The organism is Melioribacter sp. Ez-97 (genome assembly GCF_051488665.1).
In the GTDB taxonomy this organism is placed as follows: Bacteria; Bacteroidota; Ignavibacteria; order Ignavibacteriales; family Melioribacteraceae; genus Melioribacter.
This window is the reverse complement of sequence record NZ_JBPSEG010000008.1, coordinates 1-57,671: the sequence shown is the minus strand read 5'-3', so window position 1 is coordinate 57,671 and position 57,671 is coordinate 1. Positions and strand designations below refer to the sequence as shown.

The following is a 57,671-nucleotide window of genomic DNA, read 5'->3' as shown; positions in this document are numbered from 1 at the left end:
CCCTGCATACATGTTTTACAATAATTTTACAATCTGTTTGAAAATTTCCAACCGCCGTTTTCGATACTCTGTAAATTTGCCCAGATCGATTTAGTATACTTAAGAAACCTACTGATTTAAATAGAAGTGAATCGACTAACACTTTTGTCGCGTCGAGGCTGGATGGTTATAATGCCTGCTTATTCTGCTACGTTTTCCAATCTTTTGATTTCCTTTTTAATCTCTTCAATTATCTCGGTATTATATATTTTTTTGTTTCGCCCTTCTTTAATAGAAATTACGTAAAACACTTTACCGCCGTATTTATCGGTAAATTTCTTATGTGTTTTTTCCTGAAGTTGACGTTCCTTATATATTTGAGAGATGTGCGACACTCCTCCAGCTGGTTTAATTTGAATTCCTATATACTTATCATTTATTTTTATATAAAAATCCACATTAAATAATCTGTCCCATTTATCGGGGGCGGGTTCGATTCTAACATTTAGTATATCCTGCAATTGCTCGTAGATAGTCTTTCTTTCTGTAATATAACCGTCGAAAGTCCTTTTTATTACCAGATTGTAGATATAATCGATACAATCCTGCTCGGTTATCCGGTCAATTTCAGCCGCAAGCACTTCCGTCACTTTAACATACAATTTTTTGCCTAAATCTATCAAATGTTCCCTTGGGTATACATTATTAAAATAATACGTTTCCCATTCTTCTAAAGATTTTGGTTCGCATTTTCTTATTTCTTCGGAAACCGCCCCTACATTTTTCTTGAAATTCAATTGGAATCTGTTAGTAGCCGAATTCAAAATCCATTCTTTAGCCATTAGGTACGCCTAATTTTTTAAATTTGTCTTTGTAAGAAAATTCGGAACTATTATCCACGTCGGCAAAACCATATTTAATAAGGTGCGCATTGATAAACGTTTTATTCTTCAGATAGAGATATACAAGTAAATTATTTTTTTCGTCATATTTAACTCTATCGAATTTCAAAAAAACTTTCTGTCCTTTGAGTTTTGAACTAAGAAATTCAATCGCTTCTTCGTATTTATCTTTTTTGTGCTTAATGCCAATAAGTTTTATCGTTACCCCGCTGTTTAATACCATAATTTCCGGCGAGACAATGCTTTTAATCGAAAAATACTCTTCGCGCTTCGCATTTCCCGAGTCAATTTTAGACCCAAACTGCAATTTCTTGGGATTAATTTTCAAATCAAATTTAACGGGATCTTTAAAGCGATAAGGCAAATCTTTCAAACGTTCGTTCCAATTTTTTGTAATATTTTTTTGCATTACGATTTCAAAACTCGCATTATCCATAAATCCCGGAGATGTTATACCGACTTTATCTTTTATTACGTTTAAAAATTCTTCATTGACTTCATATCCTATTGAATTTCTTTCAAGATTCTTAGCCGCCAAGGTCGTAGTCCCGCTTCCGAGAAACGGGTCCAATACGGTATCGCCTACAAAAGTGAACATTTTAATAAGTCTTTTGGGCAATTCTTCCGGGAACATTGCAAGATGCTTATCCTGTCTTTCCCCGCCAAAGTTCCAGTGTCCGGAGAAATAATCGTTCCATTCTTCTTTGGTAAGTTTCGATTTTTCTTTTATTTCCCTGGATACTTTTGAAGTTAGTCCAGGCTTCTTAAAAATTAAAATAAATTCGTAATCGATCTTAATAATGCCGTTCCTCGGGTACGGATAACTTCCCATCACAGACGCGCCGCCGGTAGTATTCATTGTAGTTGGTTTCTGCCATATGATTGCGCCCATATAATCAAAGCCTATAGTTTCGCAGAATTTAATAATTTCCGTGCGTATCGGAATAATTTTATATCTTCCATAATAAACCGAACGCGCAAATTGGTCGCCAATATTAATGCATAACCGGCACCCTTCTTGCAGAACCCGATAACATTCTTGCCAAACAAGGTTCAAGTTATTTATATAATCCTCGTATGTGTCGTTATACCCTATTTGCTTTTCGGAACCATAATCCTTTAATTGCCAATAAGGCGGAGAAGTTACAACAAGATGCACCGATGCATCCTGGATTTCCCTCATGTCCCTGGAGTCGCCGATAATTATCTTATGTTTTGTCTTCATTTAGAAATACTTATGAGGTGAATATCAATTTTTCATAATATAAAGTAATTAAAATAGTATTAATTTTCATAACCATTATAGAATAATCCCTATGCTTGTTTCTTCAGCGGTTTTTCCTTTAATAAAAGCGTTCTTTGGGCTGATGGAAAGGGCAAAAAATTGTTGACAAAATTGTTGACTAAATTTTCATTTTTTTAGTGGTTTTAAGGAAAGTCCCGGAAACTTTTACTGTTTTATGTCGAATGGGAAAGTTTGGATATTAGGCTAAAAATGAAACTTTTGCGGAGAGGGAGGGATTCGAACCCCCGTGGCGCGGACGCGCCAAACGGTTTTCAAGACCGCCGCATTCAACCACTCTGCCACCTCTCCAGAATATCTAAAAGAACTTTATTGTTAATAAGTTTTCTAAGACCGCCGCATTTCCGTCTTAGTCGGACAGGCAACCACTCTGCCACCTCTCCGGAATAACCGAAAGAACTTTATTGTAAATAAGTTTTCTAAGACCGCCGCATTTCCGTCTAATTCGGACAGGCAACCACTCTGCCACCTCTCCGTAATAACTGAAAGAACTTTATTGTTAATACGTTTTCTATGACCGCCGCATTTCCGTCTGCGTCGGACAGGCAACCACTCTGCCACCTCTCCAAAATAACTAAAAGAACTTTATTGTCAATAAGTTTTCAAGACCACCGCATTTCCGTCTATGTCGGACAGGCAACCACTCTACCACCTCTCCGGAATAACCGAAAGAACTTTATTGTTAATAAATTTTCTATGACCGCCGCATTTCCGTCTATGTCGGACAGGCAATAATCCAGCTATATCTCTTCAATAAAATTCCGTAAAAAGACGGTCACAAGATTACGAAATTTTATCGAATTTCTCCATTGAAAAAGGTAATTTACGCCGGCAAAGCAATTTTCTCGTCTAAAATTCATAAGTTACGATTTCAATTAATTTTGTTATACTTATGACAAATACAAGTTTCAAAAAATCGGCTTTCTACATTATCAAATCTATTCGAAATAAAATTTCAGCAATGGATTTTAATCCGTCGGATATCAAAGAAAAAAATTACAACTACGAATTCACGGTCGATTACAACAAAAAGAAAATAAAAGTACAGGTTTATTTCGGCAAAAAAGGAAATAAAATCGTTCTTCAGGGCGATTCGGATTCTTTCGAATACAACAAAATCAAAAGTATGGTCTTCTACGAAAATCCTCCTGAAATTCGAAATAACGACGTCGAATACGACGAATATATCGGTTCGGACGAATGCGGCAAAGGAGATTATTTCGGTCCGCTGGTAGTTGCGGCAGTTTATGTGAATAAGGAAACCGCCTTAAAATTGAAACGGATAGGAGTGCGCGACAGCAAGGATTTAAGCGACACTCAAATCGATTCGCTTGCCGAATCTATTAAACAAATTATAGAAAATGATTTTGAAATTTGTTCTCTTGAACCGGAAGATTATAACAGGTTGTACGATCAATACAGAAATCTGAACAAACTGCTCGTTCATTGCCATTCTCAGGTTACGGGCAAACTTCTAAAGCGGGTTCAATGTAATCTTGTAATAACGGATAAATTCAGCAACCGGAAACTGGAGATTCATCCGTCGATCGATACGAAAGATATCAAATTCATCATGGAAACCGGAGCGGAAAGATATACCGGAGTTGCCGCCGCTTCGATTCTGGCAAGAAATAAATTTAACGAATGGTTCTTAGAACAAAAAAATAACGGTATGGATTTGCCGAAAGGGGCGTCGGACTCCGTCCTGCAAGCGGCAAAAAACATCGACAAAGATAAGTTGCAAAAATTTGCTAAATTACATTTTAAAGTCACTCAAAAATTACGATAATAGAATTGACTAAAAAATAAGGTGTATTATGCCATCAAAAAAAATTAAAAGAGTAGGAATACTTACAGGCGGCGGCGACTGCCCGGGACTGAACGCGGTTATCAGAGGCGTAACCAAGCCCGCTCTCGATAACGGTTTGACCGTGCTCGGCATTCTCGACGGCTTCGAGGGATTGGTCGAAGGCAAAGCGATGGAATTGTATAACAAAGACGTATCGGGAATTCTTGCCACCGGCGGCACGATTTTAGGCTCTTCGAATAAAGGCGACCCGTTTCACTGGCCTGAAGAAGTGGACGGAAAAATCAAAATTATGAACCGCTCGAAAGAGGCAATGCGAAATTACGACGCTTGGAATTTGGACGCCATTATTGCAATCGGAGGCGACGGCACAATGCATATTTCGCATCAACTCAGTCAAATGGGAATGAATGTTGTCGGAGTTCCCAAAACCATCGACAACGACCTGGACGCTACGGATCTGACATTCGGTCACGACTCCGCAGTGTACGTGGTTGCGGAAGCTCTCGACCGCCTCCATACAACCGCTTCGTCTCATCACCGCGTTATGGTTATCGAAGTAATGGGCAGATACGCAGGCTGGATAGCTCTCAACGGAGGACTTGCCGGAGGCGCCGACGTGATCCTGATTCCCGAAATTCCGTTCGACTGGGAAGCAATTTACGATAAGGTGCTGATGCGAAATATGATGGGCAAACGCTTCAGCATTGTTTGCGTCGCCGAAGGAGCTAAATCCAAAGACGGCACGATGATTATGAAAGGCAAAGATATTAAAAGAACCGACCCGATCCAGTTAGGCGGAATCGGCGAGTATGTCGCTAAAAAAATAAGCGAGAATACCGGACTCGAAACCCGTTATACTGTACTGGGACATCTGCAGCGCGGCGGAAGCCCCACTCCTTTCGATCGTATTCTTTCCACAAAATTCGGAACTCAGGCAATTCAGCTCGCTATTAAAGGACAATTCGGCAAAATGGTCGCTTTGAAAGGGAATGAAATTAAAAGCGTGAACATTGTTGATGCTATCGCAAAACAAAAACTCGTTAAGAAAACCGATCAGGGAGTTCTTGCAGCCAAAGCCGTCGGCGTTTGTTTTGGTACCAAAGACTTGTAATTTTTTTATGATTTTTATTATCATTGTAACATCAATAAACAATTTTCATAAAAAATATCTCACTACTTGCAATCCCGCATTATGCGGGATTTGTTTTTATAAATATCGGGACCTTTAAGATGCACAGATTTCTGTTATTATTTATTTTAAGTTTTTCATTAACAAACGCGCAAAGTTTGCTCGGTCAAAAAGATTATAAATCTCAGCATGATTCTTTAACGTCTCGAAAAAATAATCTTCTGAACTACAAATCGGCGTTAAAGAACGAAATCGATTCTCTAAAAAACGAAAGCAAAAAACTCGATTCTTTAATCGAAAAAGCGGAGAGGGAAATCGAAGCGGTTTATGTAAAAAAATTCGGAAGGAAATACGGTCCCCGGGTTTATCATAAACAAATTTGGAAAGGCATGACGGAAGAGATGCTAAGAGCCGGCTGGGGAAAACCCGACAGAATTGACAAGAACGTGGAAAAATGGGGCGTTTTTACTCAATGGTATTACGGAAAAATCACATTCTTCTTCAGGGACGGCAAACTTATCGACTGGGAAGAAGAAAAGTAATTTTTAGTATTAATCTATAACCTCCCTCAATCAAGAAAATCTTCTAACTTATTCGTAACTTTCCGGTTACGATTTTTTTCAAATGACATATGACATTCGACAATAAGAAAATAATAATAAAAGGGGCGCGTCAGCATAATCTTAAGAACATCTCCCTCGAAATTCCGAAAAACAAACTGGTTGTTTTTACCGGCGTAAGCGGAAGCGGCAAATCCTCGCTTGTATTCGACACGATTTATGCCGAAGGACAGCGCCGGTACGTAGAAAGCCTTTCGTCTTATGCGCGTCAGTTTCTAGAAAGAATGAATAAACCCGACGTCGATATTATACAGGGAATTTCGCCTGCAGTAGCTATTGAACAGAAAACCACCGCGCGCAATCCGCGTTCGACTGTCGGCACTTCAACGGAAATTTACGACTACCTGCGTTTGCTGTTTGCTAGAATCGGGAAGACTATCTGTTTCGACTGCGGCAACGAAGTTAAAAAAGATACCGTTGCCACCGTATGCGAATGGCTCGAAACCCGGGAAGAAAACGGAAAATACTACATCGGATTTCCGATACACCCTCACGAAAAGCGCACCGTTATCGAGGAAATAGAACTTTTGAAAAAGAAAGGCTTTTTCAGGATAATCGTTAAAAACGAATTTGTCGATTTAAGCGAACTCGATAACTTCCGGGAATTTGCCGAAGTTGAAAAAGAAGACATTATTGTAGTGCTCGACAGATTCAAAATTAAAAAAGGAAAAATACGAGAATTATTAGCCGAATCGATTGAAATTGCTTTTAAGGAAGGAGAAGGCAGACTTCTGGTAATCAACGCGGACACTTTCGAAAGAAAAAACTTCAACCGTTTTTACGAATGCTGCGGCATAAAATACGAAGAGCCGGAACCTCGATTTTTCTCATTCAATAATCCGTACGGCGCCTGTCCCGTCTGCCAGGGATTCGGTAAAACGATGGATTACGATATGAATCTTATCGTTCCCGACCCGACTTTGAGCATAAGCGAAGGAGCTATTGCGCCGTGGCGCACGCCGAAATTCAGCAAATATCTAAGACAATTAATAAGAAATAACAAACACAAAATACCACTCGACAAGCCGTTCAAGGATTTGACCGAAAAGCAGGTTGAAATTCTCAGAAAAGGTTATGAAGGTTTTGAAGGCATAGACGGCTTTTTCAAAGAGCTCGAAAATCACACTTACAAAATGCACATCAGAATTCTGCTGAGTAAATACAGAGGCTATACGATCTGCCACGCATGCAAAGGTTCGAGGCTGCGAAGGGAAGCCCTTCAGGTTAAAGTAGGAGGACTCTCTATTTTCGACATCGTAAAAATGTCGATTGAAAAGGCTCATGATTTCTTTCTAAATCTCGAATTGAGCGAATACGAAAAAACAATAGCACAAAGAATCTACGAAGAAATTCTGAAACGGCTTACGTTCTTAAACGACGTGGGACTTGGTTATCTTACATTGGACAGATTGAGCAGCACGCTGTCGGGCGGCGAAACGCAAAGAATTAATCTTGCAACTTCTTTGGGTTCGGCATTGATGGGCACGTTATACGTACTCGACGAACCTTCAATTGGGCTTCATCCGCGGGACAACGCCCGTTTGATAAAAATTCTCAAATCTCTGCGCGACATCGGAAATACCGTGCTTGTTGTGGAACACGACCCCGAAATGATGAAAGAAGCCGATCTGATTTACGACATGGGACCCAAAGCCGGATTGAACGGGGGTCAATTGGTCGCTTCGGGAACATACTACGAAATCGTAAAAAATCCGGATTCGCTTACAGGCAAATATTTATCCGGCAAATTAAAAATTCCCTTGCCCGACAAGAGGAATACCTCCAAAACCGAGACGATACGAATAACGGGAGCGAGAGAAAACAATCTCAAAAATATAACGGTCGAATTCCCGTTGAGAAAATTTGTTGTTGTAACCGGAGTGAGCGGTTCGGGAAAAAGCACTCTTGTGCACGATATTTTATACGGCGGACTTGTTAAAATGAACGGAGGTAATCCCCCGAAATTAGGAAAATTCGATACGATCGAAGGAGCGCGTTATATCGATAATATCGAAATTGTAGATCAATCGCCTATCGGAAAATCGCCGCGGTCGAACCCGATAAGTTATGTAAAAGGCTACGAGCTGATACGCGAAATATTCGCATCGACTCCTCAAGCCAGAGCCCGCGGTTATAAACCGGGTTACTTTTCGTTCAATGTGCCGGGCGGAAGATGCGACACTTGCGAAGGCGACGGATTCGTAAAAATCGAAATGCAGTTCCTTGCCGATTTATATCTTGAATGCGACGACTGCAAAGGCACGCGTTTCAAAAAGGAAGTTCGGGAAATTACATACAAAGGCAAAAATATCGTCGACGTATTAAATATGACCGTAGACGAAGCGCTCCATTTTTTTGCCAATCACGACAAGTTGAGAGATATACTCCAAACGCTCTCCGACGTTGGACTGGGATACATAAAATTGGGACAGCCGTCAACGACCCTATCCGGCGGCGAGGCTCAAAGAGTCAAACTTGCGTCGCATCTGGCGCAGCGTCGCAAAAATCAACACACTCTATTCATATTCGACGAGCCTACGACGGGATTGCATTTCGACGATATTAACAAGTTATTGAAAAGTTTTCAAATGCTAATAGCAAACAAAAATTCGGTCGTAATAATCGAACACAATCTTGACGTTATCAAATGCGCAGACTATATAATCGACCTCGGACCCGAAGCCGGAGATCGCGGCGGAGAAATTGTTGCCGCGGGAACTCCGGAAGAAATAATGGCATGCGACCGTTCGTACACAGGAAAATTTTTGAAAGCTTATCTTGAAAATCATTAACCGGAGGGGAAATGAAATACTGGCTGGTCAAATCCGAACCCGACGTTTTTTCGATAGACGACCTTGCAAAAAGCAAGAACCAAACTACTTATTGGGACGGAGTTAGAAATTATCAAGCCCGCAATTATATGCGAGACGAAATGAAAAAAGGCGACAAAGTGATTTTTTATCACAGCAATACAAAGCCTCCTGCCGCCGTCGGCGTTTGCGAAGTGGTCAAAGAGGGATATCCGGACTTCACAGCTTTCGATCCGGACGACAAGCACTACGATCCCAAAAGCAAAAAAGAGAATCCCGCGTGGTATATGGTCGACATTAAGTTGGTAAAGAAATTCCCCAAAGCCGTTACGCTCGATGAAATTAAACAAAATCCTAAACTGAAAAACATGAAACTGGTACAAAGAGGGAATCGGCTGTCGGTAATGCCCGTTACGAAAGAAGAATTCGACGTAATCGTAAGGATGGGAAGTTAAATATTTTTAAGAAGGAATCCGTCATCTAATAAAAATGAATTTGACGGATTCCCTCTATTCACATCTTGTAATTACAATTTGAATCCCAGATTAATATATACCGTACGCGGAGAAGACGGACCGTATACATATCCGGGATCCCTGTCGACTCCGGAGTCAAGGTCGTCCTGGTATTGATCCGTAATATTTTTTATACCGAGCGATATGTCCGCAGCAAGACAAAAAAGAATAAAAATAAATGGAGCCGGACAATGCCGGCTCCTTACGGTTATTTATCAATAAAGCGCAGCAGGTGTGAATTGATGAAATCCGCCAAGGCTTCCTGGCTGTAAGGCCAGGCATATTCAATCTTAATTTCAGGGTGTTCTTCCTGAAACATTTCAATTGCGGCGGGAATATCCTTTTCGGAGTGCCCGCCGCCAGGAGTGAACATTATGCTCGTTACAAGGATTAAATCCGGTTTTTCTTCGGATGCTTTCTTGAGCGCTTCGCCTACCGTAGGAGCGCACATTTCATTGAAAGCATAATGGACCGAATGAAAATTCTGAAACTTACTTTTAAATATTTCGACAATTTTCATAAAACCCGCCCAGTAGGGATCGTTTTCTTCGTTGCGGGGCCAGTTGCGCAGCTCGTTTTCGATTTCTTAGGCTTCGGGAGTGTGGCTGTCGTGCAATTTGAAATATTCTTTTAATTTCGGAAAATCTTTGGCAGGAGCACCGTGCCCGACTATAACCACGGACACTTTTTTGCCGTCTCCTGCCATACCCAGGAGATTCGTATAAAGGAATAAACCGGTAATTAAGAAGTAAAGTAATGTTCTATATGATTTCATTTTTTTTCCTTTCTTTTTTTATTCAAATTTAGTCGAGCCGTTCGGTTGATAGACATATCTGAATGAATAATATTTCGACTCGTCGGAAAGCGTCGGATTATCCGGCGCGCCTTTGTAATAACTGATAATTTGAACCTTTGCGTATTTACCGTCGCCCGTTTTAATAACAAGCACAACTCCGGGAATAGGCGAAATGATATGAGTTTCGGAATTATAATTGTACCAGCCGTTTCCGGAACCTGTTGGGATGGCGGGCGCGTTTTCTGCGTCGACCTGATATCCTTCAGAGGAAGCTTCCTTTAAATCATAAAAGTCGGTGTTTTTCAGTACAATCGCTCCGCCCTTGCCCGGACCGCTGACGCCGCCGTTTGTGTATATACCTGTTCTCAGGAATGCAATATCCCATTTATCGGATAAAGTATCGGCTCCGGTTACAATTGTACTGTCGGAAAAACGGAAGTATGTCAACCCCGGACCCAATGCGGGAACGTCTTTAACTTCTACGACTTTAACATCGGGCGTATCGTCTACCGGTTCGGTGCTGCTCGAGTCGTCGCAACCGACAAATAATAAAGTAAACAGTAACGCGAGTAAATATAGCTTTTTCATCTATTCTCCTTTTTTTAATAATTAATTGAAATTCCGGCGTAAATTATTCTACCGGACAAATTCATATTTTGTCCGCTCAATTTTCTATCCAACAGATTTTCAATTCTTAGCTGCAAAGCCAAGTGGTTGTTTATCGATTTGTTCAGGGCAAAATTCCAGACGGCGTATCCCGGCGCGTATTCGCTATCGTCGTCGAGAATGCCGTTCCCGTTTCTGTCGTAATACCCGTATTTCCCTTTTAGAATTCCGGTAAGCGCCGCAAAGACGCCGTAAGCTTCGTTATCGTAAGCGAGCCGGATGTTTCCCGAGTGCTTAGAGCGATTGAATAACCCGCCGTAGTCGGATTCGGTAACTTTTTTCAATCGACCCGACTCGGTTAGTCTGAAATATTCGCCGGCTTTGACCTTTTCGAGAACTTCTTCGTCGACAGCATCGAGATATTGATACCCGGCGCTTAATTTGACATAATCGAACAGGGTTATTCTAATCTCGGATTCCACGCCCTGCGTATAAATTTTATTCAGATTAAAATAGGTGTATATACCCTGTCCGTTTTTCTTGATAGCGATAGGCGTTGCGTCGATTAAATCTCTTACGTTGTTCCTGAATAAATTCAAAGACGCCCAGTAATTTTCGGAAGGTTCGTACTCCACAGCAAAATTAAACGACCAGGAATTCTCAGCGTTTAGTTTACTTATGTTTTCGGGATTAATAAGAATCCTGTCGATTTGTCCTTCTTCCAGAAGTTTATTGAAGTAATACAAAAAATTCGTTGATCCGTAAACCGAATAGCCCACCTGCGGATTTGTAAAGTTGAGATAAAGCTGTTGAAGCGTAGGAGCCTTAAATCCGCTGCCGACCGACACGTTAAATTTCAAAAAATCATACGGTTTTATTGCGGCTGATATTTTGGGACTTATGCGGGACGAATATTTGCTGTGATAGTCGTACCTGACACCTCCGACAATATCGACAAGCCGGGACGGAATCCACTCGTGTTGCAGAAAAACGAAATGCGAATTTATGTCGTCCGCTTCCTTGTCGATTCTGTCCGCATTAATCTTTTCATTTACATATCCGGCGCCGAATGTAGTCAGATTATTTTGATCGAACAGCAGATTGCCCGAGTATTCCGCTTTATAGTAATATTGATCGAACCGGCTAAATTCGTATTGTTCGCCTCCAATTTGGTAATTCAGCTTGCTTTCGGTAAAATAATTACTTGCGTATAATCTGGTCTGATGACTATACGCATTACTTAACTTACCCGAATAGTTCAAAGAAATATTAACGTCGCGCAGTCTGTCTTCGTCTTTAAGAATTACCGTTTGACCGTTTTCCGTAACCTCCGCAAGGTTATTTTGATTTTCATTAAAATATCTGACGTTTATTTTGATCGAGTTTGACTCGTCGAAACTATATTCGACTTTGGGATTAATCAGTATATTGTCATATTCCGGCGCGGTTTTCGAAACGGACTCGGGTGTAAGATCGTATCCTTCGGTTCCCCTGGTATTCAGAAAAAGCGAGCCTTTGAATTTGCCGAAAGATTTGTAGAGGTCTCCGTTCAGCAGATATGAATTATGAGTTCCGGTTTGAGCGTAAAGGGCGATTTTTTCCGGAACATCGGGGAAAGAGGTAATGAGATTAACGACGCCTGCAAGCGCTTCGCTTCCGTAAAGAGAAGAAGAAGGACCTTTGACAATCTCGATTTGTTTTAAATTTGCCACGTCGAAGCGGGACAGTTCAATCGTGCCGGCAGTTCTTCCGATTGCAGGTTCGCCGTCGATAAGAATAAGCGTATAATCGGGATCGAGTCCTTGAATCTGTATGCCGCTGCCGTGGTTGTTTATTACGGCAAGCCCCGTTTGTTCCATCAGAACCTCTTTCAGACTGACGTAGCCGCATTTTTTAATTTCCTTTCCGGAAACCAATTCAGTTCTTACGGGAGTATCTTTCAGTTTTTTGAGATTACGCGTTCCCGTCACGACAACCGCTTCGGAAGAATACTCCTTTTGTTCCAAACGGACGGTTTGAAAATTAATCGATGGATTATATTTGATAGATTTAGTCTCAAACCCGACACACGAAAATGTGATTTCGTCTCCGTATTTGAGAGGATAATTAAGCTTAAATATCCCATTTTTGTCGGAAGAAGTTCCGTAATCCGTACCGGCGACCAAAATATTTACCTCCGGTATCGGATTGCCGGTACTATCAATCACTTTCCCATGGAAACTGCTTTGAGCCAAGCCGCTTGTAAAAGCTATCAAAACCGTCAAAATAATCTTTTTCATTTCTTGTCCTTATTAAGACTAAATCTTTATAACAAAACTAATGCAACTTCTCCTCGTCGTCAATACGCCATTTTTAGTAAAATTATACTAAAAACTTAGTATTAATTATCTCCTATGCTGATTAATCCTCTTTTAATGCTCTCGATGATAAGCTGGGGAGTGTTCTTTACGTTAAGTTTGCGCATGATATTCCGTCTGTGCGTCAAGACTGTAAACTCGCTTATATTGAGCAGCCCGCCGATTTCTTTATTGTTCATTCCTTCCGCTATGTATTGGAGGATTTCCTGCTCGCGTTTGCTCAAATTTTTGTTGACGGAATTTTTAAATTTGTAATCGAATATTTTACCGCTAATTTCCTGACTGAAATATTTTTCATTGTTATACACTCTTAAAGCGGCTCTTTGCAATTCTTCTTTCGTCACCGACTTCGAAAGGTAGCCGTCGAGTCCGAGGTCGAGCAAATTCTTCAGACGGAACATATCCGACGAGTCGACCAGAGAAATAATTTTCAGGCGCGGAAATTTTCTTTTGATTTCTTTTAATAACCGGATGCTATCCTGCTTAATCATGTCGGTTTCCACTATAATCATATCGGGATTTTGCCGACGGATTTCGTCGATTAATTTATCTTCCGAAACGCCCGCCACTCTCATCCCGTCGAGATCCCGGAGAATGCAGCTTATGGCGTAATTTGTCAGGAAGAATCTGTTCGCAATTAATATAAGGATCGGTTTCATGTATAATTCTTATTTAGACCATGTATAAATTAATGATTTTTATTAAATTATACAAACAGGTATGATTTTCTGAATCTTAAATTCTTTTCTTATCTTTGAAATTCAACTGATACGGACGATTATGGTTCTTCCCGAAAGAATAAGAAAACTGAAAGACGCGGAGATAAAAAACGGTCCCGTAATCTACTGGATGCAGAGAGACCAGAGGGTTTACGACAATTGGGCTTTGCTTTTTGCTTACAAAAAAGCCAAAGAAAGACAAGCGCCTTTGATCGTAATTTTCAATTTAGTTCCGGAATTTTTAGGAGCGGCGCAACGTCAATATTCTTTTATGATCAACGGATTAAAGCAGGTCGAAAAAAAACTGTCCGAATTAAATATCGGCTTCAAATTACTTTCCGGCAATCCGGCAATTACAATCCCCTCTTTTGTAAAAGAATCCGGATGCTCTGAATTAATTACGGATTTCAATCCTCTTAGAATTACAAGAAAGTGGAAAAAGGAAGTTCATTCAAAAATCAAAATACCGTTTTACGACGTCGACGCGCATAATATCGTTCCGTGTTTTCTGGCTTCGAACAAACAGGAATTCGCCGCCTATACATTCAGACCCAAAATTCAAAAACTTCTGCCCGAGTTTATGGATGATTTTCCGCCGTTGAAAAAAATGCACGTCAATGAATTTACCGGCACTAAAAACGACTGGGATAATCTAAAAATCAAAGCCGATCCGGACGTAACGGAAATCGACTGGATACTTCCCGGCGAAGAAGCGGCTTTTGAAATTCTCGATAATTTCATTGAAACCAAACTGAAATATTATTCGGATAAAAAGAACGACCCGAACGAAGACGCGCTTTCGAATTTATCGATTCATCTCCATTTCGGACACATCTCGGCTCAACGCATTGCGCTCGAAATACTCAGACGAACGGAACATTCGAAATCGAGAGAAAGCTTTCTCGAAGAATTGATTGTGCGCAAAGAATTGTCGGACAATTTTTGTTATTACAACAAAAAATACGATTCGTTCGAAGGTTTTCCAGAATGGGCAAAAAAAACTTTAAACGAACACCGCAAAGACAAGCGGGAATACGTCTATTCGCTTGAAGAACTCGAAGAAGGAAAAACTCACGACTCGTTATGGAACGCCGCCCAATTCGAAATGAAGACAAAAGGTAAAATGCACGGTTATCTCAGAATGTATTGGGCGAAAAAAATTCTCGAATGGACAAAGTCGCCCGAAGACGCGCTTAAATACGCAATCTACCTAAACGACAAGTACGAACTCGACGGTCGCGATCCTAACGGATATACCGGCATTGCATGGTCTATCGGCGGAGTTCACGACCGCGCCTGGAGCGAGCGACCCGTTTTCGGGAAAATCAGGTATATGAATTATGCGGGTTGCAAAAGAAAATTCGACGTTAGTAAATACACCATAAATGTTTTCAAATAAAACATGGGCGAACAATGAAAAAAATCACATTTATTTATCTCTTTCTATTCGCGGCTTTTTTGAAAGCGCAGCAGACAGATCTTCCGGACAGAATTATTCTGAATCTTACAGACGAGCCTTCTAAAAGTATGGCTGTTACCTGGCATACAAAAGAGAGCCACAGCGCAAGTTTTGTTGAATTTGCCGAAGCTACAAACTGGGTAGAATTCAAAGACAGCGTTATTAAAGCCCCGGCGTTTATGAACGCGCTTAATTACAAAGGCAATGAGTCGTTCACCTATTCGGCGGTTTTGAAAAATTTAAAACCGAATACGCTTTATGTATACAGAGTGGGTTACGATTCCGTTACAAGCGAGTGGAATCAATTCAAAACCGCCTCTGTCAGCGTTAAACCGTTCCGATTCGTTTATTTCGGCGATCCTCAAAACGGAATCCGGGAAGACCTGGCAAGGGTATTCAGGAAAGCGTTGACGACCGCGCCCGACGCGTCTTTCTGGCTCTTTGCAGGCGATCTGACTGACTTGCCCGATGAGTCGATGTGGGAGGAGTGGTTCGACGCCACGGGATTCATCCACAAAATCGTTCCCTCGATTATGGCAATCGGAAATCACGACCTCTATTTTGAAATGGTAAACGGCAAAAAGAAAAAGACAGATAAATACCCGCTATGGCAAAGTCTTTTCACTTTGCCCGAAAACGGTCCGGAAGGGATGGAAGAATCGGTTTATTATATCGACTATCAGGGCGTAAGGTTTATCGTGCTCAACACTAATTACAGGCTTAAAGATCAAGCAGATTGGCTCGAAAACGTATTATCCGACAACCCGAACAAATGGACAATTGTAACGTATCATCATCCCGTCTACTCGACGGGCGAAGGGAGAGACAATAAAGACATTAGAGAAACATTCATGCCGGTTTTCGACAAGTATAATGTCGACCTCGTATTACAGGGTCACGACCATACTTACGCCAGAACATATAAAATTTTCAACGGGAAAATTTCGGACGACGAATCGAAAGGAACCGTATATATCACATCAGTCTCCGGTCCCAAACAGTACCCTGCGAATCCGATGTACAAAGATTTGATTGCAAAACTCGGAACTTTCACGCAACTTTTTCAGGTAATCGACATACGCGGCGATCGATTGATTTATAATTCATATACGGTAACAGGCGAACAGTACGATCATTTCGAATTGAAAAAATAACAGACGGAAAAAGAGCAAGGATTATTTTCTTTTCCTTGCTCTTTCAATTTCTTCCTTGAATTCTTTATACGATTTTTTGCCTTCGATAAAAACCGTTTTTTTCCCTTTGGAATCGTAAATCAAAGTAGCGGGCAATGCGCCGTTCCAATTTTCATCGAGAAAGTTTATCAACTCCTCGTCGTTTTCGAATCCGTTAATGTAATTGACATACTCCACATTATTCGATTTCAGAAACGGTATAACTTTTGAATTGACGTCTTCCGGAAAATCGACGCTCAAACCGACGAATTCCACGTCTTTATACTCTTCGGCTAATTTGACTATGTCGGGAATTTCCTCGCGGCACGGTACACACCAGGTAGCCCACAAATTCAGAAAGAGAACCTTCCCCTTTCTGTTTTTGATGATTTTGTTTAATCCGTCTTTATTAATCGCAACAATTTTGACCTCTTTTGCCGTATCTTTTTGTTTGGTTTCGGCAAAGAAGGTCGCAGGAATTAATGTCAATAAAATTAACAGAGTTAATTTGCGCATTTTAGTTTACTCTTTTTATTGTACATCCGAATGCTTTTGTTTTGGGATTTGAAACTTTTTTGCCGGCTAAAATTTCGTCGAGAGCTATTCTCAAATCGCGAGTTTTAACTTCGTCTTCTTTTCGCGAATCGTCTATTCTTCCGTGATATAAAATTTCGAAATCGCTGTTGAGAACGTAGATTTCCGGCGTTACCGAAGCTCCGAATTTATCCGCAATAACGTTTTTTTCGTCTTTGAGGATTACGAATTCGAACCCGTTTTCTTTAGCGTGTTCTTTAATTTCTTCCACGCTTTCCTGTTTGTTTGAATTGATTCCGACGAAACTTACGCCTTTATCCTTGTAGTCATTGTAGAGTTCGACCATTCTCGAATTGTAGGCGTTTGAAATAGGGCATTGCGTGGCAATGAACATTATTACAATTGCTTTTGAATCTTTGAAATCGCTCAACTGATATTCTTTGCCGTTGTAGTCCTTCAATTTGAAATTTTCCGCTTTTTGACCGGATGTTGTAATTACAGCCGTGAAGAATACTACTAACATTAACAGTGATTTATATGCGCTCTTCATCTTTACCTCTCTTGTTGTGATGTGGTTGCTTAAGATATTCTTTAAAATACTCGATGTCAAATTTTAGTATTGAGATATCCTTACAACAACATCCGCGTTTTAATAGTTTCAGGAATCGCTTTTAATTCTTTCATTATCTCTCCGCTCTTCTCTTTGCTGTCGATATCGATAATCACATAACCGACATACGGGTCGGTCTGAAGATACTGAGCCGCAATGTTCAATTTACGGGACGTAAAAATTTTTGAAATCTTGTTCATAACGCCCGGCTTATTGTGATGAATGTGAAGATACCTTTGACGATTTACATTTGGCGTCAACGATATCTGCACAAAATTGGTCGCCCCTATCGTCGAACCGACGTCGCAGTATTGAACCAGTTTTTCCGACACTTCCAGTCCTATATTTGCCTGAGCTTCGCACGTGCTTCCTCCGATATGCGGAGTCAAAATCACGTTATTAAATTTCTGTAATACGGAAACGAATTTTTCTTTATTCGAAGCGGGTTCTTCGGGGAAAACGTCGATCGCGGCTCCGGCTATATGACCCGACTCGATAAATTCCGCCAGGTCGTTCAAATTGACAACCGTTCCGCGTGAACTGTTTATCAAATAAGAGCCTTTTTTCATGAGACTCAGCTGTTCGCGCGAAATCATATTTTTCGTCAGGTCGGTTTCCGGAACGTGAAGCGTAACAACGTCGGAAATTTTCAAAAGCTCGTCGAGACTGTCGTACGGTTTTGAATTTCCAAGGCTCAATTTTTTTACGATGTCGTAATAATAAACATTCATTCCGAGACTTTCGGCGAGTATCGACACCTGGGAACCGATATGACCGTAGCCTACTATACCGAGCGTTTTGCCGCGGACTTCGTACGAATTCTTTGCCTCCTTAAGCCATACTCCCTGATGCGCAAGTATATTTTTTTCGGCAATGCCTCTCATCAAAAAAATTATTTCCGCAACAACAAGTTCCGCCACGGAACGCGTATTCGAAAAAGGAGCGTTGAACACAGGAATGCCGCGTAATCGCGCGGCGTCGAGATCGACCTGATTTGTGCCGATGCTGTAGCATCCGACGGCAATCAATTTCTTTGCATGCTTTAATACGTCTTCTGTCAGATGAGTTCTCGAACGAATTCCGATAATGTGAGCGTCGCGTATTTTTTCGATTAATTCGTCTCCTTCAAGAGACGTTTTGAGATATTCGATATTGCTGAAATCGTTGTTTCTGAAATAATCGACCGCGTTCGGATGCACGCCCTCGAGCAGCAAAACTTTAATCTTTTCTTTCGGAAGCGAGTAGGTCTTCCCCATCGAATTTACCGGCAATTAAATTGAAAATTATTTCACAAATATATGCCGGATAAAAGACAATAAAAAAATTTTTTATTTTTTTCTATCGGCTCGCTTTCTTTTTTCTATCGCTTTAAATATTCTTGCAGCGTGTTCAATCGAATTTTCGATAAACCATCTGCCGGTATCCATGCCGCCGCATACGACTCCGGCAAGAAAAAGATTCGGTATGTTCGTTTCCTGCGTATCTGAATTTACAGATGGAACTCTCAACTTTTTGCCTTCGAATTCTATCCCCGTTTTTTCAAGGAAACTGAAATCGGGGCGATATCCGGTCATTGCAAAAACAAAATCGTTTTCCAGTGTAATTCTATTGCCGTCTTGTTCGACAACGATCTCTTTTTGTTTTATTTCGACAAGTTTAGCGTTGAAGAAGGCTTTTATGCTTCCTTCTTTAATTCGATTTTCGATATCGGGTCTTACCCAATATTTTACATTTTTATCGAGCTTCTTTTTTTTGACGACCATAGTTACTTCTGCGCCGTGTCTGAATGTCTCCAAAGCTACGTCGACGGCGGAATTTCCTCCTCCGACAATAGCAACTTTCTGGTCGTTGAACGGATGCGGTTCTTTATAGTAATGAAATACTTTAGGAAGATTCTCGCCCGGTACATTCATCAAATTCGGATGGTCGTAATATCCGGTAGCCAGAATCAAATTCCTGCAGCGGTAATTTCCTTTTTCCGAGACTACTTCGAAAATATTTTTGTTTCGCGAAACTTCTTTTACTTTTTCGTAATAATTCACTTTCAGATTCCACGCGGATTTAACGCGTCTGTAATATTCGAGAGCTTCTCTTCTGGTCGGTTTAGTACCGTGAGACACAAACGGCACACCGCCAATTTCCAGCCTTTCCGACGTCGAAAAGAACGTCATATTTACCGGGAAATTATAAATTGAATTTACGAGACACCCTTTTTCGAGTATCAGATATTTTAATTTTCTTTTTGAGGCTTCGACGCCGCACGCCAATCCGATCGGTCCGGCTCCCACTATAATTACGTCGTAAATTGACATATTCATACAATATTTTTTTCTATATTAACAATCGGTTATTCGAAACATTAACAAAAAACGAAATGGAAAAATTCAGTTATTCTTTTTTTGCCCGTATAATTTATCGGTACGGAAATATCATAGCGACGTTTTTTCTTTCTATTCATTTTATTTCTTCGATTTATTTTATATCAGAGAAATGGTATTTCGTCTTTCCCGCAGCAATTAACGGACTAATAATCTATATACTCAACAGATATTTTATAAAAACATATCGTCTTTTCCCGTTTGTAATCGAAGCCGATAATGAGAAGATGATATGCGACGACTTTTTTATGAGCAAAAAGAAGATAGTCATTCATTACAAAAATATCGACGAATTGCGAGGCGGAATTTTCAGCGGTTTTCCCACACGACCGATTTATCTTCATGATAAATCACAGAACGTTACGGTCGGTTTCTATTCGCACGTCGGAGATTTCCAAAAACTGTTGACAAAAATATTAAGAAACGTGCCCGATAAACTTTACAATGAATTATTGAGCAAGATTAAAACCGACAGAGGGAAAATAAAAAGAGGCTGACAAATCAGCCTCCATTTACAAAGATATTAAAAGAATAAAGACAGCTTATTTTTTTGTTCCCAGTATAGCGTCTTTAGCTGCTTTAACGAATCTGAATTTGAGAACTTTCTTTGCAGGAATTTTGATTGTTTCGCCGGTTTGTGGATTTCTTCCTTTGCGAGCTTTTCTTTTAACCAGAACTACTTTACCCAGACCGGGAATAAGGAACTCTTTTTTAGCTTCTTTGTAAGCCAGAGCCACAAACTCTTCCAGGAACTGAGTTGTTTGTTTTTTTGTAAGCCCGGTCTTCTTTGCCATGTGGTCTACAATTTGACTCTTTGTCATTGGCATAGGATTACTCCTTTTATTATTGAATGTTTTACATTCCTGCTTTTCGCAGACGTACAAAATTTAACAATTTTTCAACTTAAAACAAACATTTTTTGTCTTTTTTATCAACATTTTGATTTATGTCAACGGCTTATAATTAATCAATAGATTTCACGCTTTTTTGATTTAATAATTAAAACTATTTTTGCACTATGAAAATATTAAGAACGACAATAAGAATTTTGGGGCTGGTTATTGTCTCTTTTGTAATCATTGAAGGACAGACCGATTCGACTCTCCACAAAACGGGCGCTTTAATCGATTCGACCGGTAATTCGATATCAAAAAAATATATCAATTTTTCCGACTACAGGTACCCCGGCGATTTTTTTAAATTAATGCCTTTCGGATTTCTGAGAGACCTCGGTTTTACAGGACAGCCGCACGAATTAATTTTATATGGCGAAGGCTTTAACAACATCTCCGTTTTGAGCGACCAGGCATTTCTCAACGACAGAATCTTCAACTCATTCGACTTAAACTTATTCCAGTCCGAAAGCATAGAAGAAATAGAATTAATTCCTCTGGCAAGAGGATTTTTATACGGCGCGGATAATAATCCGGCAGCAATAAATTTCGTATCAAGAAAATATTTGCATGAAAGACCGTACACACGTCTGCGTTATTATCAGGCGCCTTACGACGAAGGTTTTATCGACGGCTATTTCAATTCGAATTTTTCAGAAAAGCTCAATATCTCATTCGAGTTAACGAATCAAAGCGCGGGTCTTCGATACCCGAACAGCGATTACAGTCTCTGGGCGTTTACATTAAAAACAAATTATAAATTGAGCGATTCTACGTTTGCGTTTTCTTCGTACAAGTATTCCAAAACAAACACACAATTAAACGGAGGCGTAAATATTGATTCGGCGGTTGCTTCGCCGCTCGATTACGAAAATCCGGTAATCTACAATCCGATTCTTGCGCCGGTTAATTTCTATTACCGGTATCAGAAGTCAACGCTTCAATACTTTGATGGGGGAATAAAATCGTATCTGGATTCGAATGCGCCGTACAAAATCTCGTTTTTTCTTCGCTCGCATCTAAATGAATACAGACAAAACGATACGACATATTTTATAACGCAAACCGGCGTCGATACAATAATTCACGACAACTCATCGAACAGCGCGGGCTTGAATTACAATCAATCGTTAAATTTCGGAGCCTTCCGGTTTTATTCTATTAATCAATTTGAATATACATCCGTTTCGTCTCCGCTTATCGACGAAGATAAACTAACCGTTCTTGCTTCCTCTTTAATCGGCTCTACAAAAACATTGCAAGAAAAACTCGAACTTTCGTACTTCGGAAAATATCTGAATTATAACGGCTCTTCCCATCTTGGTTACGGAGCCGACTTAAGCCTGAGAACTCCATTGGGATTTATATTTTATGCGGGATATTCGAATTTCAGCAAGCCGTATAATCTGTACGAGAAAAGTCTATTCGGCGAATCCGGCAAACAAATTTATCATAATGCCGAAATCAAATTATCATATTATTCGCCTCTGATAAACGCCGAAGCTTCTTACTTTAGAAAGGATATAAAGAATAAATTAATCATGACCGAATCCGGTTTCATTTCCAAAAATATTTTAATAGACGGCGCGAATTTACGCGCCTCATTAAAGCTCTGGAAATTTCTGTTCGAAACCAATTCAAGTTATTATTTCAACCGGGAAGGAAGAAATTCGCTCGGACTCCCCGATATTATATCGACCGGCGGAATCTATTACGTCGACACTCTTTTCAATAATAATCTTAATTTAAAAACCGGATTTAATTTTTACCTCTACGGCAAAAGACCTGGCATTTATTATGATTTCGAAAGGATGATTACTGCTTCGTGGCATATCTACAAATACGACGACTATTTATTCAAGCCGTCAAATCAAATCGACTTTTTCTTTGCGGGTCAATTGCAGGAGCGCGCCATTCTCTATTTTGTTTTCGAGAATTTGCTCAATTCAAAATACTTTATTGTTCCGTATTATCCGAAGCAGGAACGCGCGGTAAGATTCGGAGTGGCGTGGGAATTTTTCGATTAAATTTTACGCGCCAATTCAGAAATCAGGACAGCCGAAGCCGAAGCCACGTTCAGAGATTCTGCCCTTCCGCCTCCCGGTATCGTTATTAGTTTATCTGTGATCGATTTCAATTTATCGGACGGACCTTTGGCTTCGTTCGAAAGCGTCAAAATAATTTTGCCGCCTGGAGTAAATTCATAAATACTTTCTCCTTTCAAATCCGCCGTGAGAACAATGTATCCGTCTTTTTTCAGACCGGCAAGCAAATCATAAAAATCATTAGAAAATAAAATTTCAATATGAAAAACCGATCCGGCTGACGATCTGATTACTTTCGGGTTATAAATTTCCGCGCAGTTGTTGCTTGCAATAATCTTTTTCAGTCCGAACCAGTCGGCGTTTCGGATAATGGTTCCCATGTTTCCGGGATCGGAGATATCTTCAAGCGCCAGAAGGAATTGAGGGTTCGCGTTCGATGTGGAAACGTTTTTTTCACTGAAAATTCCGATAATCCCCTGAGGCGTTTCCGTATCGCTCAATCTTTCCAACTCCTTTTGAGATATTAACTCCGACTTGCATCCTTTGAATTTGAGATACTCCAAAAATTCCCCGTATTTATCTTCAAACAGATGAGTATAAAAAACAATTTCACATATAAATTCCGACTCGATAGCTTCGCGGATCAATTTAGCCCCTTCAACAGGGAATTTTCCCTCCGTTTTACGATGTTTCTTTTTTTGTAATGATGAATAATATTTCAGTTCGTTTTTCGTCATTTATGGAATATTTTTTGGCATGAACAAAAATAAAAAAAATTCGGCTCGATATTGCACTCAAACAGGATAATTTAGTAGATTTGCAGACGTTAATTTTGAAAAATTATAGACTCATCCGTCAGCCGACGGAGGTAGAGCAGCTGACTTTTGATTTTTTATTTTATGCTGGCGTAGCTCATCCGTCAACTGACGGAGGTAGAGCAGCTGACTTTAAGTTTTTTACTTTATGCTGGCGTAGCTCATCCGTCAGCCGACGGAGGTAGAGCAGCTGACTTTAAGTTTTTTACTTTATGCTGGCGTAGCTCAGTTGGTAGAGCAGCTGACTTGTAATCAGCAGGTCGGGGGTTCAAGTCCCTTCGCCAGCTCAGGAAGCCCGGTATTATACCGGGTTTTTTTATTTTAAATCGACTAATATTTCATCTTCCATTTACCGATTATAACTCTTTACAAGTCCAGGAGTTTATCCCGCCTTGGCGGGACCAGCTCAGGAAGCCCGGTATTATACCGGGTTTTTTATTTTAAATCGACTAATATTTCATTTTCCGTTTACCGATTATAACTCTTTACAAGTCCCGAAGTTTATCCCGCCTTGGCGGGACCAGCTCAGGAAGCCCGGTATTTCACCGGGTTTTTTATTTTAAATCGACTAATATTTCATTTTCCGTTTACCGATTGCAACTCTTTACAAGTCCCGGAGTTTATCCCGCCTTGGCGGGACCAGCTCAGGAAGCCCGGTATTATACCGGGTTTTTTTATTTTAAATCGACTAATATTTCATCTTCCATTTACCGATTATAACTCTTTACAAGTCCCGGAGTTTATCCCGCCTTGGCGGGACCAGCTCAGGAAGCCCGGTAATTTCACCGGGTTTTTTATTTTAAATCGACTAATATTTCATTTTCCGTTTACCGATTACAACTCTTCACAAGTCCCGGAGTTTATCCCGCCCTGGCGGGACCAGCTCAGAAAGCCCGGTATTTTACCGGTTTTTTTTATTTTAACTCGACCAATATTTTATTTTCCGTTTACCGATTATAACTCTTCACAAGTCCCGGAGTTTAACAGCTTTATGCTGTATTGTAACACCTGCAGACTATATAGAATTAAGCATTTCCGGTTATCTGTAACTCAAGATCTCAGCGGCTAAATCTTACACTATCATTTAAAATCCCACAGACTTTTATTTGCATAAACTCTTTCAATTTTCAGTTTCATCTCTCTTATCGCGTTCTTGAGACTATTATCCTTTTTATATACAAGCGCTATGGTAAGCCAGGCTTTCTCTCGGGGTTTCAAAGTTAATTCGCCGGTCGATAAAAAGCTGCGTACGTCCACAGGCGAATCGAGCCAGCCTGTGCGCGTAATCGGATCGCCCGTAAATGCAAAGAGCGTTTCTTTATTCGTAACAGGATTTATCATCGGCTGACCGTCGTTTGAGAGACCTTTTAATACATACATTATTTGTTCGGGTCTTTTGAAGCTGTACTCGCCAAACTCGGGATTGATATAATTGTTCTTCCTCATTATCCTATGACTGTAGACGCCGCTATTCTTTGGAGTTTCCAAAAATTTATAACCCGCCACATTAAAGTCTACGGTATCATACGTATAGGAAATTTGTTTGACAGAATCATATGCCGTTTTGTTGTTTAATGAAAATCCGATGTCAGTATCGGTAAAAAAGCCGGCGCGCAAATTTTCCCACGTTTCATAACTTAAGTTTTTGATGCAGTATTTTATAAAAATAACATCCTTCAAATCTTCGGAATTATATGCATAGACAGCGGCGGTAACGAGCAAATCTTTTATCGGGTATGCGTAAAAAAGCGGTTCCGATATTGTCGTGTCCGACATAAGAGCCGTCCACAACATTTTATCTCCGTAAATTTTCGGTCCGTTTCTATCCATCTGCCCTTCCAGATCACTAGGCCAGCCTGAAGTATTGTAAATAATTCCTGTTTCCAGCGCGTACACACCGATTTTCCTGCCCGACTGTTCCGCCATATAATTTGAATACGGCGGTTGTGTATATATCAGATTCCCTCTTATCTCGCCGTTTTTCTCCATTCCGATCCACAATCCCGCTTCGTAAATAAGACCGGGAACAGAGAGTAGTCCGGTATTCGTAAGTTTGACCTGAAAGTCATTAATCATCATCTGACCTTCGTCAAGAGGCTGCAAATTGACCATTTCAACGACGGGCGGCTCATTTATAATTTTCCTTTCGCAAGCCGTAAATGATATAATAATTAATAATCCTATCAGATATTTGTTGCTCATTTTTGTCGCTCTATTAAATTACTCGGATAAACTTTACACTATCGGTAATAAAACTGGTATTGCTTACGCTCGCAAAAAAATCCCTCGAGATCCCTAACTAAACATTAAACTAATTAAATATTCACATACTATCAACAAAAATAATTACCGCTTCATAATGAGTTCAGAAAAGTATAGTACAACTCCCCCTAAGTTAATTTTAATCCCCCGACTAAAAATATATTTTTCATATCTGTATTCGAATTAAATCTTCGCATACATATTAAAAGCATGAATTCACAATTACCATTTCCCATAAAAAAAATATTCCGTGTCCTTCTATTCAATTTTATTCATTAATTAAGCTTAAATCTGTATTTTAAAGCGATAAATAAAAATCTAATCGGAAACATAAGAGGAAACAGTTATGAGTTTTAAAATAATGTGGACAAAGACGGACGAAGCGCCGGCGTTGGCAAGTTATTCGCTGCTGCCGATCTTAAAATCTTTTACTAAAGGAACCGGCATTGAATTCGAAGAAAAAGATATTTCGCTTGCAGGCAGAATACTTGCGGCGTTTCCGGAATATTTAAATGAAAGCCAAAGAGTAGACGACTGCCTGGCGGAACTGGGCAAACTGACGCAGGATCCGAACGCGAACATCATTAAACTTCCGAACATAAGCGCAACGATACCGCAGTTAAAAGCAGCCATCAAAGAACTTCAGGAGAAAGGATTTCCGCTGCCGGATTTTCCCGATGAACCAGCGTCGGACGAAGAAAAGAAAATACGGGAGCGATACTCCAAAGTTTTGGGCTCGGCCGTCAATCCGGTATTAAGAGAAGGAAACTCCGATCGTAGAGCGGCGTCATCTGTCAAAAAATTCGCGCAAAAACATCCGCACAAAATGATGAAGCCGTGGTCGAAGGATTCCAAAACCAAAGTGGCTCATATGAATCAAAAGGATTTCTACGGGTCGGAAAAATCGCTCACTCTCGATAAAAATACCGCGGTCAAAATCGAATTTGTCGACATAAACGGCAATGCAACCACACTGAAAGAAAAATTGGAATTGCTCGAAGGCGAGGTAATCGACGCTGCCGTAATGAACGTAAAAGAACTGAGAAAGTTTTACGAACGACAGATTGAAGAAGCCAAAAGAGACGGCGTTCTTCTATCGCTCCATCTGAAAGCCACGATGATGAAAGTGTCCGACCCGATAATGTTCGGGCATGCGGTGTCGGTCTATTTCAAAGACGCTCTCGAAAAACATGCCGATACTTTGAAGGAAGTCGGAGCTAACGTTAACAACGGCTTAATGGACGTTCTGGAAAAATTGAAAAAACTCCCCGACGAAAAACGAATTGAAATTGAAAACGACATCAACAAAGCTTATGAAACAGGACCGGATTTGGCGATGGTAGACTCGCGAATAGGCAAAACAAATCTGCACGTTCCGAACGACGTAATAATCGACGCCTCGATGCCCGTTGTAATACGCGACGGCGGAAAAATGTGGAACAAAAACGACGAACTCCAGGATACAATCGCAATGATACCCGACCGCAGTTATGCCACAATGTACCAGGCAATGATCGACGACGTTAAAGCAAACGGACAGTTCGACCCGGCTACAATGGGCGCTGTTTCGAATGTGGGTTTGATGGCAAAGAAAGCCGAAGAATACGGATCGCACGACAAAACTTTCGAATTGAAATCGGACGGAGCAGTGCGAGTGGTCGATAGCGAAGGCAATATTTTACTCGAACAAAAAGTCGAAGCCGGCGATATTTTCAGAATGTGCCAGACCAAAGACGAAGCCGTTAAAGACTGGGTTAAACTTGCCGTAAACAGAGCCAGGACTTCTTCAACTCCCGCCGTCTTCTGGCTGGACGAAAACAGAGCTCACGACAGAGAAATTATTGCAAAGGTAAATAAATACTTGCAGGAACACGACACCTCGGGGCTCGACATAAAAATAATGAAGCCGACCGAAGCGATGAAGTTTACGTGCGAACGCTCGCGTAAAGGATTGGACACTATTTCCGTAACAGGAAATGTTTTGAGAGACTATTTGACGGATTTATTTCCGATACTCGAACTGGGAACGAGCGCCAGAATGCTTTCGATTGTGCCTTTGTTGAAAGGCGGCGGACTTTTCGAAACGGGCGCGGGCGGTTCCGCTCCAAAACACGTCGAACAACTTATTAAAGAAAATCATTTACGCTGGGACTCGCTCGGCGAGTATTGCGCATTGGTCCCGTCATTCGAAATGGTTTATGAAAAGACCAAGAACAACAAAGCGAAAATTCTGGCTGAAGCCCTGGACAAAGCCATCGGCAAATATTTAGAAAACGGAAAACTGCCGTCGCGTAAAGCCGGCGAAATCGACAACCGCGGCAGCTCGTTCTATCTGGCTCTCTATTGGGCGGAAGAACTTGCCAATCAAAACGAAGACAACGATTTGAAAAACAGATTCGAAAGAATATACAAGGAGCTCTCTTCGAACGAAGATAAAATAATGAACGACCTGATCTCGGTTCAGGGCAAACCGGTCGACATCGGCGGATATTACATGCCCGACGACAACAAAGCCTCGGCTGTTATGAGACCGTGCACCGTATTGAACAGGATTATTGACGAGATGTAATACATCTTTAATAAACTTTAATTAAACGGGCGGGGAAATTTTTCTTTGCCCGTTTTTTTTGATCTTGTTGACGATTACTCTCTATTAACGCATTCTATTATAGCTATCGACAAGCGCAATAACCAAAAACGCCGGTTTTATTTTAATGGAAAGAATCAGGCAAAGTTATGCGTAAATTTTATCGCTTTTAATTTTTCCGCTGAAAACATCCATTCGTTCAAAAGAACTATTCTGCTTTATTTAGCAAGACGGAGAAAACAGAACCCTCTCCTTTTTTACTTTTTACGTCGATTACCGCTTTGTTCAATTGACAATATTTTTGAACTAACGCCAGTCCCAACCCGTTTCCGTCGTACAATCTTGTATAGCCCGTTTCTTCCTGAGTAAACGGATCGAATAACTTTTTCATAAACTCTTCACTCATGCCTATTCCCGTATCCGACACTTCTACTTTTATTTTATTCTCCGTTTCGGTCACGGTTATTTTCACTTCGCCGTCATGCGTATACTTTATGGCATTGTCCACCAGATTGGCGAATATCTGATGGACGCTGTACTCGTCCCCTCTGATTTTCGTATTTTTAGCATTGCATTCGTATTTAAGATTAATGCCTTTACTTTGCGCGGCAATTCTGAATTCGCCCAATAATTTTTTCTTTAGAATTTCTTCCAGATCAATAATCTTAAAATTCGCTTCGTACGAATCCGTTTGAAGTTCGGAATAATTTAGTATCATATCGATAGTTCTTATAATCCGCGCCGCCGCAATATTAATACTGTCGAAAAGTTCTTCGATTTCAGAGTTTTTGCTTTCGGGAAGCTCTTCTTTTATCAACTGCATACTTCCCGTAATAATATTGATGGGAGTTCTGATTTCGTGCGACATCTGAGCCATAAATTCTGTTTTGAGTCTGTCTGAAAGTTCGGCTTTATCTTTTGCAATTTTCAGTTCTTCCAGAATTTTAACGCGCTCCAAAAACAGACCGAGCTGGGATGCAATAATTTCGAGAGTGCGCAAATCGTCTTCAGTATATGCGTTTTCGGCTTCATAATCCTGAAGCGCAATAACTCCGATAACCTCCCCGTTGGCGGAATTAATAATAGGCGCACCCATCCAGATTACGGTTTCGTGCCCGACCAGATTGACAGTCCCGTTTTCAATCAGTTTTTTGTCTTCAGAACTTGAAATTAAACCGGCTTTTGCATTTTGCCGGACATAATCGGTAAGACCTCCCTTTAGACTGATTGGTTTGTTAACCTCGTAATCGTCATATTTATCTTTATGATAAATAAACTTGTAAAGATCGGTTTCCTTATCGTAGAGCGCGATATAAAAATTATCTGCTTTAAGTATCTTTTTGATTTCCCGGTGAATATGCGATGCAAATTCAGCCAGCCCTATTTCCGCGGCGGAAATTCTTGATACGTCGTACAGAAGTTCTTTTACTCTTTCGTTTTTCTTTTTCTCGGTTATGTCCCTCGAAACTCCGATCAATCCTACCGGTTCGCCGTATTCGTTTCTCAAGAACCTCACGTTTACGCTTAATTCAATCAAACTCCCGTCTTTTCTGAACTGTTGAATTTCATAAATTCTGCTTCTGCTTTTATCGGCGCCCGGTTTATTATCTTCTTCAAATTCTTCCGCAAGCCATTTTATTATGCGGTTCAAAGTTTCGGGAGGGTATAGGTCTTCCGCCTTCAGCTTCAAATACTCTTCAACGGAAAATCCCAGCAGATTTGTTACGGAGGGACTTATAAAAGTAGGCTTAAAATTCAAATCGGTAAGCCATACCACATCCGTCACGTTATCGGTAATCAGTTTTAATTTTTCGCGTTCTCTCGACAGTAAATTTTCCGAGTAACTTCTTTTTTCTTCGTTCAGCAATATTAGTCCGAGTAAAACAGTTGCCACAGGGAAGATGGTCATAACCGGCAGCCAAATTTGTTTCACAATATTCCATCCGCTCGGAATCGGTATAATCAATAATTGAGATGCCAGCATAACAACGTGACCCAGCAGTCCTGCAACAAATAAAACCGTAATAGTGAAATTTAACGGGTTGTTATTGTAATAACGTCGTACAAGCAAACCCGTTAAAGCCGTACCGAGTATTGTGGTTACTCCCGCAATAACGCCGGGACCACCGAGCGAAATTCTGTAAACCGAAGCAACCAAAACCGCAATTGCGGCGCTTACAGGTCCTCCGAATAATCCTGCGACTATTAAAATTATCGACCGTCCGTCGTAAATTATACCCGGCGCATAATGATATGGTATATTCATCCCTGCTATTGCGGAAACGCCAAATACAATCCCGACAATGACATAAAATAACGTTTTACTTTTCTTTCTCAGACCATAGAGAAGGTTAAACAACGTGCCGATTGCTATCAGAAGCGAAGCGTTTAATAAAAGCGACTTTAACATTTATTTTTTTACCGTTAATAAAATCAAATTATAAAACTCAGATATATTCTAACGACAACTTTTATATATTACCTTTAGTTACAGGAGACTCTATACCGGATTAAGATTGTATCCGCTTTTAGTATGAGCTCCCCTAATCATATTGAAAATAATCATCTCTAAATATAATGATATTCAATTATATATTAATTATAATATTATTATCGATATGTAGGGAATAACATTTAACCGGCAGGCAATAAATTTAAATCGCTCCCAAAATCTTAAAGTAGCTTAGCTTTTAGTGCATAAAAAAGTTTTAAAACAGATCATTGTCCCATAGAACATAAGAATGCCGTTGTTATCTATAGAGTCCAATTTCCACAAAAATAATTCATCTGCTTTTTATAAGTTTTACAATAAATAAATTATATGCAGCGTTCTTGTGCGCTATACTTTCTTCGGAAGCAAACAACTCTATTCTAATTTACGTTTTTTGCAAAATACGCTTATCTAACCATTTCGTGTATGGTAATCCTCCTGGGAGTGTCACTTGATAACCTTGTCTTTCAAGGCAGCCCAATAACTTTTTCCCATTCGCACGGGGCGGTCGTATCCTTCGAGGTGGAGCAGCATCGTTTGATTTGAAAATTTTTCGATTTGTTTAACATAATCGAGATTGATAATTGCGCTTCTGTGAACGCGTACGAAATTTTCCGGCAAAATTCCCTCCCAATTCGAAACGGATTTTCTTATTTCGTATGTTTTGCCTTCGCGCGTAGAAATCACCGAATAAACATTATCCGCTTCTATAATTACTATCGATTTAACAGGAACCTTAATGATTTTATTTCCCGTATCGACCAGCAGAAAATCCTCGGCATTTAATTTATTTCCGGCGGCGGATTCGAAATTGGCTTTCTTCTGAAGCTGTACTTCGACGGCTTTGGTCAACTCCGAAATTCTGAACGGTTTGGTCAGATAGTCGTCCGCTCCCATTTCCATTCCTTTCCGGAAATTTTCCCTTTCGGATTTGGCGGTTATGAATATAAATGGCGTATTCTTCAATTCTTCGATCCGGCGGACGTTTTCGAGCACCCAGTAGCCGTCGTATTCAGGCATCATTATATCGCAGAGTATAATGTCGGGTTTGACTTCTTTTATTAGATTCAAACCTTCGAGTCCGTCGTGCGATATAAACACTTCAAAGTCGCTCAGACTCAGGGCGGATTTTATATTTTCGCATAAAACTTTATCGTCTTCAACCACTACAATTTTTTTCATAGCTCTTATTTAATGAATTTATTGAGTTGTTTTTCCAGGAATCCTTTTTTCTCTTCTTCAAGCCTTCTGTTCAATTCCTTTTTCTTTTCTTCAATCAATTTATCGTAATTTTCTACTAAATCCCTGTACTTATTGATTTGTTCTTCAACCGGCGCGACTTTTTCTCTGTATATTTTTTCAAGTTCGGCTCGTTTGGCGTCCACGATTTTGTCGAACCGTTCTTTCAGCATGCTCTTCAATCTTTCCACTTCCTGTCCGATCGATTTTCTTACTCCTGCGGCAATTTCTTCGTCTAAATTTGTGCCGAGTGAAATATCGTATTTACCGGCTTCTATCCAAAATCTGAGCGTCGCATTTAATTTGTTAATATTGTTCAGTGTATTGTATACTATTCTTTCCACAATCGATTCGGGTTGTTTTTCGAAAAATAGAATCATATTCGAAAAAGTATTGTCGAGTATAAGGTTCAGGTTATTTTCATTAATAAAAATTTCCGCTTTCGCAGAAAGGAAGGCATTGTTAATTTCGGCGGGGAGAAATTTATTTGAGCCGAGTTTTATTTTTCCTACGGGTACGTCTCTCAGTTCAATTGTATACTTATCTGTTTTACGGAAATTTCTTCTTTCGATAGTTCCTGAAATTAAAACGCGGCGGTTGTTGCTCAACTCGCCTTCGAGTTTGAATGTGATAGGCTCGCCGGTCAAATTTTGATTGTCGGATACATTTTCAATTATACCTTCGCCCACAAAAATTCCGTTGCCGGGAGTCCCGCCGTTAACTTTGATTTCCTTTATCCAGAAATCGGGATATCTGCCTTCGGCGGGGAATTCGATATTCTGACCTTCGAAACGGGGCGGTTTTTCGTAGTCGGGCTCGGGTTTGTATTTTTGAACGCTTGCGTTAATCAATTCGGCATATGCAATGTAATTCATTGCGCGTTCCCGAATTTCGTTTCCGATAATTACGGGCGCAAGTTTCGGCGATTTAATGTCGGGGAGCCGGGCCATCCGTTTCAGTTTTTCAAAATCTTCCGAAGAAATTTTACGCAGCGTATCGAACGCGTTTTTGTAATACATCGCTTCTCTTTTAATTTCATCGAAACGTTCTTCATATTCGGTTTTAATTTGTTTTAACGCCTGATATCCCTTGTCCGCTTTTTCGATCGCCGCCAATATATTCTGAGCGTTATTCAAACTCTTCGGGTCGATTTTCTTAATTTCTTCGAACTGTTCAATCAATTTATTTTTGTTTCTTTCGTATTGATGTACTATATCATTCCACTGCGAGGCTGTTTCAACAACTTTATTGCCGATCGAATCGGCGTAATAATACGTCTGAAGATCAAGCAGTTTAATTAAACTGTCCGGATTAAAATTTCTCTTAATGTCGTTCAAATCGAAACGCGGAATTGTTCCCATCAACTTGTCGAAAGCTTTTCGGTAAGATTGAGTAAACGATTTTTCCGCTCTGTAGAGAGTCGATCTTTTTCTCTCATCCTCAGGCAATGCGCCGTCGGTCGTTCTTTTACTCAGAATCTTTAAGCCTTTTACGTTAATCCGTTCTATAACAATCTTTTTTCTGAGAAGTTGATTAAAGTCCACTCCGAATTCAACCTCTCCCGTTTCCAGAGCGTTTGTCCATGTATTGTACGGATTTGCAATTTGAAGACGTTTCCAGGTTATTTCGATCGGTATAAATTTTAGGCTCAAATCATCGATATCCGCCTTAGCTCCCGTTACCGATTCAATCGAAGATTCGATTGCGCTTTCGACCCATCTGTCGGCAAAGAAATAGACAACCGCGCTTACAGAGAGGATGAAAAACAGCAGGAAAAAGACAAATCCTTTTCTCATATCTGCATGTCCCTGATTTTCATATACCACTTGATAATATCGTTATTCCGGAGCGCCTCGTAAATTTTCAGTTTCCGGATTTTCGAATAGAGTTTTTTTCTGTAGAGCAGGGTTAATTTTTTCATTCCGAAATAGACCGGCAGAAACAAAATCAAAGCGGTAACAAAACTTCCCATAACAACCGTATTGTTGAAGTTAGTAAGAGGCGCCAGGGGAGCGTTATATAGATAAGTCCATATTCCTTTAAGAAAATCGACTTGCGTAAGAATTTGATATCCGAGCCAGTGAAAGAAAGGGTCGAATAGATATGCCAGCAGATTACAGAAAGTTATTGCAAGGAATGCCGCCGCAAGATTTACGTTGAGCGACAATAAAACGATCCAGAGAATCAAACCCTGCAGATTAAAAGAAGGCGACAGTCCGATGACCATACCGAGCGCAAAACCTCCCGCAATCTGCGCAGGCGTTTGACCTTCCCGGAAAATTTTAATTGTATCTTTTAACAATTTCAGCCAGAACATTCTCTCTCCGCTTCTCCCTATAAACCGCTTAATAAAAATAATGAAAACTATTAACAGTAAATAACAAAACAATTTAGGAGTTTTTTTAAAATAAGCAAAAATCCGTGGAAAAATTATGGGGATAAAAAAAAGGTTTGCATCTGAAATCTGCATGCCTTATATTTTAAGTCGTAAATTTACATTAACCTAAATAAATAAGAGAGCGTTATGTTAGACGACTTAGATATTGCCATCCTGAAAAAACTTCAGGAAAACGGCAGAACTAAAAGGAGCGAACTTGCCGAATTAATCGGCTTATCCCTTCCTTCGCTCAGCGAACGGCTCAAAAAGCTGGAAGAACACGGAATAATCGAAGGCTATTACGCCAAACTAAATCGTCATGTATTCGGTTACGACATTATGGCGTTCATCATTGTAATGATGGATTCCTCGAAGAACTACGAAAAACTTGCCGAACATGTAAAAAAGACTCCGGAGATTCTCGAATGCTACGCTGTTCTGGGCGAAGGTTCGCACATCCTGAAAGCAATTGTAAAAGACACCAAATCCCTCGAACAGCTGCTCAATAAGATTCAATCGTGGCCCGGAGTCACTCGCACGGTGACTAATTTTATTTTATCAACAATCAAAGAAACAACAAGCATAAATCTATAGGAGTAGTAATATGGGCAAAGATAAAGAATCTGCAGCTGAAAAAGTTCTTTCTTTTATAAAGAAGAACAATATTGAATTCGTCGACATGAAATTCATGGACTTTCCGGGACAATGGCAGCACTTTACGGTTCCGGTAAGCGTATTCGACGAGTCATCTTTTGAAGACGGATTTGGCTTCGACGGTTCGTCTATGAGAGGTTGGAAAAGAATCAACGAAAGCGATATGCTGATTATCCCGGATCCGAACACTATGTTTGTCGATCCGTTTATCGAAGCGCCGACAATTTCTTTAATCTGCGACGTTTACGAACCGGCGACAAAAGAAAAATACGACCGCTGCCCTCGCAATATTGCTCAAAAAGCGGAAGCGTATCTGAAGTCGACAGGACTTGCCGACACATCGTATTTCGGTCCCGAAGCCGAATTCTTCGTATTCGACGACGTGCGTTTCGATTCCGGTCCGAATTTCTCGTTTTATCAGGTCGATTCAGTCGAAGGAAGATGGAATTCCGGTCGCGAAGAAAATCCGAACCTTGGCTATAAGCCGCGTTACAAAGAAGGTTACTTCCCGGTTCCGCCGACAGACCAACTGATGGATTTAAGAAACGAAATGGTGCGGAATTTAATAAAAGTGGGCATCGACGTCGAAGCTCAACACCACGAAGTGGCAAGCGGCGGTCAGTGCGAAATCGACATGAAATTCCAGCCGTTGTTAAAATCGGCAGACCAGCTTTTAATGTTCAAATACATTATAAAAAATACAGCAAGAAAGCACGGCAAAACAGTTACGTACATGCCCAAGCCGGTTTTCGGAGACAACGGAAGCGGTATGCACGTTCACGTCAGTTTGTGGCTGAAGAACAAGCCGCTCTTTGCAGGCGGCGGTTATGCCGGACTGAGCGAAACGGCTCTCTATTTCATCGGGGGCATTTTGAAACACGCTCCTTCGCTGCTGGCATTTACAAATCCGACTACCAATTCGTACAAGCGGCTCGTTCCCGGATTCGAAGCTCCGGTCAATCTGGCATATTCGCAGCGCAACAGAAGCGCTTCGGTGAGAATACCGATGTATTCGAATTCGCCGAAAGCCAAAAGAGTCGAATTCCGCTGCCCCGACCCGTCGAGCAATCCGTATCTTGCATTCTCGGCAATATTAATGGCGGGTTTGGACGGAGTAATGAATCGCATCGATCCGGGCGACCCGCTCGACAAAGACATCTACGACATGTCGCCTGAAGAATTAAAAGACGTGCCTTCGACTCCCGAATCGCTCGGCGCAGCTTTGAAAGCCTTGGCCGACGACCACGAGTACTTACTGAAAGGCAACGTATTTACGGAAGACGTTATTAACGCATGGATAAATTACAAGATGGACAGAGAAGTAAAACCAATGGCTTTGCGTCCTCATCCGTTCGAATTCGAGCAATATTTCGACGTATAAACGAACTTCCTCCCTCATCTATTTTATCCCGGTTTATGCTTTAATGCATAGCCGGGATATTTTTTTGTCTAATACCGGGTGGGTAATTGATTTCTATTTCTTCTTCTTAATCTCTTTTTTAAAATTCTTTATCATCTTGCCGAAGTTCTTATCTTTTTGCCTTTTTTCCAGAGCTGACATTTCATAGTAATTTTTCTCTTTTTCGAGTTTCAGAAAATTTTTGTACAAAGCCTTGTCGATTTGACCCGAGTCGACAGCTTTCAATACGGCGCAGCCCGGTTCATTAGTGTGAGTACAGTCTTTGAATTTGCAGTCTGTCGAAAGTTCGTAAATAAACTCGAAAGTCTTTTCCAGTCCGGTCGACATATCGGTAATTCCCACTTCCCTCATGCCGGGATTATCGATCAACACTCCGCCTTTATCGAGAACGATTAATTCCCTGTGGGTCGTTACATGCCTGCCTTTGTTTGTGCTTTCGCTGATGAAGTCCGTCCGCATTATATCTTTGCCGGAGAGGTTGTTAATAAGAGTCGATTTGCCCGCGCCGGAGGAGCCGAGCGCGCAGCAAGTTTTTCCTTTCTCAATTAATTTTTCCAGATCGCTCAATCCCTCTCCTGTAACATTGCTTACCGTTAGAACGGGAATGTTATTAACGCGTTTTTCCACGCCGTTTTTAATCGAAGCGAGAGTAGCAGGGTCAATCAAGTCGATTTTGGTCAGAACGACTACGGGTTTAATTCCGGAAGTATAACAGAGCGTCAGATAACGTTCGATGCGGTTGACGTTAAAATCTCTGTCGACAGCCTGAATTAAAAAAGCATAATCCACGTTTGCAGCGATAATCTGAACTTCGCTTTTTTTGCCTGCAGCTTTTCTTTCCAGAATCGAATAGCGCGGCAATATTTTATGGATCAGAGCAAAGCCGTTTGAGTAAGGAGTCAACAGAACCCAGTCCCCGACTGCGGGAAAGTCCTTTCTCGATTCTGCCGTAAAACGCATATTGCCGGTAATTTCAGCTTCGTATTCGCCTTCGGCTGTAAGGACAATATACCTCTCTTTATGTTCCGCGGCAACTCTTCCCGTCTGTAAACCTTCCGGGAACGACTGACATTCGCTTTTTTCTAGAAATACGGTATAACCGATATCCGCAAGATTCATTTCTTTTAGTTTAGTTCTATGTTTGGGATCAAATAAATATAGCAAACTTAATATAATAATTAAGGCAAAAAAATCTATTCTATTTTTTCATTCTTTAATAAACGCTAACGACCCTGTATACAGAGTATCGTTTTTTATTTTGAAATCTCTGATAATTACGCCGGTATTAGTCGTAAACGACGAGTCGTCTTTCAAATAAATCTTACCTTTTAGAACTCCCCATATAAAGTTATAATGGTTCCCCGATTTTTTAATCTCAACCGAAGGCCAAGAATCGGTTTGATAAATTCCAGTGATTGCATCGTTTTTGTTGTTTGCTTGCAACAAAAGAGAATCGGGCGGATAGGATAAATTATTTTGTTTAATAAATGCTTCTTTAAATAAAGCGACTTCATTTTCAAATAGATTCTCTTCGTCCCGTTCAGACATCAGATTATAAACATAGTTCGCTATAAGATGAGGTAAAAGAAAAGCTCTGTTATCCGTAGAGAAAGCAATTATTCCAACTTTTTTCTTCGGAATAAAAGAGATATGGCAACTGATACCGGCATAACCGCCGAACCTGGTCAGCATTGTATCTCCTTCGTATTCGGCAATATCCCAGCCCAAGCTGTACCCGAAACGATTGTATGTAAAATATTTTCTGTTTTGTGATACAGACGACGAATGCAAAAGGCGCCAACTTTTTTTACTCATTAAAATTTCATCCTGTCTTATGTTAGCCGCCAGCCAAAGCGATAAATCCTTTGTCGTTGAAATTATACCTCCGGAAGCGTGCATGGTTATATCTTTTTTATAAAAGCCGGAGGAAATGATTTCATTATTCCGATATACGATAACCGAAGGTCGGATTAAATCAGCTTCGTAATCGGAAACGTTGCAACTCGTATTCTTCATTTTCAGGGGCATGAATATTTTTTCTCGCATTAATTCTTTCCAATTTTTCCCCGTGACTTTTTCGGCTATTATAGCCGCTACAATAGGACCGACATTCGAATATCGGAATTTATACGACGGATCATAAATAAAATCATTGTTAAGATCTTCCAGAATTTCCGAGTTTAAACCGCTGTAACCCAGGAAAGCAGTTTTCCATGTTAATCTTACGCTGAATATGCCGTGCGTATGATTCAAAAGATTTTTCAACGTAATATCGGCGGTATTTATTCCGTTTCCAAAATTCAATTCCGGTAAATAGTCTGCAATTGATTTATTCAAATCCAGCATTCCTTCTTCCTCGAGTATTTGCATTAAAGCGCCGGTAAAGGCTTTTGTATGCGACGCTATATAAAAAGGGGAATCAATGCTTAAATCCGAGTATTTACCTCCCATAATATTACGATTAACTACGGCATATCCTTTCAAGCCATATTCATCAACAACGGCAATCAGAAAATCACCTCTCAATCCGTATTCATTATAAACAGTTTTTATTTTGTTTTCGATTTTATAAAAGAGATCGCGCTTTTTCACGCAATCTTTATTGCCGTTATAATCTCCCGTCAAAGAATAGGAGGCAAACGAGGAGACCAATAAACATAAACAAAGAAATCCTGCCAAACGCTTCATATTAATCCTATTTTTCATACAACTTAAGACAGAAGTATCTTTCTACAAGTTACACCGGCAGGTTTAAAAAGTAAAAAAACAATAAGATCGCTCTCTTGTACTTTTCAATCTAAGACTTTTCGGAAAAATGCCCTCCGTGTTTGCCTCTGGAGAATTTATCGTTGTTGAACTCCGAAGATTTCCCCTTAGGTATGGTTAAACTTTTCCATTTATCTTCCTTAATCATCTTTGCCAGATAAACAATTTGTCCTATGTGATAAGTATAATGCGTCAACTGCCGGTTAATTGCTTCGATAACCGAATGTTCCTGATTCCGGATGTAAATTTTTGTATTAAAATTATCCTTGTTGATTGAATCAAGCGCGTTAAACAAGCAAACCCAACCTTCGTTCCACTTATTCAATAATTCCTCCCTGGTATTAATAACGGACTCGAATTCCAGGTCGCGATTGCGCCATTGCTTTTCGCCGTCAGAAGTCAGAAAATCGGTCCATCTGGATTTCATATTTCCCCATAAATGATTCACTATAATCCCGATAGAATTCGAATGCTCGTTGTATCTCCAGAACAATTCATTGTCGTCCAACTGTTCAAAGGCTTTTTCGCCTACCGATTTATAGTAGGAAAATAATTTTCTTATATCGCTTATATATTCGTTTATCATAGTTGACCTTTCGTTTCATAGAAAATAATTTTGATTAGCTTTGCTCCTTCCGGCTGAAAGAAAATAGTATATCGAATTAGCGCTTCAACTGCTGATATTTTAGAAGTAATTTGCTTAAATAATTTCTTGCGCGCCTGATTTTTTCTTTGTAATTAAAAATTTTTTCATCGATCTTGCGTAAAACATAACATTTAAGCTAAAAAGCGGAAACAATACTCAGGACTGTTATTTTGAGCCTTCCCAAAGGCTTCAATTTCAAGAGAAGATTTTTCCCTGTGTCCGTTTTGAAATTATCTAATTTATTCCTCACTAATGAAAATCAAGGGGCAATTATTAAGTATTTGTCGTTAGCAGATCCGACACAGTTCATTATTCCTTCAGAACCTCCGCAAATTTATTTTATAAAATCGTCTGTCGAATACGCGCATGTCGGATTATTACATCAATATTATTTCCTTAATATCTTTTCCATCGATTTCCCTTTTGCCAGTTCGTCGACGAGTTTGTCCATGTAACGGATTTTCCTCATCAGCGGGTCTTCTATCTCTTCTACTCTGTATCCGCAGATAACTCCGGTAATCTTAGAGGCGTTCGGATTGATTGCCGGCGCCTCGGCAAAAAACGTTTCGAAATCGACTTTTTTGTCTATCTGTTTTTGAAGACCTTTACTGTCGTATCCAGTAAGCCAGCAAATTACAGCATCCACTTCGTCTTTTGTGCGTCCTTTTTTTTCAGCCTTGCTTATGTAGTGCGGATATACGCTTGCAAACGGCATTTTGAATATCCTTGTGTTTTTCATGCGCAATCTCCTTTTTAATCGGCGCAATAAATTAAAACGAAGACTGCTATTAGTCAACCGGAATTACTCGAAATGTTTTTCCACTGACGCCACAAGCTTTTTGTTGATTTCTTTAATGTTCTCGTTATGCTCCAGCAGGTCGGACAGTATAGACAATTTTAGCATGATAATATTTCTGAACTCTCTGCTTTTCATAACTTTTAGAATCCGTTCATAATCGTCCGCCGGCGGCATGCCCCAGTCGTCCAGCATATAAATACCGACGGATTGAAAATCCATATTGTCGATTATGTAAGGCTGAATCGAATTTACGAGCTCCATTTCATGAGTTCTTTGCACGAGTTCTATTAAATCGACGGCTTTGTAATAATTTGCAATATCGTTTTTCAAATTCCGCGATGTAATAATTTTAAAATCGCCCGACCCGATTAAATTCTGATAAACCCTGTCCGTGCTGTTGTATGTGGGCATGGTAAGGAGAGACGAAAAATTGTAGTTGAGCGAATCGACCGGGATATCGGGTTTATCGAGCGACGATTGTTCGAGCAGCACAATCATCTCCGGAATCACTTCCTTAATCCATTCGATTGTGTCTTCGGATTTTTGCAGATTGCTTTTGAAATCTTCCAGCATCTCTCTCAAGTAAACCGATTCCAGTTCCCGGTTTTTAATCGATTCGCTCCAGTTATTTATTTGAAGCGCTATCAGAATTCCGGCAACCACGAGTATAATTTCTCCCGCGGCATATTTAAGGTACTTCTGCAATTTTCCTTCCGACAAAAGCTTTTGCCGTACATTCCTAAATAATTTTATCATAAAGCGGCTACTTTTTTGTAATGATATTTTCTAAACCTATTCAATGATTCGTTTACGTTAAATGAACCGGATATGTACGCAATCAGCTATCAATCGAATAATAAAGCAACAACGATGCATTACTTTATTTATATAAATATTCTTGCGCTTATAATACGGAGGAATTATTTGTCCAGCTCCCGTTGAATCATTTTTCTTATTGTATCGATCTGTTTTAACATTGTTTTGAATCCATTGATTTTTTCTTTTTCGGTAAAATTCTTCAGCGCATAAGCCGCATCGGCAATTAAAATGATATCGGCGTAATTCCGCTTTATTTTATCTGCGATGTCGTTATTTTTAATTGATCCTTTTACAGCGCGACCATTCAATATTTGATAAAAACCCATATTGCCCGCCTTCTGAAGATTAAACAAATAAACATTGTCGTTATCGGTAGCCACGGTGGTCATAATTTCCTGACCTCGTCTTAAGTTTATTAACTCAGTTCTTAAATTCCTGGGTATCAATTTAATATCTCCGGTAAGTTCGAGCGATTCGATTGTGCTCGAATTAAACGACATGTAATTAAACGTTTCAACAACCCCGCTCAAAGCCATTAATATCTGCTCTACCGTCGGATTTTCTGAAGAAACATATTCTTTATATGCATTATATGAATTAACGCTCTTTTCCAGACTGTCAATTCGAGAATTAATATTCTTAATTTCGCGGTCCAAATCGATTAGAATCTGTCGGTAGTAAATATTTCTAACACCATTCAATTTCCGGTTTTCGTTCCAGTCGTTTATCTGAAGAGCTATCAGGATGCCGATAACCACAAGTATTATTTCTCCCGCGGCGTATTTAAGATAATTTTGCAGCCTTCCGTCGAATAAAAGTTTTAGTCTTACTTTCTTGAAAAAATTAATCATAGCGGTCTGTTTTCTTCTTTTAGTTCTTTATTCAAATCCGGTTCCTTAAAGCGATTATGCCGTTCATAGTTTAAGCCGGCGCTCAGAGCATTCTTAAAACCGATTTATCTATTATTTAGATTAAATGTCAAAAAGTAATTTTGTATTCCAATGTTGCAATAAAGCTCCTCGTTAAACCATCCGGACGGGAATCTCTAACTATAAACGGGACTCCTATGTTAAACTGAATGCCGTTTCCCTCATTCAATTTATAATCCAGATAAATATTGCCGTTGAGCGTCAAACCGCGAGAACCGATAATTTCATTTTCAATTTCATATTCGTCGGTATATTTATCGTTCGCAAGATGATAGATAGGCAATATACTCGGTGTTATCGTAAGATTTTGGTATAGCGTGATCGGATAGGAAATTCTGAGCAGCAGATCCCCGCTCCGTTTGTATTTATTCGTCGTTTGAAAATTTCGCAATGCCGAATTTTCCGGATAATTCCCGGAAATAAACTCATTCCCGTTTTGGCTTAAAGGCTGTTGTATCGCTGCCGCTATCCGGACGTCGTAAATTGCATATGCCGCTCCGATTATTAAATCGAAAGTCCCTAAAGTCGGTTGATAATCCATCGGCAATGAAAGTCCGTCTAATTTTCCGTTTGCGTCGGACAACGGAATTTTAGCGCCTGCTGAAATCACGAACCTGTCCGCAGCAAAATAATTCAGATTGAGAAAAATATCCGAAAGTCCCCGACGTGAAATACCGTTTCCGTTTTGGGCTATTGCGGAAATTTTTATATCCAGTCCGTATTTATCTGTAATCCTTCGGTTATATTCCAGGTAATTACCATAGACATTTACGGAATTGTCCGCAACTCCGAAGAATCCGCCTATATTAAATTGATTGTTTATAGAATTAGCGCTCTCCTGACCATGCGGTTTTAAACCGTTTATCGTGCAGGCGCCTGCGTCGCTGCAGCCCTGCCCGGACGAATGGCTGGAGAGCCATAAAAAGAGAGCGGAAATTAAAAAAAATATTTTCATATTTACCTTTGCGTCTTATAGCTTGGTGGTTATATAACAACGTAGATTAACCAGAATAAATTCACGACCTGCGTTGATTAAACTTTTTAGTGAATTTTATTATTAATTGGAATTCACTGCGCTGACGTTATTTATTCAAGATTTTCTGCGATGTTATAGTTCAGATTTTTCGATACTTCCCGTCCTGTTCGCCCTCCAACTCCTAAGAGATTAATCCGATTTCGGTTTGATTAAATTTAGTTTTTTGTAGTGTCATAGGAAGTTTCTACTCATCTTCGTCATTAGAAAATTTTATTTGGCAATTGACAATAGCAGTTCAAAAATCCTTTCATTCCAATTCCCGGCGCCCGCTTTTAAGCGAGACGACTCGTTTTAATAATCCTTCTTACTTAAGTTTGGCAATAATCTTTTCAACCGTTCTTTGTGCAAGTCCAGGATTTTGTGATATTTCATGGGTTTTAATAAAATTATTTTGAGCAATTTCATTATATATCTTTTCCGCATTTATTCCGAATTTCTTCTGCACTTATTCCGGCCCTCTGTTTTATCCTCTGAGTACGCACGTTATAATCCGCTTCAGGTCTTTTAAATGTCACAACAAAAAAATCTGAAAAATCAAATTCTGGTTCAGAAAGTCCAGCTTCTAACATGGCATTTCTCATTCGGCTTATGCCTGACCCAACTTTTTCCACAAGAGCAACTAACTTTAAAAGACTGAAAATAAGAGGATTTCTGGTTATACTTCTCTTTCCAAAATCTTTTTCTATTAAAACAGAAACCAATCCTCCCGGATTGCTTATTTCCAATCTATCGTCAAAAATATTGATTTGTATATTAGCTCCTTTTTCATAATAATCTCTATGTGCTATAGAATTTACAACAGCTTCTCTTAACGCCTCAATCGGTATTTCTAAGACTTCTTTTCTTGGACCTGCGGAATTAATTTTATAAGAAATCCGAAGATTTCTCGTAATAAAATTTATTGCATTTTCGTAGTTTGAGAGTATATACTCCGCAAAATCCTTCCTATCTATAATAAAAGTTTATCAGTCCCCTTATACAGCACACACGTAATAATGGCTTTAGGTAAAAATTTTGTGATTTCTTTGCAAAAAAATAGCGCTCCTGCATTTTTAAATTTTTTTGTTTCTGTGAGCACCCCAATATTTTGTAATATACCTTCATCTGGAATTACTCTGCTTAAGTTTGCTTTTTTCAAAAAAATTACAAAAAGAGAGTGGTCAAAACCGTTGCTAAAGTCAAAGTCTTTATGTACTGATTCATCGAATAGTATTTTCCCTTCCTTATTAAAGAATTCTCTTATCTCGTCGGTTGAAAGTTTTTTGAGAGTTACTACCCTGACGAACAAAAAATCCAGAACTACATCGATACGGTTTATTTATGCCTTCTTCAACACTGATAATAGTACATTAGTCCATTCATCGAACGAAATTGTTACCGGCGGGTCACAATTTCTTGCCAGGTCCTGAATTTCAGATTTAATACGGTTTGTAATAGCAATACCATTTATTGTTCCCTGGTCATTTACTCCGATAAGTATTTTTTCACCTTCGCTACTGGCAAAAGCAACCATTTCTTTTGCAAGATTTTTTTGCATCAAAGCTTTCCTTAAATTCTATCTTAAATCCTTCTCCTTGTTGTAGAAGGAATTTAAATTGCTCCTCCTTCATACCCTCCACCCATTTTTTCTAAATTCTTTTTTATTTCCTTATCCGTTCTTTGCTTTCTGCCGTTTGCTTGCAAGTTCTTGAATAAATTTTCTTAACTTAACTTCATAGCTTTCAAGACCGGAAAGCCCGTATTCAACACCATCCGTATTGCTTTTCTGTTTATTCGCTGCCAGCCGGAGTTTTCGTACAAATAAACTTTTATCAATATTTAATTCTTATGAAAAATTAACAATCTAAAAAGAAAAAAGCCGCAGCAATTTGCCGCGGCTTCCGTTATTAAAGTTTTCAAAATGCAATCAACTTATTTCAAATCGAATCTGTCGAGTTCCATCACTTTCGTCCAGGCTTTGACGAAATCCCTGACGAATTTTTCTTTATTATCGTCGCATGCGTAGAATTCAGCCACGGCGCGTAATTCCGAATTATGCCCGAATATCAAATCGACGCGCGTAGCTTTCCATTTCGGCTTGCCTGTTTTTCTATCGTGTCCCTCGAATTTTGTTTTCATTTCGTCTACGGCTTTCCATTCGACTCCCATATCGAGCAGATTGACAAAGAAATCGTTCGTCAATTGACCCGGTCTTTCGGTGAATATACCGTAATCGGAATTGTCGTAGTTGGCATTCAAAGCGCGCATACCGCCGACCAATACGGTCATTTCGGGCACGGAAAGCGTCAACAATTGGGATTTGTCTACAAGTATATGCTCTGCGCATACTGCGGCATTTTCTTTTGCATAGTTACGGAACCCGTCTGCAATCGGTTCGAGTACGGCAAAAGATTCAACGTCGGTTAATTCCTGAGTTGTGTCGTTTCTGCCGGGTGTAAACGGAACTTCGATGTCAAAGCCCGCGTCCTTAGCTGCTTTTTCAACGGCGGCGCTGCCGGCAAGCACTATCAAATCCGCCAGCGATATTTTCTTGCCGTCTTTCTGAGCCGAGTTGAATTCGCTTTGTATTTTTTCGAGAACGTCCAGCGTCTTTTTCAATTCAGCGGGATTATTAACTGCCCAGTTTTTCTGCGGTTCCAATCTTATTCGCGCGCCGTTTGCTCCGCCTCTTTTATCCGAATTGCGATAGGTGAATGCCGAACCCCAGGCAACTTTAACCAATTCCGAGACCGAAAGTCCCGACGCGAGTATTTTCTTTTTCAATTCGGCAATATCGTTTTTATCGACCAGTTTATAATCGACCGCAGGAATCGGATCCTGCCAGATTAAATCTTCTTCCGGCACTTCAGGACCCAAATACCTCGTCTTCGGACCCATATCCCTGTGCAATAACTTGAACCATGCGCGAGCATAAGCATCGGCAAACAGTTCCGGATTTTCGTAGAATTTTCTCGAAATCTTTTCGTATTCGGGATCGAATCTCAAAGAAAGATCGGTAGTTAACATACCCGGACGATGTTTTTTGTTCGGGTCATGGGCATCGGGAACAGTCGGTTCCGCATTTTTTGCGACCCACTGATAGGCGCCTGCCGGACTCTTTGTAAGCTCCCATTCGTATTCAAAAAGATGTTTGAAGAAATCGTGTCCCCATTTGGTCGGTGTAGTAGTCCAGGTTAATTCCGGACCGCCCGTCAAAGTATCGGGACCTTTCCCTGATTTATATTTGTATTTCCATCCGAGTCCCTGCTCTTCGATATCGGCGGCTTCGGGTTCCGGGCCCATCAACTTCGGGTCGCCCTGACCGTGAGCTTTTCCGAAAGTGTGACCGCCTGCAATTAAAGCCACAGTTTCTTCGTCGTTCATTCCCATACGCCTGAAAGTTTCTCTAATGTCTTTGGCAGCCGCAACCGGGTCGGGTTTGCCGCCGGGTCCTTCGGGATTAACATAAATCAATCCCATCTGAACTGCTGCGAGAGGATTTTCCAGATTGCGTTCGCCTTCATAACGGGAGTCGTCGGAGAGCCATTCTTTTTCGGAGCCCCAATAAATGCTTTCGTCCGGTTCCCATGCGTCTTCTCTACCGGCTCCGAAGCCGAACGTTTTAAAGCCCATGTCCTCCATAGCAACGTTGCCCGCCAATACAAGAAGATCCGCCCACGATATTTTATTGCCGTATTTTTTCTTAATAGGCCAGAGCAGGCGGCGGGCTTTATCCAGATTAGCATTGTCGGGCCAGCTGTTCAAAGGCGCGAAACGTTGGAAGCCTCCGTTGGCTCCGCCCCTTCCGTCGCCAATGCGGTAAGTTCCGGCAGCATGCCACGACATTCTGATAAACAACGGACCGTAATGACCGAAATCCGCAGGCCACCAGTCCTGCGACTGTTTCATTAAATCTTTCAGGTCCTTCTTGAGAGCTTCGTAATCGAGACTCTTGAATGCTTCTTTGTAATTGAAATCTTTGTCCTGCGGATTGGATAGTTCCGAATGCTGTCTCAAAATATTCAGACGCAAACGGTTAGGCCACCAATCCTGATTCGTGGTTCCTTTAGCTCCGCCTCCGTGCGGAAAGGGACACCTTGCTCCTTCGTTTGGATTGTTACTCATATTTGTCCTCGCTTTTTTTGTTTAATATTTCAGTTGGTTTCTTCAATTGTTTTTATAATCGGGATGATTTTTGCCCGTTTATAAATATAGTAAATTTTATTTCAATTAAACACAATCATAAAATCGCATAATTATTCCTATAAATCAAATCAATAATTCTTATATTCGCATAGATAAATTTTATATACAAGCCATGACATTAATACAGCTCGAATATTTGATAGCGGTCGAAAAATACGGCAGCTTTTCGGAAGCCGCTCAAAACTGTTACGTAACGCAGCCGACTCTCAGCATGCAAATCCAAAAGCTCGAAGAAGAACTCGGCGTAATTATTTTCAAACGCGACAAACACCCGATAACTCCGACCGAAATCGGAAAAAAAATAATTGACCAGGCAAAACAAATTTTGAAAGAAAGGGATAAGATAAACATCTTGCTGCAAGTCGAGAAAGGCGTATTTTCCGGAACGCTCAAAGTAGCGATAATTCCCACTGTTTCGTCGTATCTGCTGCCGATGTTCTTGAGTAATTTTATCAAAAATTATCCGGAAGTAGAACTGGTAATCGACGAAGTTACAACTGACGAAATTATTAACGGCATCAACAAGGGGGATTTCGACATCGGTATTATAGCGCTCCGATCTTCAAACGGAAATCTAATAACCGAAACGCTCTACTACGAGCCGTTCGTTGCTTTTCTGCCTCCGGAACATAAACTGATTAAGAAAAACAAACTTAATCAAAACGACCTGAGCGTAAGCGATTTCCTCCTTTTAAAAGAAGGACATTGCCTGAGGGAACAAACGCTTTCGGTTTGTAAAACGGACGATAGCGACTGGGTTTCGAAAGGATCTAAAGTGGTTTTCGAAAGCGGCAATCTCGACACTTTGATCAAATTGGTCGAACAGAACTTCGGTATGACTTTACTGCCCTTTCTTTCTTTACAGTATATAAAAGACAGAAAAAAATTAAAACAGATAAAAGAGTTCGTCAAGCCCGTACCCAAAAGAGAAATCGGATTCGTTTATTCAAACACATTTATTAAAAAACACCTCCTCGACGCGCTCAAAGAAGAAATACTGAACGTCATTCCGTCAGAATTGAAAAAGAACAAAGACGGTCTTATAATCCGGTGAGCGCCAAAATCAAGGTATAACGATTTCCTGCGTTCTGAAGGCTCTCGGGAATTGACTTTTCAAACCTTCGGAAGAAGCGACCGCCGCGCCGAGTATTTTATCTTCATAAAAAACTAATTTTTGCCCTTTTGAATCGAAGGGTCTTTTTATGACGCCGCCTCTGAAATAGCTTTCCAGTTCGGTTTTATTTTTAAGTTCCGCTCTGTTTTTCGCAGCGTATCTACCGAAGATTTGAGCGGCAAGCATGTGAAGTTGAACTTTGTTTTTTTTGTCGACTGCGCCGAACTTCGAACCGATGCGATTGAACAATCCCGTGTGGATCGAATCCCAATTGACATCGACGAAATAGATGTCTTTACTCCTTTGTATATAACGATAGTTATAGAATACCGATTTGTCGATACCGTAATAATCCGATATTTCGGACAAGTAATTTTTAATATCGCGCGAATCTGCGTTCAATAATTTAATGTCGTTTTTGAGGCGCGACTTGTCGGCGTTTCTTTTATCGGTTTTATCGGTCTTAACCAGTTTTGCGACAAAAAATCCTTCCGAGCCGGCTTCCCACGGAACAATTCTTTTTGCTTTCGATATACCGGCATTCAATTTAACTCCGTTGATTTCGGTAAATGCGTCCCTGCTTTCGACCGGCAATTCGACATCGACCAATTCAACGGGATATTTTTCGAGTATTTTATTCAGAACAAATTCGTTTTCTTCCAGAGTGAGAGTGCAGGTGGAATAGACCAGTTCGCCCCCGACCTTTAACATACGAATTCCGCTTACGAGCAATTTGTACTGAATTTCGGCGATGCCGTTAACTTTGTTCGCGTTCCACCAGTTGCTTACCTCGCCCTTTTTTTGAACAATTCCGAGAGCGCTGCAGGGCGCGTCGACTAATATCCTGTCGAAATATTCGTCGAAAAAGCCGCTCAGCAGTTCTCCTTTTTTGTTTAATACGCCGGCGTTGACAACGTTCATTTTATCGATATTATACATCAATACTCGCAGACGGTCGAGCGATATGTCGTTGGAAACCAGAGTTCCCCGGTTGCCCATCAATTCCGAAAGTTGCGTTGTTTTAGAACCGGGCGCGGCGCATAGATCGAGCGTTTTATGATTTGCATCCGGATTCAGAACTAGCGCCGGCAGCATTGACGAAAGGCTTTGAATATAATATGCGCCGAGGATGTAATCGATTGTTTTACCTACGATATCTTTCCCCCTGATTACTTCAAAAGCGTTTGCAATTCCTTCAACGCTCCGGAGTTCGATTCCGTAACGGGCTAACGATTCGAACAATTTTTGTTTGTCGCTGCGAGGCGAAATACGGATATAAGTCTTAGGTTCGGAATTATAGAATTCGACGAAACGACTCAGATATTCGTCGCCGAAATTCTCCCGAAGATATCCGGTTATGTTCTTTCCTAATTCTATCAAATCAAAGCCTGATTAGATTGAGCGAGTTGAATATTCTGTTTGTAACGGCTGCGTGATTTTTGGATTCGGGAAATTCCTTTTTGTAATCCCGTTCGATTTCCCGGAGAAGACTATCGAGATAGGCTTCGTACTGTTTTACTGCGAGTTCAATTTCATCGGTATTTTTCGGTATTACGATAGTATTCGGTTTTTTCGAATTGGCATAGATTATATATTTTGCCTTGTATACGTTGTCGGTATGAAAATGGACGTTGCCTTTTTCGTCTACGAGTTCGAATGTATCGAAAAGAGGCGGAGCCATCAATAAATTGCAGCGAGGCATTTCGAGCAATTCCGTATCGACTTCCGTTATAAAATCGATCGGGAAATAACGCATCGATTGTTTCAACTGCTCGATTCGTACGGCAATAAATTCTTTTTCGTTCATATTTATTTTACCGCTTTGAAGCCTGTGTCGCGTTCATCCGGATTTTCGACCCAGTCGGCTATAAAAACATTAGTGTCCCTCGACGGTTTCCTGTCGGCGTTTCTGTTGGAACAAAAGACGAATTTTTTTCCGTCGAAGGAAAACATCGGGAATGCGTCGAACGTTCCGGAATTTGTAATTTTTTCAAGTCCCGTTCCGTCTATGTTAATCATAAAGATGTCGAACACTCTGCCGCCTTTGTCGAGTGAATGATGATTCGAAGAAAATAAAATCTTTTTTCCGTCGGGATGAAAAAACGGAGCCCAGTTGGCGCCAGGCAGTTCTGTTACCTGCCGAACGTTATTACCGTCGATATCCGATATGTAGATATTGAGGGCTTTCGGCTCAACGTAACCTTCTTTCAAAAGCTGCTTGTAAACCTCAGCTTCTTCGCCTTTCGGACGGCTTGCGCGCCAGACAATCGATCTGGAGTCCGGCGAAAAGAATGCTCCGCCGTCGTAACCGAGCCGGTCGGTAAGTTGAAGCAGCTCGCCGGTTTCGATTTCGTAACGCCACAATTCCAGATCGCCCGAGCGAGTGGAAGTAAAGACAACATATTTCCCGTCTGGCGAAACGGTTGCCTCGGCGTCATAACCTTTTCCTCCTATCAGTAACTTTGTGTCGCTGCCGTCGGGACCCGCAACGTAAATATCATATGTATCGTAAATCAGCCAGACGTATCTGCCCGCGGCAAACATTTTCGATTCCGGACAAAGCGTGTCTGCTGCGTGCGTCGAGGCATAAATTATTCTGCCGTCTTTAAGAAAATAGCTGCACGTCGTTCTTCCTTTTCCCGTAGAAATCAATTTATATCTTTCACCGTCTTTATAAGCGCTGCCGTCGGCTTTTATTTTGAAAATCTGGTCGCAGCCCTGCGAATTGATTTTTTCCCAGTCGCTTTGAAATACGAGTTCTTTATTATCGAAGCTCCAGTAAGCTTCGGCGTTGTTGCCCCCGAAAGTCAATTGGCGAATGTTTCTGAGATGATATTCGCCTTCGAAACGGAGCGTGTCCGCGGAAGGATCATATTCCTGTGCGGTAATCAACGAAGCGATTAACAGCAGATTTATTAAGACAAATATTTTTTTCATTTTATTCCTTTCAGGAATTGCGTCGGTTAATTTTGATGGATTTGGAGTTCTTTCTTGTAAGAAAATAAATTCCCGCAATAATTAACGGAATGCTCAAAATTTGCCCCATATTGAGTACCATTCCTTCTTCGAAATAAGTCTGATTTTCTTTAACGAATTCGACGAAGAACCGGAACGTAAAAACAAGAATCAAAAAATACCCGAAGAGAAGACCTTCTTTGAAATTTCCGTTTTTCTTTTTGTAATAAGTAAAAAGAAAAACAAACACGAGAAAATAAGCAATCGATTCGTACAATTGAGCGGGATGTCGGGGCAAACTGTCGACATGCGTAAAAACAAATCCCCAGTCGCCGCCCGTTGGCACTCCGATAATTTCGGAATTGAAAAGATTGCCCAGTCTGATGAACGAGCCGCCCAAAGCAACGGTAATAACGAGTCTGTCCATCAACCAGAGAAACGAATAGTTTCCGTACTTTCTTGTAAACAAATAAATAGCCGTAAGAATGCCGATAGCCGCGCCGTGACTTGCGAGTCCTCCTTTCCAGACCTGCAAAATTTCGAGCGGATTGGAGAGATAATAAGAAGGATTATAAAACAGGCAATGACCGAGACGAGCTCCGATAACAGTGCCGAGAATCATATACCAGAGCAAATCATTAAGGTCGTTTTCGTTTTTGCCTTCCTTACGGAAGATATGCGACATTATCTGAAATCCGATAATGAACCCGAGCGCAAACAACAGTCCGTACCATCGTATCGAGAAGGGTCCGAGTTTGAATATTTCAGGATTGACGTCCCAGTAAATCAACATTGCCTCAAATTGTTCACCTAAAATTTAATAAAATTAAGAATAGAAGCCTAACTTAAATCTTTTTTGTTTATTTTAAACTATCCGTTAAATTCGTACAGGATTTATTATGCCTCTTAAAAAAGCCCCTCGTCACAAAGAACTTTCCCCTTCGGAACTCAAATGGACATGCGATACTTCCGTTTTCGAATTCGAAAACACGGAAAGCCTGAAACCGATCGAAGGCATTGTGGGACAGGAACGGGCGTTGAAAGCTCTGAAAATCGGCGTTGAACTCCGCAGTCCCGGTTACAATGTATTCGTAACAGGACTTTCCGGCACAGGAAAACTTACTACAATAAAAAAAATGCTCGAGTCGATTGCACCGTCAGGCAACGGAGATCTCTACGATTATGCGTATGTAAATAATTTCAAAGACGTCGACAGACCGATATTGCTCAAATTCCGCGCCGGTCAGGCTAAAAAATTCCGAAAAGATTTGAGAAGGTCGATTCGATTTCTGCAGGAGAGGATTCCCCAGGTATTGAATTCCGATCCGTTCGTCAGCCGCAAAAAGCAGCTCCTTTCCGAATACGGCAAAAAGCAGCGTTCTATTATGACCGGATTCGAAGAAAAATTGAGAAAAGATAATTTCACGCTCGGCGAAGTTAAGTCGGGCGAAATGGTACGCCCGGAAATTCTCGCTTTAATAGACGGCAACCCGGTATTCGTCCAGCAGATACAGGAATTCGTCCGGGAAGGCAAAATCTCTTCCGAAAAAGCAAATGAAATCATAAGCAAATATTCTTCTTATCAGGAAGAACTCCAGCAGGTTTTCGTAGAAAGCCTTAAACTTACTCAATCGTATCAGGAAAAAATTAATCAACTAGAGACAGAGTCGGTCGCGTCGATAGTTAAGGTTACGATCGATGATTTGAAGAAGAAATATAAAGACAGAAAGATTAAACACTATCTGGAACAGGTGACGGAAAACATACTTTTGAATGTCGAAATTTTCAAAGGGCAAAAGCCCGTTGAGGAAGAATCCGAAGACGGGATGGTTATCGATTACCTCAAAGAATACGAAGTCAATATTATCCTCGATAATTCGACTACAAAAACAGCGCCCGTTATAATCGAAACGACGCCGACGTATACTAATTTGTTCGGCACAATCGAAAAGATTAACGACGGACGAGGCGGATGGTATGCCGATTTTACGCGTATCAAAGCCGGATCGATCCTGAGGGCTAACGGCGGATTTCTCGTTATAAATGCGCTCGACGCTCTCGGCGAGCCCGGTGTTTGGAAAGCTCTAAAAAGAACCCTGCTCTACGGCAAACTCGAGATTCAAGACTTCGCTAACGTCTATCAATTCTCGCCGTCCATACTTAAACCCGAGCCGATTGAGATCGACACAAAAATAATTCTAATCGGCAACAATTACGTCTACTCTTCCCTGTCGTATTACGAAGACGACTTCAATAAAATTTTCAAGATAAAAGCCGAATTCGACAACGTAATGAAGCGTTCCGAAAACGCGTTGAACGAATACGCCAGACTGATTAAAAAATTAATCGAAACCGAAAAGCTTTATGAATTCGATAAAACAGCGATTGCGCGGCTTATCGAATACGGAGCGCGTTACGCCGGCGAGAAGAACAAACTGACGACCCGATTTGCATACATCGCCGACCTCGTACGCGAAGCCGACTTCTGGGCAAAAGACAACGGCAGCAAAATAGTAAACGCTTATCACGTCGACCAGGCTTATAATTCTTACAGAGAGCGCCACGGATTGTACGAATCGAAAATTTCCGAGTATATTGAAGAAGGCGCAATCTTAATCGATACCGAAGGGTCGCGTGTCGGAACCGTAAACGGACTCGCAGTCTACGACGTCGGAGCCTATTCATTCGGCAAGCCCACAAGAATAACCGCTTCGGTATCTCTGGGCAACGGCAGCATAATTAATGTGGAAAGAGAAGCGGGGTTGAGCGGCAAAACACACAACAAAGCAGTACTGATTATTTCCGGTTATTTCAGGGAAAAGTTCGGACGAAACATGAACCTTTCCTTCAGCGCAAGTCTTGTATTTGAACAGGGCTACAGTATGATAGACGGCGACAGCGCGTCGATAGCCGAAATCTGCGCTCTGCTTTCGGCTATTTCCGGCGTTCCCGTCAAGCAATCGACGGCGATTACAGGATCGGTCAATCAAAAAGGCGAAGTTCAGCCGATCGGCGGAGTCAACGAAAAAATCGAAGGATTTTTCGACGTCTGTAAAAAACGCGGGCTCAACGGCTCTCAAGGAGTAGTAATTCCGCACCAGAACGTAAAAGATCTGATGCTAAAAGACGAAGTCGTAAATGCTGTCAAAGAAAAACGGTTTCACATATATCCCGTAAAAACCGTCGAAGAAGCGGTAGAAATCCTGACGGGAGTAAAAGCCGGCAGCGCGCTTAAAAGCGGAAAGCACGAACTCAACACGCTTTTCAACAAAGTTGAAAAAGAACTCGAATCGATGTTAAAGAAGTCTAAGCAGGAAAGCAGGAAAAAGCTAAAAAAATAATGTTTTTCCGTCTTTCGTTTTAATTTCTTTCCGTTAATTGTATTATTTTTGCCGTAATCAAAAATAATCTTTTGACTAAATGAAACCGCTATTTGCCAAGACAAAAATACTAGCCACGCTCGGACCGGCTTCCGATTCCAAAGAACGGCTCGAAGAATTGATCGACGCGGGAACCGACGGTATTCGTCTGAACTTTTCGCACGGAAACAAAGAATACTTCACGCGTCTGTTCAATTTAATTCACGGCATTTGCGTCGAAAAATCCCTCCCAATTCCGATTTTAGTCGACTTACAGGGACCCAAAATTAGAATCGGAGAACTTGCCGAGCCCGAAATTGAAATTAAAACCGGCGCCAAAATCGAAATAACTACAGACGACATTCCCGGCACAAAAGAAATAATCTCCACCAGTTATAAAGACTTGATCAAGGACGCAAAAAAGGACGAGTCAATATTAATCGACGACGGACTGATAAAACTCAGAGTTACGGAAAAGAAGAAGAATAAACTTGTTTGCGAAATCCTCGAAGGAGGTATATTAAAGCCCCGTAAAGGAATGAACCTGCCGGGCATGAAACTGAGCACTCCTTCGGTAACCAAAAAGGACTATGAAAATCTCGAATTTGCTTTACGCTACCGGGTAGATTTTATCGCTCTTTCATTCGTGCGCCGGGCGGAAGATATAAGAGGTTTGCGCAAATGGTTAAACGAAAAAGGCTATAAAATTCCGTTGATTGCAAAAATCGAAAAACAGGAAGCGGTCGACAATTTCGAAGAAATCCTGAAAGAGTCCGACGGCATTATGGTTGCGAGGGGAGATCTCGGCGTCGAACTGGGACCGCATCTCGTACCCGTAATTCAGAAGAAGATTATCAGAAGATGCAACGAAGCCGGAAAGCTCGTTATTACCGCCACTCAAATGCTCGAATCGATGATTAATAATCCCGTTCCCACACGAGCCGAAGCTTCCGACATTGCAAATGCGGTTTGGGACGGCACGGACGTAGTAATGCTCAGCGGCGAGACCTCGGTTGGCAAATTTCCCGTCGAAGCCGTTAAAATTATGAACGAAATTCTTCTGACTACCGAAGCCGACCCGGGCATGAGGAAAAAAACCAAATACGAAAAACCGGAAAACATTTTCGAAAATATGGTCGACGCAACCGGAGCAGGCATTACGCAAATTTCGGATCAACTGAACGCCTCCGCAATTGTAATTTTTACCCATTTCGGTTCGAAAGCAAATATCATTTCCAAATTCAGACCGAACGCCTCGATTTTTGCAATTTCGGACAAGTTCGAAACTTTGAACACATTGAATCTCCACTGGGGAATTAAACCTTTTTATCTTTCGCATATCAGCGACGAGGATTCCGCAATCAGGGAATCGATGAAGCTGCTTAAAGAAAAAAACTTGATTAAAGACGGCGATGTGGTTATTTTTGCCGCAGGTCAACCGTTATCCGACGGTAGACGCAGTTGGCTCCGTTATTCAATAGTATAATTTTTATTAAAAATATTACCAGCCGAATTAAGCTCTTTTAAAAAGAGAAGGGGTAAAGTAGATTAAAAATGGATAGAGCGGCTGGCATAAAATACAAACCCGCCAGATGGTGGTCGTTAAACGATAAGGGCAAAATCCTCTGTACACTCTGTCCGCGTTATTGCACAATCGGAAACAATCAAGCCGGCTTTTGCTACATCCGCCAAAATATCGAGGGCAAACTTTATACGCTCGGATACGGACATCCGACCGGATTTGCCATCGATCCGATAGAAAAGAAACCTCTGTTTCATTTTATGCCCGGCAGTAAAATTCTCAGTTTCGGCACAGCCGGCTGCAATCTCGGTTGCAAATTTTGTCAAAACTGGTCGATAAGCAAAGCAAAACTCGACGCAATCAATTCCGTTGAAGCTTCTCCCGAAGACGTGGTAAATATCGCGTTGAAATACAAAACGCCTTCGATAGCGTTCACATATAACGACCCGGTAATTTTCGGCGAGTATGTAATCGATATTTCGAGACTTGCGCGCGAACGGAACATTAAAACGGTTATGGTGACGGCGGGATATATCGACAAGGAAGCCCGCAAGGAAGTTTTTCAATACATCGACGCGGCAAATGTGGATTTGAAAGCTTTTACGGAAGAATTTTATCATAAACTTACATTCTCGCATCTTCAACCCGTGCTCGACACGCTGCAATGGCTTCACAACGAAACAGACGTCTGGTTCGAAATTACGACGCTTTTGATTCCGGGCGAAAACGACTCCGAAGACGAGATTAAAAGAATGTGCGAGTGGATATTAAAAAATCTGAGCGACCGCGTGCCGCTTCATTTTACGGCTTTCCATCCGGATTTCAAAATGAGAAACAAGCCTCCGACTCCGCCTTCGACGCTCGTTCATGCCCGTAATATCGCGCTTAATATGGGAATAAAGTATTGTTACACGGGCAACGTTCACAACATCGAAGGACAAACGACTTACTGTCCCGAATGCGGAAATGCGGTTATTAAAAGGGATTGGCACTCAATTCTTGAAATTTCACTTACGGAGGGACGTTGTAACTACTGTTCAACAAAAATCGACGGAAGAT

The 57,671-nt window shown here is 40.8% G+C and carries 49 protein-coding genes and 2 tRNA genes; 17 read left to right on the top strand and 34 right to left on the bottom strand.

The window, feature by feature from the left end; translation table 11 throughout:
- Positions 1–179: 179 nt before the first annotated feature.
- The 3 genes from ACSSWA_RS10135 to ACSSWA_RS10125 form a co-directional block, all read right to left on the bottom strand.
- Positions 180–821, bottom strand: coding sequence for an MjaI family restriction endonuclease (locus ACSSWA_RS10135; RefSeq protein WP_437356453.1), 642 nt, complete (start codon positions 819–821; stop codon positions 180–182).
- On the bottom strand, positions 814–2,106 hold the full coding sequence (locus ACSSWA_RS10130) for a DNA methyltransferase (protein ID WP_437356452.1): 1,293 nt from the start codon (positions 2,104–2,106) through the stop codon (positions 814–816). The genes ACSSWA_RS10135 and ACSSWA_RS10130 overlap by 8 nt, the downstream gene beginning before the upstream one ends.
- Before the next feature lie 282 nt (positions 2,107–2,388).
- Positions 2,389–2,475: transfer RNA gene (locus ACSSWA_RS10125), tRNA-Ser, on the bottom strand.
- A 601-nt stretch (positions 2,476–3,076) separates the two neighbouring features.
- Between ACSSWA_RS10125 and rnhC the strand changes: the two genes are divergently transcribed.
- The 5 genes from rnhC to ACSSWA_RS10100 all read left to right on the top strand — a co-directional run bounded on the left by rnhC (position 3,077) and on the right by ACSSWA_RS10100 (position 9,008).
- Positions 3,077–3,973: a ribonuclease HIII gene (rnhC, locus tag ACSSWA_RS10120; RefSeq protein WP_437356451.1), complete on the top strand. Its 897-nt coding sequence runs from the start codon at positions 3,077–3,079 to the stop codon at positions 3,971–3,973.
- A gap of 28 nt (positions 3,974–4,001) precedes the next feature.
- Positions 4,002–5,105 (top strand): 6-phosphofructokinase, encoded by a 1,104-nt coding sequence (locus ACSSWA_RS10115; protein ID WP_437356450.1) that lies wholly within the window; start codon positions 4,002–4,004, stop codon positions 5,103–5,105.
- Between the two features lie 119 nt (positions 5,106–5,224).
- Positions 5,225–5,665, top strand: coding sequence for a hypothetical protein (locus ACSSWA_RS10110; RefSeq protein WP_437356449.1), 441 nt, complete (start codon positions 5,225–5,227; stop codon positions 5,663–5,665).
- An 89-nt stretch (positions 5,666–5,754) separates the two neighbouring features.
- Positions 5,755–8,535 (top strand): excinuclease ABC subunit UvrA, encoded by a 2,781-nt coding sequence (gene uvrA, locus ACSSWA_RS10105; protein ID WP_437356448.1) that lies wholly within the window; start codon positions 5,755–5,757, stop codon positions 8,533–8,535.
- 11 nt (positions 8,536–8,546) lie between these two features.
- Complete coding sequence (locus ACSSWA_RS10100; protein ID WP_437356447.1) at positions 8,547–9,008, top strand: EVE domain-containing protein; 462 nt, start codon at positions 8,547–8,549, stop codon at positions 9,006–9,008.
- A gap of 268 nt (positions 9,009–9,276) precedes the next feature.
- On the opposite strand, the gene ACSSWA_RS10095 is transcribed toward ACSSWA_RS10100, so the two are convergent.
- The 5 genes from ACSSWA_RS10095 to ACSSWA_RS10075 form a co-directional block, all read right to left on the bottom strand.
- On the bottom strand, positions 9,277–9,588 hold the full coding sequence (locus ACSSWA_RS10095; protein ID WP_437356446.1) for a sirohydrochlorin chelatase: 312 nt from the start codon (positions 9,586–9,588) through the stop codon (positions 9,277–9,279).
- A gap of 66 nt (positions 9,589–9,654) precedes the next feature.
- Entirely contained in the window at positions 9,655–9,843 is a 189-nt protein-coding gene (locus tag ACSSWA_RS10090) for a hypothetical protein (RefSeq protein WP_437356445.1), read from the bottom strand.
- An 18-nt stretch (positions 9,844–9,861) separates the two neighbouring features.
- Positions 9,862–10,452, bottom strand: a complete 591-nt coding sequence (locus tag ACSSWA_RS10085; protein WP_437356444.1) for an HmuY family protein — start codon at positions 10,450–10,452, stop codon at positions 9,862–9,864.
- 14 nt (positions 10,453–10,466) lie between these two features.
- Complete coding sequence (locus ACSSWA_RS10080) at positions 10,467–12,749, bottom strand: TonB-dependent receptor (RefSeq protein WP_437356443.1); 2,283 nt, start codon at positions 12,747–12,749, stop codon at positions 10,467–10,469.
- A 101-nt stretch (positions 12,750–12,850) separates the two neighbouring features.
- Positions 12,851–13,486 (bottom strand): LuxR C-terminal-related transcriptional regulator, encoded by a 636-nt coding sequence (locus ACSSWA_RS10075; RefSeq protein ID WP_437356442.1) that lies wholly within the window; start codon positions 13,484–13,486, stop codon positions 12,851–12,853.
- A 121-nt stretch (positions 13,487–13,607) separates the two neighbouring features.
- Here ACSSWA_RS10075 and ACSSWA_RS10070 point away from each other — a divergent pair, with 121 nt between their 5' ends.
- Together ACSSWA_RS10070 and ACSSWA_RS10065 are read left to right on the top strand one after the other, a co-directional pair.
- The gene (locus ACSSWA_RS10070) at positions 13,608–14,945 is read left to right on the top strand and encodes a deoxyribodipyrimidine photo-lyase (protein WP_437356441.1); all 1,338 of its coding nucleotides are present in this window, start codon (positions 13,608–13,610) and stop codon (positions 14,943–14,945) included.
- A gap of 14 nt (positions 14,946–14,959) precedes the next feature.
- Positions 14,960–16,159: a fibronectin type III domain-containing protein gene (locus ACSSWA_RS10065; protein ID WP_437356440.1), complete on the top strand. Its 1,200-nt coding sequence runs from the start codon at positions 14,960–14,962 to the stop codon at positions 16,157–16,159.
- A gap of 21 nt (positions 16,160–16,180) precedes the next feature.
- Here ACSSWA_RS10065 and ACSSWA_RS10060 read toward each other — a convergent pair whose 3' ends face one another.
- The 4 genes from ACSSWA_RS10060 to ACSSWA_RS10045 form a co-directional block, all read right to left on the bottom strand.
- Positions 16,181–16,693 (bottom strand): TlpA family protein disulfide reductase, encoded by a 513-nt coding sequence (locus tag ACSSWA_RS10060; RefSeq protein WP_437356439.1) that lies wholly within the window; start codon positions 16,691–16,693, stop codon positions 16,181–16,183.
- A gap of 1 nt (position 16,694) precedes the next feature.
- Positions 16,695–17,261 (bottom strand): thioredoxin family protein, encoded by a 567-nt coding sequence (locus ACSSWA_RS10055; RefSeq protein ID WP_437356438.1) that lies wholly within the window; start codon positions 17,259–17,261, stop codon positions 16,695–16,697.
- Between the two features lie 80 nt (positions 17,262–17,341).
- A complete protein-coding gene (gene serA, locus ACSSWA_RS10050) occupies positions 17,342–18,577 on the bottom strand; it encodes a phosphoglycerate dehydrogenase (RefSeq protein ID WP_437356437.1) in 1,236 nt (411 codons plus the stop codon).
- Between the two features lie 72 nt (positions 18,578–18,649).
- Entirely contained in the window at positions 18,650–19,639 is a 990-nt protein-coding gene (locus ACSSWA_RS10045; RefSeq protein ID WP_437356436.1) for a YpdA family putative bacillithiol disulfide reductase, read from the bottom strand.
- 56 nt (positions 19,640–19,695) lie between these two features.
- On the opposite strand from ACSSWA_RS10045, the gene ACSSWA_RS10040 reads away from it, so the two are divergent.
- Positions 19,696–20,196 carry a hypothetical protein gene (locus ACSSWA_RS10040; RefSeq protein WP_437356435.1) on the top strand — a complete coding sequence of 167 codons (501 nt, stop codon included), beginning with the start codon at positions 19,696–19,698 and terminating at the stop codon, positions 20,194–20,196.
- 45 nt (positions 20,197–20,241) lie between these two features.
- Here the strand turns inward: ACSSWA_RS10040 and ACSSWA_RS10035 are convergent, their stop codons facing one another.
- A complete protein-coding gene (locus ACSSWA_RS10035; protein WP_437356434.1) occupies positions 20,242–20,526 on the bottom strand; it encodes an HU family DNA-binding protein in 285 nt (94 codons plus the stop codon).
- A gap of 191 nt (positions 20,527–20,717) precedes the next feature.
- Here ACSSWA_RS10035 and ACSSWA_RS10030 point away from each other — a divergent pair, with 191 nt between their 5' ends.
- The gene (locus tag ACSSWA_RS10030) at positions 20,718–22,619 is read left to right on the top strand and encodes a putative porin (protein WP_437356433.1); all 1,902 of its coding nucleotides are present in this window, start codon (positions 20,718–20,720) and stop codon (positions 22,617–22,619) included.
- Here the strand turns inward: ACSSWA_RS10030 and ACSSWA_RS10025 are convergent.
- Positions 22,616–23,374, bottom strand: a complete 759-nt coding sequence (locus ACSSWA_RS10025; protein WP_437356432.1) for a TrmH family RNA methyltransferase — start codon at positions 23,372–23,374, stop codon at positions 22,616–22,618. The two genes, ACSSWA_RS10030 and ACSSWA_RS10025, sit on opposite strands and share 4 nt — an antisense overlap.
- A gap of 292 nt (positions 23,375–23,666) precedes the next feature.
- Between ACSSWA_RS10025 and ACSSWA_RS10020 the strand changes: the two genes are divergently transcribed.
- Positions 23,667–23,739: transfer RNA gene (locus ACSSWA_RS10020), tRNA-Thr, on the top strand.
- Positions 23,740–24,532: 793 nt separating this feature from the next.
- On the opposite strand, the gene ACSSWA_RS10015 is transcribed toward ACSSWA_RS10020, so the two are convergent.
- Positions 24,533–25,654, bottom strand: a complete 1,122-nt coding sequence (locus ACSSWA_RS10015; protein ID WP_437356431.1) for a hypothetical protein — start codon at positions 25,652–25,654, stop codon at positions 24,533–24,535.
- Positions 25,655–26,060: 406 nt separating this feature from the next.
- On the opposite strand from ACSSWA_RS10015, the gene ACSSWA_RS10010 reads away from it, so the two are divergent.
- Positions 26,061–28,283, top strand: a complete 2,223-nt coding sequence (locus ACSSWA_RS10010; protein WP_437356430.1) for an NADP-dependent isocitrate dehydrogenase — start codon at positions 26,061–26,063, stop codon at positions 28,281–28,283.
- Between the two features lie 226 nt (positions 28,284–28,509).
- Here the strand turns inward: ACSSWA_RS10010 and ACSSWA_RS10005 are convergent, their stop codons facing one another.
- The 4 genes from ACSSWA_RS10005 to ACSSWA_RS09990 form a co-directional block, all read right to left on the bottom strand.
- Positions 28,510–30,711: a LytS/YhcK type 5TM receptor domain-containing protein gene (locus ACSSWA_RS10005; protein WP_437356429.1), complete on the bottom strand. Its 2,202-nt coding sequence runs from the start codon at positions 30,709–30,711 to the stop codon at positions 28,510–28,512.
- Positions 30,712–31,239: 528 nt separating this feature from the next.
- Positions 31,240–31,974, bottom strand: a complete 735-nt coding sequence (locus ACSSWA_RS10000) for a LytR/AlgR family response regulator transcription factor (protein WP_437356428.1) — start codon at positions 31,972–31,974, stop codon at positions 31,240–31,242.
- Between the two features lie 5 nt (positions 31,975–31,979).
- Entirely contained in the window at positions 31,980–33,827 is a 1,848-nt protein-coding gene (locus ACSSWA_RS09995; protein WP_437356427.1) for a TIGR03545 family protein, read from the bottom strand.
- A complete protein-coding gene (locus tag ACSSWA_RS09990; protein ID WP_437356426.1) occupies positions 33,824–34,348 on the bottom strand; it encodes a TIGR03546 family protein in 525 nt (174 codons plus the stop codon). The genes ACSSWA_RS09995 and ACSSWA_RS09990 overlap by 4 nt, the downstream gene beginning before the upstream one ends.
- Before the next feature lie 207 nt (positions 34,349–34,555).
- Here ACSSWA_RS09990 and ACSSWA_RS09985 point away from each other — a divergent pair, with 207 nt between their 5' ends.
- Together ACSSWA_RS09985 and glnA are read left to right on the top strand one after the other, a co-directional pair.
- Entirely contained in the window at positions 34,556–35,002 is a 447-nt protein-coding gene (locus ACSSWA_RS09985) for an Lrp/AsnC family transcriptional regulator (RefSeq protein ID WP_014856076.1), read from the top strand.
- Positions 35,003–35,012: 10 nt separating this feature from the next.
- Positions 35,013–36,443: a type I glutamate--ammonia ligase gene (gene glnA / locus ACSSWA_RS09980; RefSeq protein WP_437356425.1), complete on the top strand. Its 1,431-nt coding sequence runs from the start codon at positions 35,013–35,015 to the stop codon at positions 36,441–36,443.
- Positions 36,444–36,536: 93 nt separating this feature from the next.
- Here glnA and rsgA read toward each other — a convergent pair whose 3' ends face one another.
- The 11 genes from rsgA to katG form a co-directional block, all read right to left on the bottom strand.
- Positions 36,537–37,601 carry a ribosome small subunit-dependent GTPase A gene (gene rsgA / locus ACSSWA_RS09975; protein ID WP_437356424.1) on the bottom strand — a complete coding sequence of 355 codons (1,065 nt, stop codon included), beginning with the start codon at positions 37,599–37,601 and terminating at the stop codon, positions 36,537–36,539.
- Between the two features lie 87 nt (positions 37,602–37,688).
- Positions 37,689–39,170, bottom strand: coding sequence for a serine hydrolase domain-containing protein (locus ACSSWA_RS09970; protein ID WP_437356423.1), 1,482 nt, complete (start codon positions 39,168–39,170; stop codon positions 37,689–37,691).
- Positions 39,171–39,279: 109 nt separating this feature from the next.
- On the bottom strand, positions 39,280–39,834 hold the full coding sequence (locus ACSSWA_RS09965; protein ID WP_437356422.1) for a DUF1572 family protein: 555 nt from the start codon (positions 39,832–39,834) through the stop codon (positions 39,280–39,282).
- Positions 39,835–40,282: 448 nt separating this feature from the next.
- On the bottom strand, positions 40,283–40,633 hold the full coding sequence (locus tag ACSSWA_RS09960; RefSeq protein ID WP_437356421.1) for a DUF2200 domain-containing protein: 351 nt from the start codon (positions 40,631–40,633) through the stop codon (positions 40,283–40,285).
- Positions 40,634–40,696: 63 nt separating this feature from the next.
- Positions 40,697–41,398 (bottom strand): DUF6090 family protein, encoded by a 702-nt coding sequence (locus ACSSWA_RS09955; protein ID WP_437356420.1) that lies wholly within the window; start codon positions 41,396–41,398, stop codon positions 40,697–40,699.
- A 215-nt stretch (positions 41,399–41,613) separates the two neighbouring features.
- Positions 41,614–42,363, bottom strand: a complete 750-nt coding sequence (locus ACSSWA_RS09950) for a DUF6090 family protein (protein ID WP_437356419.1) — start codon at positions 42,361–42,363, stop codon at positions 41,614–41,616.
- A gap of 127 nt (positions 42,364–42,490) precedes the next feature.
- Positions 42,491–43,396, bottom strand: coding sequence for a hypothetical protein (locus tag ACSSWA_RS09945; protein ID WP_437356418.1), 906 nt, complete (start codon positions 43,394–43,396; stop codon positions 42,491–42,493).
- A 485-nt stretch (positions 43,397–43,881) separates the two neighbouring features.
- Entirely contained in the window at positions 43,882–44,229 is a 348-nt protein-coding gene (locus tag ACSSWA_RS09940) for an ATP-binding protein (RefSeq protein ID WP_437356547.1), read from the bottom strand.
- Positions 44,230–44,426: 197 nt separating this feature from the next.
- Complete coding sequence (locus ACSSWA_RS09935; protein ID WP_437356417.1) at positions 44,427–44,765, bottom strand: hypothetical protein; 339 nt, start codon at positions 44,763–44,765, stop codon at positions 44,427–44,429.
- 30 nt (positions 44,766–44,795) lie between these two features.
- Positions 44,796–45,014 carry an AlbA family DNA-binding domain-containing protein gene (locus ACSSWA_RS09930; protein WP_437356416.1) on the bottom strand — a complete coding sequence of 73 codons (219 nt, stop codon included), beginning with the start codon at positions 45,012–45,014 and terminating at the stop codon, positions 44,796–44,798.
- A 374-nt stretch (positions 45,015–45,388) separates the two neighbouring features.
- Positions 45,389–47,581, bottom strand: coding sequence for a catalase/peroxidase HPI (gene katG, locus ACSSWA_RS09925; RefSeq protein WP_437356415.1), 2,193 nt, complete (start codon positions 47,579–47,581; stop codon positions 45,389–45,391).
- Between the two features lie 193 nt (positions 47,582–47,774).
- Here katG and ACSSWA_RS09920 point away from each other — a divergent pair, with 193 nt between their 5' ends.
- Positions 47,775–48,716 (top strand): hydrogen peroxide-inducible genes activator, encoded by a 942-nt coding sequence (locus ACSSWA_RS09920; RefSeq protein ID WP_437356414.1) that lies wholly within the window; start codon positions 47,775–47,777, stop codon positions 48,714–48,716.
- Positions 48,717–48,725: 9 nt separating this feature from the next.
- Here ACSSWA_RS09920 and ACSSWA_RS09915 read toward each other — a convergent pair whose 3' ends face one another.
- The 4 genes from ACSSWA_RS09915 to lgt are packed head-to-tail and all read right to left on the bottom strand — an operon-like array spanning position 48,726 to position 52,524.
- Positions 48,726–50,156, bottom strand: coding sequence for an RsmB/NOP family class I SAM-dependent RNA methyltransferase (locus tag ACSSWA_RS09915; protein ID WP_437356413.1), 1,431 nt, complete (start codon positions 50,154–50,156; stop codon positions 48,726–48,728).
- A 1-nt stretch (position 50,157) separates the two neighbouring features.
- The gene (locus tag ACSSWA_RS09910) at positions 50,158–50,583 is read right to left on the bottom strand and encodes a hypothetical protein (protein WP_437356412.1); all 426 of its coding nucleotides are present in this window, start codon (positions 50,581–50,583) and stop codon (positions 50,158–50,160) included.
- A gap of 2 nt (positions 50,584–50,585) precedes the next feature.
- Entirely contained in the window at positions 50,586–51,713 is a 1,128-nt protein-coding gene (locus ACSSWA_RS09905) for a TolB family protein (protein ID WP_437356411.1), read from the bottom strand.
- 10 nt (positions 51,714–51,723) lie between these two features.
- Entirely contained in the window at positions 51,724–52,524 is an 801-nt protein-coding gene (gene lgt / locus ACSSWA_RS09900) for a prolipoprotein diacylglyceryl transferase (protein ID WP_437356410.1), read from the bottom strand.
- Between the two features lie 106 nt (positions 52,525–52,630).
- On the opposite strand from lgt, the gene ACSSWA_RS09895 reads away from it, so the two are divergent.
- The 3 genes from ACSSWA_RS09895 to amrS form a co-directional block, all read left to right on the top strand.
- On the top strand, positions 52,631–55,072 hold the full coding sequence (locus ACSSWA_RS09895; RefSeq protein ID WP_437356409.1) for an AAA family ATPase: 2,442 nt from the start codon (positions 52,631–52,633) through the stop codon (positions 55,070–55,072).
- A gap of 79 nt (positions 55,073–55,151) precedes the next feature.
- Entirely contained in the window at positions 55,152–56,576 is a 1,425-nt protein-coding gene (pyk, locus tag ACSSWA_RS09890; RefSeq protein WP_437356408.1) for a pyruvate kinase, read from the top strand.
- Between the two features lie 68 nt (positions 56,577–56,644).
- The coding region (gene amrS / locus ACSSWA_RS09885) for an AmmeMemoRadiSam system radical SAM enzyme (RefSeq protein WP_437356407.1) at positions 56,645–57,671 on the top strand (1,027 nt) is incomplete at its 3' end.

Coding starts and splice junctions, on each gene's coding strand:
- ACSSWA_RS10135 (WP_437356453.1), bottom strand. CDS start 821: ATGGCTAAAGAATGGATTTTGAATTCGGCTACTAACAGATTCCAATTG.
- ACSSWA_RS10130 (WP_437356452.1), bottom strand. CDS start 2,106: ATGAAGACAAAACATAAGATAATTATCGGCGACTCCAGGGACATGAGG.
- rnhC (WP_437356451.1), top strand. CDS start 3,077: ATGACAAATACAAGTTTCAAAAAATCGGCTTTCTACATTATCAAATCT.
- ACSSWA_RS10115 (WP_437356450.1), top strand. CDS start 4,002: ATGCCATCAAAAAAAATTAAAAGAGTAGGAATACTTACAGGCGGCGGC.
- ACSSWA_RS10110 (WP_437356449.1), top strand. CDS start 5,225: ATGCACAGATTTCTGTTATTATTTATTTTAAGTTTTTCATTAACAAAC.
- uvrA (WP_437356448.1), top strand. CDS start 5,755: ATGACATTCGACAATAAGAAAATAATAATAAAAGGGGCGCGTCAGCAT.
- ACSSWA_RS10100 (WP_437356447.1), top strand. CDS start 8,547: ATGAAATACTGGCTGGTCAAATCCGAACCCGACGTTTTTTCGATAGAC.
- ACSSWA_RS10095 (WP_437356446.1), bottom strand. CDS start 9,588: ATGAAAATTGTCGAAATATTTAAAAGTAAGTTTCAGAATTTTCATTCG.
- ACSSWA_RS10090 (WP_437356445.1), bottom strand. CDS start 9,843: ATGAAATCATATAGAACATTACTTTACTTCTTAATTACCGGTTTATTC.
- ACSSWA_RS10085 (WP_437356444.1), bottom strand. CDS start 10,452: ATGAAAAAGCTATATTTACTCGCGTTACTGTTTACTTTATTATTTGTC.
- ACSSWA_RS10080 (WP_437356443.1), bottom strand. CDS start 12,749: ATGAAAAAGATTATTTTGACGGTTTTGATAGCTTTTACAAGCGGCTTG.
- ACSSWA_RS10075 (WP_437356442.1), bottom strand. CDS start 13,486: ATGAAACCGATCCTTATATTAATTGCGAACAGATTCTTCCTGACAAAT.
- ACSSWA_RS10070 (WP_437356441.1), top strand. CDS start 13,608: ATGGTTCTTCCCGAAAGAATAAGAAAACTGAAAGACGCGGAGATAAAA.
- ACSSWA_RS10065 (WP_437356440.1), top strand. CDS start 14,960: ATGAAAAAAATCACATTTATTTATCTCTTTCTATTCGCGGCTTTTTTG.
- ACSSWA_RS10060 (WP_437356439.1), bottom strand. CDS start 16,693: ATGCGCAAATTAACTCTGTTAATTTTATTGACATTAATTCCTGCGACC.
- ACSSWA_RS10055 (WP_437356438.1), bottom strand. CDS start 17,261: ATGAAGAGCGCATATAAATCACTGTTAATGTTAGTAGTATTCTTCACG.
- serA (WP_437356437.1), bottom strand. CDS start 18,577: ATGGGGAAGACCTACTCGCTTCCGAAAGAAAAGATTAAAGTTTTGCTG.
- ACSSWA_RS10045 (WP_437356436.1), bottom strand. CDS start 19,639: ATGAATATGTCAATTTACGACGTAATTATAGTGGGAGCCGGACCGATC.
- ACSSWA_RS10040 (WP_437356435.1), top strand. CDS start 19,696: ATGGAAAAATTCAGTTATTCTTTTTTTGCCCGTATAATTTATCGGTAC.
- ACSSWA_RS10035 (WP_437356434.1), bottom strand. CDS start 20,526: ATGCCAATGACAAAGAGTCAAATTGTAGACCACATGGCAAAGAAGACC.
- ACSSWA_RS10030 (WP_437356433.1), top strand. CDS start 20,718: ATGAAAATATTAAGAACGACAATAAGAATTTTGGGGCTGGTTATTGTC.
- ACSSWA_RS10025 (WP_437356432.1), bottom strand. CDS start 23,374: ATGACGAAAAACGAACTGAAATATTATTCATCATTACAAAAAAAGAAA.
- ACSSWA_RS10015 (WP_437356431.1), bottom strand. CDS start 25,654: ATGAGCAACAAATATCTGATAGGATTATTAATTATTATATCATTTACG.
- ACSSWA_RS10010 (WP_437356430.1), top strand. CDS start 26,061: ATGAGTTTTAAAATAATGTGGACAAAGACGGACGAAGCGCCGGCGTTG.
- ACSSWA_RS10005 (WP_437356429.1), bottom strand. CDS start 30,711: ATGTTAAAGTCGCTTTTATTAAACGCTTCGCTTCTGATAGCAATCGGC.
- ACSSWA_RS10000 (WP_437356428.1), bottom strand. CDS start 31,974: ATGAAAAAAATTGTAGTGGTTGAAGACGATAAAGTTTTATGCGAAAAT.
- ACSSWA_RS09995 (WP_437356427.1), bottom strand. CDS start 33,827: ATGAGAAAAGGATTTGTCTTTTTCCTGCTGTTTTTCATCCTCTCTGTA.
- ACSSWA_RS09990 (WP_437356426.1), bottom strand. CDS start 34,348: ATGTTCTGGCTGAAATTGTTAAAAGATACAATTAAAATTTTCCGGGAA.
- ACSSWA_RS09985 (WP_014856076.1), top strand. CDS start 34,556: ATGTTAGACGACTTAGATATTGCCATCCTGAAAAAACTTCAGGAAAAC.
- glnA (WP_437356425.1), top strand. CDS start 35,013: ATGGGCAAAGATAAAGAATCTGCAGCTGAAAAAGTTCTTTCTTTTATA.
- rsgA (WP_437356424.1), bottom strand. CDS start 37,601: ATGAATCTTGCGGATATCGGTTATACCGTATTTCTAGAAAAAAGCGAA.
- ACSSWA_RS09970 (WP_437356423.1), bottom strand. CDS start 39,170: ATGAAGCGTTTGGCAGGATTTCTTTGTTTATGTTTATTGGTCTCCTCG.
- ACSSWA_RS09965 (WP_437356422.1), bottom strand. CDS start 39,834: ATGATAAACGAATATATAAGCGATATAAGAAAATTATTTTCCTACTAT.
- ACSSWA_RS09960 (WP_437356421.1), bottom strand. CDS start 40,633: ATGAAAAACACAAGGATATTCAAAATGCCGTTTGCAAGCGTATATCCG.
- ACSSWA_RS09950 (WP_437356419.1), bottom strand. CDS start 42,363: ATGATTAATTTTTTCAAGAAAGTAAGACTAAAACTTTTATTCGACGGA.
- ACSSWA_RS09945 (WP_437356418.1), bottom strand. CDS start 43,396: ATGAAAATATTTTTTTTAATTTCCGCTCTCTTTTTATGGCTCTCCAGC.
- ACSSWA_RS09930 (WP_437356416.1), bottom strand. CDS start 45,014: ATGCAAAAAAATCTTGCAAAAGAAATGGTTGCTTTTGCCAGTAGCGAA.
- katG (WP_437356415.1), bottom strand. CDS start 47,581: ATGAGTAACAATCCAAACGAAGGAGCAAGGTGTCCCTTTCCGCACGGA.
- ACSSWA_RS09920 (WP_437356414.1), top strand. CDS start 47,775: ATGACATTAATACAGCTCGAATATTTGATAGCGGTCGAAAAATACGGC.
- ACSSWA_RS09910 (WP_437356412.1), bottom strand. CDS start 50,583: ATGAACGAAAAAGAATTTATTGCCGTACGAATCGAGCAGTTGAAACAA.
- ACSSWA_RS09905 (WP_437356411.1), bottom strand. CDS start 51,713: ATGAAAAAAATATTTGTCTTAATAAATCTGCTGTTAATCGCTTCGTTG.
- lgt (WP_437356410.1), bottom strand. CDS start 52,524: ATGTTGATTTACTGGGACGTCAATCCTGAAATATTCAAACTCGGACCC.
- ACSSWA_RS09895 (WP_437356409.1), top strand. CDS start 52,631: ATGCCTCTTAAAAAAGCCCCTCGTCACAAAGAACTTTCCCCTTCGGAA.
- pyk (WP_437356408.1), top strand. CDS start 55,152: ATGAAACCGCTATTTGCCAAGACAAAAATACTAGCCACGCTCGGACCG.